A 43,594-nucleotide genomic window follows, 5' to 3' on the forward strand; every position below is an offset into this window, starting at 1 on the left:
TGGCAGGCCAATAAAAAGCGCATTTATGCGCAGCCAGTGTAAAAGGGCTATGCCCGAAAAAGAAAAACCACCCGCTATGCGGGTGGATAGTTATTTTGGAATAGCAATTTTAATATTTAAATTTATTTATTAGCTTGACTCATCCATAAGCCATGCAAATTACAATAGGCATATGCTTTGACGTTGCGTTCACTGCCTATATGAAAAGATGCTTCCGGTGAATCACCGGCTTCTAGTTCCACACGCTGTATTCTATCTCCGTATAGAACAGCAATCCATTTTATAAGATGTTCCGGTGTCATGGGATGGTTTACACTTCCTACCTTAACAGTAACAGTGTCACCGTTAAAACTTATAACTGGAACATGTTTTTCATTGGAAGCGTCAACAGAATTTGCTTGCAGTAAAGTCATCGGTTTACCGCAACAAATCAATTTTGCATCGGCTACTGTTATTGTTCGGGAAAAACTATTGCCATTTTCAATGAGTTTCTTTTTTCCTAAATCAATTACTTCCAGTATATAACCACATACCTCACACTTATAAACTAACAATTCCTTCATCATAAAACCCCTTTCCAATAATATGACTGTAAGTTAATATAACTCACGGTCAACAGTTAAAGCTATTTGTAATTATTCTCTATGGATAACCTTTATTGATATTATACTAAAAGAAACAGTGTTTTACAAGTAATATTTTTATAAAATATATATTTTTTATATATTTATGCTATTTGTTTATATTGATTAACTTATAAAAGCAGTAATATTACAAGAAACCTAGTTAATTTATCTGCTCCAAATTTTAAGAATGTGGTAAAATATATACATCTATAATATATATTTTATTGAGGGAAAAAATGAATAGAAAATCGCAGGCTACTATCGTTTTGATAGTAATGACAGCAGGAACTTTGTTGACAGTAAATAATACATGTTTTACCGGGGGGCTTATTCACAATGGATTTATGGCAGCTATGATCGGTGGTCTAGCCGATTGGTTCGCAATTACAGCTATTTTTAAAAAACCATTAGGTATTTCTTGGCGGACGGCTATTTTACCGCGTAACCGGCAGCGTATAATGGACGAAATAATTACTTTTATCGGTGAAGATTTATTAAATACAGCTAATATAATGAAAGATATTATCCAATATGATATGTCGAAAATGTTCATAATTTACCTTGAAAAACTCGGGGGGAGAAAACGGTTAAAAGAAACAGTGCAACCGATTCTTATTGGGCTTTTGCAGAATTTTGACAGCAATAGGTTAGCTGCTATTGTGCAAAAAATAATAAAAAAGGACAAGCAGGAATATATTTTAAAAGATACTTTAATACAGGTGTCTTCACATTTAACTGATGAGTTGGTTTTTGCAAAATTGATGGAAATATCATATGGAATATCATTGAAAATATTAAACGATGAAAAAACACAGGCTGTTTTTGAACCTGTAATTCATGAAATAAAGGAAGAATATAAAAAAGGTTCAACGCTTCGTGAAATGATAATTGCCATGTTTGACCTTTCTGATGAGAACTTAATCAATATTATTAAGAAGAATTTAATTACTAAGCTTGAACATCTTAAAGATAGTGAAAGTGATGAGTATAAAGCAGTATTTGACTGGCTGCAAAATTTGCTTGCTGGATTACCACAAAATAAAAAATATGATGATTTTTTCAAGACTGTTGAAGATGAATTAATATATAAAATAAATATAACCGCTTACTTGAAGAATTATATTGATAACTATAAAAATAATGATACAAATGCTGAATACGTTATAGGCATGGTCAATCATATAGTTGATGATGCCATTAATGCTTTTATCCAAAATACTGTTGCACATGAATCTTTTGATAATTGGCTGAAGGAAAAGCTCAGTCTTTTTGTAACGAAAAGCTCTCCTTTTATTTTGCAAATGGTCAGGGATAAATTAAACAGTTATTCCACTGAATCATTCATCACCTTAATTGAAAACCATGTGGGCAATGATTTACAAATGATCCGTATTAATGGTTCTTTGGTGGGCGGGATAGCAGGAATGCTGCTTTATATGCTGACCTATTTTGCGGAAAGGATGCTTGGCTAATGCATAAATTTAATCGCGCCGATAAAACATTATTGGTAGCTGCATGTCTTTTTTTAGTAGCTTTACCGATAAGAATAAAATATCCCGGAATTTTTACCGAGGCTTTCCTGTTCTGTATTGAAGCTGCATTGGTCGGTGGTATTGCTGACTGGTTTGCCGTATCAGCACTTTTTAGAAAACCTCTTGGAATTCCTTGGCATACAGCTATTCTGCCCAAACGCAGGCAGGCATTTACAGAAGCCACAATACGTCTTGTACAAAGGCAGTTCTTTGCCAAAAAGATCGTTTTCCAAAGAGTTAAGTCACTTAACGCATCAGAAAAAGTAATTTGCTGGTTGGATAATGATACACGAAAACAATTATTTACTGAAAAAGTAACATCTATGCTGCTCACTAAAATAGCCCAAATTGATTCCACTGTTATCGCTGAGAAATTATCTGTATATTTAAATGAAAATGTTATTAAAACTTTAGATATGAAAAAATGGTGCGCCGAATATTTGGAAACTGATAAATGGAAAACTGCACTTGTGAAAAATTTAGCCATTTTTATCAAGGGAAGAATCTCAGGTGAAACTGGTGTGGAGGACATTAAAAAATTACTGGAACATTTTGAAAGCGAGAAGATAAAACAGGGAGCATCTTCGCTTTTAATGTCTCTTGGTGGTTTTTTTGATGTCATAAATAATGAAGAATGTGCCCTTTTGATTCAAAAAAAGCTGCTTATATTAACAGACCAGTTATTTGACAGCCAAAGCCAGGTGCATAAAGATATGGCAGCTATTGTTGATAAAGCTATAAAAGAAACAATAGCGGAAAACAACTGGCAGGAACTTATTAATTTATTACAAAAAAAATTATTGGACTCAGGTATGTTGAAAAAGATAATTTTAGGATATCTTTCCAGTATAAAAAAACAATGCGATAATTCTGCACAAGACAGTGAGTTACGGCAAGTCCTTAAAAATTTTATTGCTGTAGAAATAGAAGATTGTTTTTCAATAATGCGGAATAATAAAGAGATATATAAACTTATCGAAACGTTGATAAATGATATTTTGCGCCGTTCTGCACTTCAAGCCCAAAGCATGGTGGGAGATATAGTGCGTCGTGCCCTTAATAATATGAGTGATGAACAATTGAATACTATTGTCCATTCTAAAATAAACACTGATTTGATCTGGATTAGAATGAATGGGTCTATTGTTGGGGGTGGGATCGGTATTTTACTATTTATATTTATGCGGGTGATTAGATAATATAGGTATTTTATAAATATTAATGTAAATATAAAAACAATTAAATACAAATAATGCTTTTTTTGCTATACTATATAAAGTATATAAGAAAAAGGGAGGCTCCATTCATGGGAAAAGCACTGATCATAGGCTGCGGTGGTGTAGCTAGCGTGGCTATCCACAAATGCTGCCAAAACAGCGAAGCTTTTAGCGATATTATGATTGCCAGCCGTACAAAAAGTAAATGTGATGCACTGAAGCAAAAACTTAATGGCGGAAAAACAAGAATTACTACGGCACAAGTAGATGCCGATTCAACAGAACAGTTAATAAACTTAATAAATGAATATAAGCCTGATATTGTTTTGAATCTGGCATTACCATATCAAGATTTATCAATAATGGACGCATGTCTTGCGACTAAAACCCACTATGTTGATACGGCTAATTACGAACCACCAGAAACAGCTAAATTTGAATATAAATGGCAATGGGCATACCGTGATAAATTTAAGGCAGCGGGCATAACCGCACTCCTTGGAAGTGGTTTTGATCCTGGAGTAACAGGTGTTTTCAGTGCTTATGCCTTAAAACATCATTTTGATGAAATAAACGATATTGATATACTTGATTGCAATGGCGGTGACCATGGCTATCCTTTTGCAACTAATTTCAATCCAGAAATAAACATAAGGGAAGTAACTGCAAATGGCAGTTATTGGCAAAATGGTAAATGGATAGAAACTAAGCCTATGGAAATAAAAAGAACATATGATTTTGCAGAAGTGGGCAAAAAAGACATGTATCTTTTGCACCATGAAGAACTTGAATCATTGGGACTGAACATAAAAGGAATTAAGCGTATTCGTTTCTTTATGACCTTTGGGCAAAGTTATCTTACGCACTTGAACTGCTTACAGGACGTTGGTATGACATCAATAGAACCTATTGATTTTGAAGGGAAAAAAATAGTTCCCTTACAATTTTTGAAGGCAGTTCTTCCTGATCCAGCAAGTCTTGGGCCGCGTACTGTCGGCAAAACGAATATAGGTTGCATTTTTACAGGGAAAAAAGACGGCAAGGAAAAACACTATTATCTTTATAATATTTGTGACCATCAGGAATGTTATAAGGAAGTTGGTTCCCAGGCTGTTTCTTATACTACTGGTGTCCCTGCCATGATAGGGACGATGCTTGTCATGAATGGGACTTGGCAGAAACCAGGTGTCTATAATATTGAAGAGTTTGATCCTGATCCGTTTATGGAAGCACTCAATAAATGGGGACTTCCTTGGCGGGAAAGTTTTGCTCCCGTCCTTGTCGAATAGTAACAAAAATACTCTTTAAACTTAATAAATGTCTTTGAAAGCATTTTCTATTAATTAATGTGTGATAAGCTGATAGAAAATGCTTTTTCTATAAATACAAACCAAAACAAGCTGGGATATTAATCGCTGTCCCGCTTTAATACACAAGTTATCTCATTATTGACAGTGTAAATGATTAAATGTATAGTTTATATTATATATAGATCTTTTTAGAAAAGGATGAGCGCTCTGAATAAAACAATAATTGCAGTAGCACAAAAACTGCCAACACCATGCTATATAATTTCAGAAAATCTATTGGAAAAGAATTTGCAACAGCTTTCAATTATACAAAAAAAAGCCGGCTGTAAAATCTTGCTGGCCCAAAAAGCATTTTCAATGTTTTATTTTTATCCGCTTATTGCTAAATATTTACGGGGAACAACTTCCAGTGGTTTATACGAAGCAAAGCTGGCCAATGAGTATATGCCGACGGGAGAAAATCATATATTTTCGCCTGCCTACACAGAAAAGGATTTTCCTGAAATAATCTCAATTTGTAAACATATAGTGTTCAATTCATTTTCCCAATGGAAGAGGTTTGGTAAAGAAGCACTGGCAGCAGGATGCAAATGCGGCCTACGTATCAATCCCCGGTTTTCTACACAGGAGCATGCCATTTATGACCCTTGTTCACCGGGTTCTAGGCTTGGTATTACTGCTGATAAGTTTTCGGGAGAGTCGTTAAAAGGGATAAGTGGTATACATTTTCATACCTTATGTGAACAAGGTGCCGAAGCACTCGAGGCAACATTGGCAGTTGTTGAAAAAGATTTTGGTAAATATCTTTATGACATGAAATGGATTAATTTAGGCGGTGGGCATTTAATTACCAGACAAGGGTATAATACAGAATTACTCATTGAGTTGATAAAACATCTGCGCGATAAGTATGATCTTGAAGTATACCTTGAACCGGGAGAAGCAGTGGCACTCGATGCGGGTTTCTTAAGCGCTTCTGTTTTAGAAATAATCGACAACGATAGCCATACTGCTATCTTAGATGCGTCGGCTGCATGCCATATGCCAGACGTTATAGAAATGCCCTATCGTCCTAATGTAGTCAATAGCGGCAAACCAGGGGAAAAAGCATTTACCTATACTTTTGGCGGAGATACCTGTCTTGCTGGTGACATCATAGGAGAATATTCTTTTGATAATCCGTTAGCAGTTGGTGAAAAAATTATCTTTTGCGATATGGCTATTTATTCTATGGTCAAAAATAATACTTTTAATGGAATGGCTTTACCTTCAATAGCCGCTCTTAAAAAAAATGGACAAATAGAAATTGTGAAGAGTTTTAATTATAATGATTTTAAAAATCGTCTTTCTTAAGAAAAACTATAATAACTGCATTATATCTGTTTTATTGGCATTGGCATTTTTTGTTCTCTTTTCCTTTTTAACAGAGACTATGGTCAATGCCGAAATTCGCCTGCCTAAATTGGAAACTCCTACAGTCCAGTTACCTGATGTACCAACTGTGCCTTCACCACAAATGCCAGAAATAAAAACAATTGATATAGATACTACCCAAATTGCTGATGAAATAGATGCACATGCTAAGGCAGCTAAGGCTAAAGATGAAAAAAATGCACAGGACAATACTGCATCGCCCAAAAGCAAAGAAAATGCTCCTGCTGATGATAAGATTAAAAACAATAAGTATATTAAACGCGGTGATGCAGACACTAAAGGTGATGATTCTGCAGGTGGTAATAATGCTGAAAATACAGAAACAGCGACGGATGCTGCCGATACACCGGCTAAGACAGACCAGGAAAGTGGGCAGGCTGCTAACGCCCAACAACTTTTGACGAGTGGTTTTTTTGCAATAATGTTTTACATTTTCAGTAGGACTGCTTTTATAGCAATAGTTCTTTGGCTATTAATTTTATATTTAGTAAAAAAAGGTTCTATAATGTTTGAGACTTTTTCATTTTTCCTGATGAATATTATTGCTGGAGCTTTCTATTTCCCTCTGGCGGGTAAGCTGGAAGGGGGAAAAATAGCTTTTTATGATAAAGTAATTAGCAATGATGATTTTTTAGTGATAATGACAGTTTTTTCTCTTTGCGTGCTGGTGACGGCTGGATTATTAGGCATTCTCGCAGTATTTTTACAAAATATAAATAAGGGAGGATATTTTAATGGGAAAAATACCAAAAAATTTATCTGATAAGGCTATGTTTACGGGTTATAAAGAAGGTAAAAAGGAACAATCATTATTTGATATTGCTAAAGAATTTGATGAAGGCAATACCGCAAAGCCACGCGTAGAAAAGAAGGAAGCAGGCTATATAGATAAATATTTAGCTGATGCCTTAAATAGAGAATTATTAAAATTAAAATTGGATTTATATAAAGATGGTATTATTGATTATCAAATAAAAGTCAGCAGGAAGGATAAGCAAATAATACTTAATCCTGTTATCAAAAAAGGACATAATAAAAAATAACATATATGCAACTAAGCCAATTTCCTTTTTTGCCAGTATAAGTGAATGCATTGCTGTTCTTTTGAACCTGCTTTTATGCAGGCAGCAATGGCAGTATAACGTGCCAACACTCTCAAGTCCCTTGCTTTAATAATACGGCTGTATCCTAAATGTTTCATTCTTCTACCTCCAAATATTTAGTTTGCTTAAAATTTAAGTTCAGTTTTCTTTACAAGACGATAATACACTATTCTCGAAAATTTGGCAAGTTGATTTTTCAACTTTATGAATTTTTTAGAAGGCATACTTGTTGATTTTTCCGAACAAATTAAGTATACTAAAGAAAAACTGGAGGTTTAAATTATGACAGATTTTGCCGAAAAGCTGCGTGAATACATGACTGCGGCAGGAATAAACCAGACTAAATTATCCAGAATTACAGGAATTAATAAATCTTCAATATGCGAATATTTATCTGGAAGTTATGAACCCAAGCAGAAAAATGTTTTAAAAATAGCAGCTGCACTCAACGTACCGCCAGAACATTTTTGGGGAATGAAAATAGCTGCTGCTGAAAAAAAAGAACCTGAAGGCAGTGTGAAAAGAATTCCTTTAATAGGCAGTATCGCTGCCGGCAGACCTATCTTAGCTGTACAAGACTTTGACGAATATATTCCTTGCAGTGATACTGTGCATGCAGACTTTTGCCTTCGTGTAGCAGGTGACAGCATGATAAACGCCAGGATATATGATGGTGATATTGTTTTTATCCATGAACAGGCAGACGTAAACGATGGTGAAATAGCAGCCGTGCTTGTTGATGACAGTGCTACCTTAAAACGCATTTATAAATATGGAAATATGATTCAGCTGCGTGCTGAAAATCCTAAATATAAGCCAATGGAATTTAGTCGGAACAATTGCAATAATATACGTATCCTTGGCAAAGCTGTAGCTTTACTGGGAAAAGTATTATAAGACTTGCAAGGCTGATAAAATTCTAGTAATGTATTTTTCTATGCATAAGAGAATACATAAAATCCAGCATGTACTAGAGTGCACCGATAATAGCAAGGGAGTTTAGCTGAAATGAATAATCCTAAAGTATTTAACCAAAATAATTTATTTAAAAAATATGTGAATTCATGTGTATGCAACGTTAAGGCTGCTGTTAGACTTTACGAAGAAAGTAAGGATTTGACGGCACCACCGGCCCCTGCTGTGCTTGCTTATATCTGTCAGGCCCATGCTTGTGCTAAGCAGGTACAATTATTGGCTGGGTTACTGGAAATAAATCAATATAATAACTTTTATGCTTCTTTTATAGAACTTAACAATGTTTTTATGCGTTTTGCGGCTACGGGACATAATAAGGAAGATGTTTCTGCTAAGTATGATATATTTATTGGTGCTTTCGATAAATTGGATTTTGAAAGAGCATAATTTACAGGTCAATTTTTAGGAATGTTTTCCATTGCAGAAAAGTAGAGAGGTTCTGTAATTATAATCACGATAAACGGCAGATTAGTTATAGAGGCATTGAAGAAATAAGCTAAAACTTTTTATTTAAAGTTTTGGCTTATTTTATTTTGCTAAGCCTTTTTATTATTTAGTATGGGGGAAAACTATTACTGACCTTGTATTTGAGAAATGTTCAATTCTTCGGTATAATACTTCATGTAAACATCTTTTAGAAACGGAGCCTGCTTATGAATCAATGTCCACGTTGTTCCAGAAATATAAAAGATGGAGATAAATATTGTAAATTTTGCGGACAAGCTTTAATGGACAAAAATTTTACCTGTCCTATCTGTGGTGAACCTTTGACTATTTTTATGCAGACATGTCCGGGATGCGGGCACAAGATAGATGAATTGCTGCCTTTAGCGAAATGTTCAAAGAAACCTGTCGCTAAGCACGAATTTAAACATAGAAAAAAATTAATTTTTATTATTTTAATAGTATTTTTTATTATAATGAGTGCAGGTTTTTTTATTTATAAGCTCAATCTGGCTAACGAATATTATTTGGCACAAAGCACCAAATGTATTGAAAATTTGAATGAAAATAATAAACTTTTAACAGAATTATTTTCAAAGAAAAATTTAGCAGAGGAAGATAAAGAGACATTGCAACCTAAAATTACGGCGGCAAAAGAAAATATTGAGGCGTTAAATAACGACTTCCGTACTGAAACCGTTCCACATAAATATGTCGTCGTTAATAATAGAATAAAAAAATTACTGCTTGCAGAACTCACTATTTTAAAAGAAGCTGAAAATATAACCCAGTTTTCTCCCACACAAGGAATAGGAAAAAATATAACCAATATGCAAAATAGGTTAAATGATTTTAAGGATTTATCTGCACAGATAAATTTAAATGGAAAGACGATTGAAGTCGATGAAAATTTTTATTGTATAGCCAGTAATTTGGAAGAATGGAATACGTCGCTGAATCTTGCTTATAAGACTAAAGCAGAGTCAATAAACCGGCAAGCAATCTTTTTTGACCGAATGGATCAATATATTAAAGACTATGAATTGACCAAAGACCGTTTACCGGACATCATGCAGAACTTACGAAAAGGCGGTTATACATGGGAAGAGTATTTTTCGGAGCTGGACACTGCTCTGGCTTATCGAAAGACTATCCAAAACGATGTTGCCCAGCTTGATTGCATTGATGTAGACATACCAATCCAAGAAAATTTTATAGAAGTGATAACTACCTCCATAAGTTATGTGCAGACGGCACGCGAAGCAGCTATAATTGAATTTGAGAACGACAGTTATGCAAAGGCAATGCCATACTACGATACAGCTGATACAATCCATCAAACTGAAACTGATTCTTATGATATATTTATCCAGCAATATAATAACGCAAAAATAAATTTTAACGCAGTTAAAGCAGCATTTACGAATAATTCTACATAATAGACATCCCGCTGAATGAAATCCATACTAAATATGATCTTGGTGTAATTAAATTAATGGGGAGTACAAACGTGAAAGAAAAATTGACGAAACGAGAAACAAAGAAACTTCAATCCAAAAAAACTATAATCGAATCTGCCACTAAGCTGTTTGCAGAAAAAGGATTATCAGAAACTTCGATAGCGGATATAATGAAGGAGGCTCAGCTGGGTTTAGGTACGTTTTATAATTATTTTGACTCTAAGGAGTCATTACTTAAGGAATTGTTAAATAAAATGGCTGAGGATATCCGTTCTTCGTTTGCAACTATTTCCCAAACAAAAGAAACCTATACAGAAATTCTAGAATCTGTGATTGCCCAAACAGCCGCGCTGTTAGATAAAAACCGTTTCGTTTTACCATTGTTTATAAAAGCTGCTGATAAAAGCGGTTTACCGGCTGAAATGGGACATGAAAGCGGTGCAGCCCCATTATTCAAGTATATATTTGACGGGATAATAAAAAAAGGGCAGGAAAATAACGAATTCCGTAGTGATATTCCGGCAGAAATAATTACAGAAATGTTTCATTCTATTTTCCAGGCAGCGTCCTTTAGCAGCCTGCCGATAGATTTTTGTGACAATGTGCATTATAAGGTAATGATAATAATAGATGGTTTGAAAATAAATAAATAAGCACCATAAAATAATCAGGCCGATAAGCGATGAGTTGCTTACCGGCCTGATTATTGCAGTATAAAGGAAAGATTATATTAAATTATTTAAGCGGTTTTTTTAAAACTGCTAAAATAGCCATACTAACTAAAGAGCCTATAATAATTGCCACCAGGTACATGACAGGATTACCGATTGTCGGTACTACGAAAATGCCACCATGTGGTGCCCTTAATGTACAATTAAAAGCCATTGACAGAGCGCCAGCTGCTGCCGAACCAACTATACATGATGGAATGACACGCAGCGGATCGCTGGCCGCAAATGGAATGGCGCCTTCTGTGATAAATGATAGCCCCATTACATAGTTGCTGACGGCTGATTTGCGTTCATTGTCTGTGAAACGATTTTTAAAGAAGGTGCTGCATAGGGCAATAGCCAATGGTGGTACCATACCGCCAGCCATAACGGCAGCCATGATGCCATATTCTCCACTTGCCAGCATACCTGTACCAATTACATATGCTGCTTTATTTACAGGGCCGCCCATATCCACAGACATCATACCACCCAATATGGCACCAATGAGTACACGGCTGTTGGTATCCATGTTCTTGAGTGTTTCAATAAGCCATGTATTGATACCGCTGACTGGTGGATTAATTATAAAGGTTATAATCAGGCCCATGAGAAGAACACCAAATAGCGGATAAATAAGGATTGTTTTTATTCCTTCTAGCGAATGGGGTAATACAGAACATACTTTTCTCAAGCCGATTATGACATAGCCGGCAACAAAACCTGCCAGTAAAGCACCTAAAAAGCCAGAACCACCAGAATTGGCCATAGCTCCACCGACGAAACCGGCAACTAAGCCAGGACGATCGGCTATACTCATAGCAATGAATCCAGCTAATACAGGAAGCATAAAGCCGAAGGATACACCGCCGACATTTTTGAAAAATGCCGCTAATGGTGTGTTGGAACCAAAATTTGCCGGATTGGCAGGGTCAAATGGATCGACAAGAAACGCTATCGCTATTAAGATGCCGCCGCCTACAACAAAAGGAAGCATATGGGAAACACCGTTCATGAGATGCTTATAAACCTGACGACCAAAAGTTTCCGGTTCATCTTCAACAGATCCTTCATCATTAGTCGCGTCATGTTTATATATTGGTACTTCTCCACCCAAGGCCTTATCTAAAAGTTCATCGGCCTTATTTATACCGTTCGCCACTTTTGTGATCAGCACTGGTCTACCGTTGAACCTTGCCATTGGGACATTTTTATCTGCCGCCACTATAATGCATTTCGCATCTGCTATTTCTTTGCTGGTAAGTTCATTTTTGGTACCGCCAGAGCCTTCCGTTTCTACTTTTATGCTTATGTTACGTTTTTTGGCATGTTGTTCAAGGCTTTCAGCTGCCATATACGTATGTGCTATACCAGTAGGGCAGGCGGTTACTGCCAAGATTTCATATTGGTCTGCTTTTTTTTGCGGCACATCCTGTTCTTCCGCAGTGGCAGCAGAACGTGTTGCTTCTTTTTTATTAATTAATTCTAAAAATTGTTCTACACTTTTAGCAGCGATAAGGGATTCTTTAAAATCACTGTCCATTAACATGGTAGCCAAAGCGCTGAGCATCTGTAAATGTTCATCATTAGCGGAGTCAGGCGCAGCAATTAGAAAAAACAACCGTGCCGGTCGGTTATCCATGGAAGCAAAATCTACGCCGTCTTTTACCACCATGGCGGCAAGTGCAGCTTTTTTCACTGCGGGACTTTTGGCGTGGGGAGTAGCAATTCCATCGCCCAAACCAGTAGTGCCTGATTCTTCACGTAAGAAAACGGCTTTTTTATACATTTCCTTATCAGTGAGTACACCGGCATTATCCATGAGGTCAACTAGCATATTTATGGCATCTTTTTTATCTACCGGATGTGCATCTAGCAATATGCTCTCTTTTTTCAGTAAATCAGTAATATGCATAACCTAATCTCCTTTTATTTTAAAGAATTATTTGTTCCATTAAGCTGTTTACATCCTTGCTGACAGCTAAATTGTCAGAGAAGGCAGAAGCAGAGCCCGCGGCTATTCCCGTGCGGAACGCTGTTTTGTAATCGCCGGAAGAAAGATATCCAGCTAAGAAACCTGCGACCATAGAATCGCCAGCGCCCACTGAATTTATCAATTTTCCTTTCGGGGCTGGAGCGGTCATACAGTCGCCTTTTTCTGTGATTAAAATAGCACCGTCGCCGCCACGCGAAATTAAAACGTTACGGGCACCACGCCGTTGTAATATTTTTGCATGTTCAATAAGCTCTGGGGCTGTTTTTAAGGTTTTGCCGAACATGCCGCTTAATTCATGGTTGTTGGGTTTTATTAAAAATGGTTTATATTCTAAAACATTGAGTAATAATTTTCCTTCAGCGTCAACTACAAAACTGACACCTTTGGGATAGAGACGTTTCAATATTCTTTCATATATGTCGTTCGGTAATGTGTTGGGAATACTGCCTGCCAAAACAAGAAAATCTCCCTTTTTCAAGCCATCGAGCTTTTGGAACAGTGCTTCTATTGCTTCTTGTGGTATATTTGGCCCTTGGCCATTTAATTCCGTTTCAGAATCAGCCTTAATTTTTACATTAATGCGGGAATTTCCCTGCGGTAATTCTATAAAATCACAGCTACAATTAAATACATCTTTCAGCTGCCTTTTTATTTCCATACCGGTAAAGCCGACTGTGAAACCGGAAGCAATACTAGATACTCCCAGGTTTTTTAAAACGATGGATACGTTTATGGCTTTTCCCCCGCAAAGTATTTTTTCGTATTTGAGCCGATTTATCGCACCTGTTTTGAAAGCGTCAAGTCTCACTATATAATCAAGTGAAGGATTAAAAGTGACTGTATAAATCATCAAAAGTCCCCCTTTATATAAATTCTGTAGCAATTACATATAGCAACATCAAATAATATGAAAAAGGTATATTACTGATGGGATGTAGCCTTTAGCAAATAATGTTTTTAGCTTTTAGTCGGGTAAAATAATATTGTATTTTTCGTAGGAATCATCAGGTTTTTTGTCAGTAATAATAGATGCCATATTAAGTACAGCAAAATTAACCGGCGTTATTTTGCCGAATTTAGAGCTGTCTGCAAGGACATAAGCCTTTTTGCAATGCCTAATGGCAGCTTCTTTGATCATAGCTTCCTCTGTTGTGGGGGTTGTAAAACCGGCTGTTAAACTTATACCATTAGTGCCAAAAAAACCGATAGTGAAATTGTAGCGCTGCACATTGGCAACAGCTAATGCACCGACAGCAGCATAAGTCACCGATTTCATGTTACCGCCGATTATTATTGTTTCAAAACCAAGATCCATCAATTTTACCGCATGGGAGGCATCGTTTGTCACATATGTGGCATTTTTTTCTTGCAGCTGCTCAATCAAGAGACTGGTGGTTGTTCCGGCATCAATATATACAACATCACTGGCTTTGATCAATTTTACTGCTTGGGCGGCTATTATCATTTTTTGCTTAATATTGACTGTTTCGCGTATTTGGACTTTTTCTTCAGTTGTCAGATAGCTCTCAGGTGACATCGCACCGCCGTATATTTTGATTAAGACGCCTTTAGTATGTAATACATTTATATCACGCCGCACAGTTGCTTCGGAAGCTTTTAAAATTTTTGACAATTCTGTGACAGTTATAGAATGTCTTTGTTTAAGTATTTGAAGTATTTTATTATATCTTTGTGCAGCTAACATATAAACTCCCTCTTTTTACCTAAATTATATACGAGCAATAAATCAAAGTCAATCAAAATAAATCAAATAAATGCAGGAAACAATCTTTACAAAGTAATAATATATAATTAATTTCCAGTTATATATTTCATATTATTAGTCTGTAATGCAATATATCGCAAACTATAACTGTTAACACATGCAAAATGTTATTAAAATATTAATGTTTTTACTTACAACTGTACAATTGGTTTAAAATAATATATAATATGAGTTGTATATTTTAGTAGCCTTTTCTACCTGCTAAACATTAATGGGGTGATTTGATGGCGATAAGGCGAGTTGCAGTAGACCGAAGAGATAGTGCGATCTATCGGAATGTTTTGAAAAGAGGAGGGTTTATTTCGGCTAGTTATTTATCAATCAACGGTTTTGATGCTATGCGGTTAAAAAAATTAGCAATGCAGGGTAGGCTTGATGCCATTCGGTGTGCTATTGGTAAATCTGTACGATGGTACTACCAGGAAAATCAGGCTGAATTGGCTCACCTAAAAGGAGAAGTATAACAGAGAATTTAATGATGTATTTACGGGATCGGCTTTTGCCGGTCTCTTTTTTGTCTAATTTTACTGTCTTATTGAAGATATGTTATAATAAATTAAAATATATTTTATACCGTGGTAAAAACATGAAAGCATTTTATCTTAGGCATTTATTTAGGAAGTAATTATGAAAACTTTAAATGAAATTGAGCAATATTATCAGGAAAACACAGAATGGATGAACAAATACATAAAATCTTTCTACAATGATAATAAGGAAATACAAGCAGGTATTTCAATAAAAGAAGTGCATACAAAAAAAGTTGCTTCTATATCAGGGGTACTGGCAGGCCATTTACAACTAAATAAGCATGATGTAATTTTGGCACAGATTATCGGTCTTTTTCATGATATCGGTCGATTTAAACAATTTACTATATATAAGACATTTAATGATGCATTATCAGAAAACCATGCGCTGCTCGGCTTAAAAGTTTTGCAGGAATATAACCTTCTCGAACGGCTGTCTTCTGATGACCGGCAGTTGCTTGAATTTGCCATAAGAAATCATAATGCCAAACAGATAGAACAAACAAAAGATAAACGGCAGCTGCTTTTTGCCAAAATAATACGTGACGCGGACAAACTTGATATTTTTCGGGTACTGCGCCCATATCTTACGACAGGGGACATTGAACCGTGCAGTGCGGTATTTGTCGAGCAGTTTAAAAATGGCGGTCAATGTGATTATAAATTGATCCGCACGCAAAATGACAGAAAACTGGTTCGCCTGCTTTGGATATATGATATTAATTTTTCGTGGACACTTTCCAAGATAGTGTCACAAGGTTATATCGAAGAAATAATAAACAGTTTACCGCAGACGGCTGATATGAAAATCGGATTTGGGGTGTTAAAAAATTACATTTCACAAAAACTCAAGCAACCAGATATGCCTGTTGCTTATTAAGTAATGCACAGCAGCTAGCTTACTTTTGCAGGAATTTCTTTTTTAGCTGCGAATATTAAAGTATTAAACGGTGCGGGAAATGGTGTTATTCATTTGGAGGATAACAGCCGCATTTTATTATCTAAATATAGTTTCTAAAATAATTTTTAATGAGGGATATTTGATGCCAGAAAATGTAAATCTTTTGCCTAATTTTATTCATAATGCTATCGATGAAGACCTGAAAAATGGTAAATACGCCGATGGTATACATACAAGATTTCCACCAGAACCAAATGGTTATCTGCACATAGGCCATGCCAAATCAATTTGCATAAATTTTGGTACGGCGCAAAAATATAACGGTCTTTGCAATCTTCGTTTTGATGATACAAATCCGACCAAAGAAGATGTTGAATACGTTGATTCCATCCAGGAAGATGTAAAATGGCTTGGCTTCACATGGGATGACCGTATGTTTTATGCATCAAATTATTTTGATAAATTATATGATTTTGCAGTAGAGCTAATAAAGCGCGGGAAGGCTTATGTCTGCGATCTTACTGCAGATGAAATCAGGCAGTATCGTGGCACATTAACGGAACCGGGTAAGGAAAGTCCTTATCGCAGCCGCAGTATAGAAGAAAATCTTGATTTATTCAAGCGCATGAAAGACGGTGAATTTGCCGACGGAGAAAAGGTATTACGGGCCAAAATAGATATGGCAGCGCCTAATATAACGATGCGTGATCCTGTTATTTACCGTATATCACATACAAAACACCATCGTACAGGAGATAAATGGTGTATTTATCCCATGTACGATTTTGCGCACCCTTTGTCGGATGCAATTGAAAAAATAACACATTCTATATGCACCTTGGAATTTGAAGACCATCGACCTCTTTACGACTGGTTGCTGGAAAGTTTAGGTTTTGATAGCAATACACGGCCAAGACAGCTGGAATTTGCCAGGTTAAATTTAACGAATATGATCATGAGCAAGCGTAAGTTGCGCCAATTAGTGGAAGGCGGCTATGTTTCAGGCTGGGATGATCCGCGTATGCCGACTATTTCCGGGCTTCGGCGCAGAGGTTATACACCAGAATCAATCCGCAATTTCTGCGAACAGATTGGCGTTGCCAAAAGTAATAGTCTGGTGGATATAGCTATGCTGGAACATTGCGTCCGTGAAGATTTAAATAAGCGTGCCGATAGAATAATGGCTGTGCTCGATCCTGTCAAAGTAGTGATAACAAATTATCCGGCAGGAAAGTGTGAGTACCTTCCAGCTGAAAATAAGCCTAATAGCAGCGCGGCAAGATATGTTCCTTTTGCACGGGAAATTTATATAGAACGCGGCGACTTTATGGAAGTTGCTCCAAAGAAATTTTTCCGCTTGAAACCAGATGGTGAAGTTCGCTTGAAGTATGCCTATATTATAAAATGTACTGATATTATCAAGGATGCTGCAGGTAATATCGTTCAGATAAACTGCACATACGATCCGGATTCTAAGCGGGGCGGTGCTACCGCGGGAAGAAAAATAAAAGGCACATTACATTGGGTGGCACTCACTGGCTGCTTAAATGCAGAGGTACGTCTTTATGATTATTTATTAAAGGATGAAGAAAACCATACTGAACAAAGTGATTTTATAAAGGCATTGAATCCTGATTCGCTCGTAGTCTTAAAAAATTGTAAGGTTGAACCTTCTGTAGCGTGGGCTGCACCGGGAACCAAGTATCAATTTTTACGCCAGGGATATTTTTGCATTGACAAAGATTCGACAAAGGATAGTTTGGTCTTTAATAAAATTGTCGGTCTTCGTGACAGCTGGGCTAAGAAAAAGAAATAGTTTTACGTTTATATTTTAATTTTAATGGGCAAGCAATTGGTGAAATAATAAAGATAAAAAAATAGTTGACAGCAAAGAGTGTTTTGAGTATAATATTATTCGTTGGCACCATTCCTCGATAGCTCAGTTGGTAGAGCAATCGGCTGTTAACCGATCGGTCGTAGGTTCGAGTCCTACTCGAGGAGCCAAATTGCATATTCCTTGATAGCTCAGTTGGTAGAGCAATCGGCTGTTAACCGATCGGTCGTAGGTTCGAGTCCTACTCAAGGAGCCAATTAAATATTCCTTGATAGCTCAGTTGGTAGAGCAATCGGCTGTTAACCGATCGGTCGTAGGTTCGAGTCCTACTCAAGGAGCCATTATTACGGGCCTCTAGCTCAGTTGGTTAGAGCCACCGGCTCATAACCGGTTGGTCGCAGGTTCGAGTCCTGCGGGGCCCACCAACGTAGAAATTAATGCAAAGCATTTGCTTTGCATTTTTTTGTTTGCTTCAGTGTATTCTCTGTTTGCGATTTTTATCAAGAACTGTTATACTACTTAGCAAATAATCATTATGCATTGTTGGATCATTATTTGCTTCATGCAAAAGGCATACGGTGAAGACTGTATTAGGAATAAAATGAGATATTTGTGTAGTATTATTTGGGAGGTCATCATTATCAATTTTCAAGAGTTGAAGCAAAAAGACAAAGCTGTTTTTGATTCTTTTTTTAAAGCGGATTACTATGAAAACTCACATTTTACGTTTACAAATTTGTTTATGTGGCGCAAACCATATCATATGGAATGGTGTGTGGAAGATGGTATACTGTTTTTAAAATCGAAATGGGAAACTGATGAATTTATTTTACAACCTTTTGGCCCGCAGGGAAAAATGCAGTTAGCCATAAAAAAATTAGTGGATTATTTTTCGGCTATAGGTAAACCGCTTATATTTTATGGGTTGGAAAAAAGAATGGCAGATGAACTGGAAAAATTTCCGGATGCTAAATTTAACATCATAGAGGATAGAGATAATTTTGATTATGTCTATAGCAGTGAAGATTTAATTTATCTAAGGGGAAGAAAATTTCACTCGAAAAAAAATCATTTAAATAATTTTCGGAAGAACTATCCTAATGCACAGTACATACCCATTACTGATGAAGTAATAACGCTTTGTAAGCTGACTGTAAACGGTTGGTATAAGACCCGCAGTCAGGATATGCCGGATGACCCTTTCATAGCTGCTGAACGCGATGCAATTATTGAAGTCCTAAATAATTTTGCCGACCTTGCCTTAAAGGGAGGAGCCGTTATCAACGATGGCCGTATCATCGCATTTACTTTTGGTGAACAGCTCAATACGGATACGGCTGTTATTCACGTAGAAAAAGCTGATCCTGATATCAATGGGGCGTATACTTTCATTAATCAGGCTTTTGTCTTAAATGAATGGCAGAATATGAAATTTATAAATAGAGAAGAAGACATGGGAATTGATGGATTGAGAAAGGCTAAAGAATCTTATCGTCCTGTGAAAATGATAAAAAAATATAACGCAGAAATAAAATAACTGCGGATAAAGCAATATTGAGCTGATGCTTTTATGGCATTGGCTTTTTTATTGCCGAGAATTAATTGCGGTATTTTCATAATTTGTTGTTGGCAATTATGTTCCATTACGCTATAATAACTTTATATGTTTGCAAAAAGGAGCCGAAATGGAAAAGGTCATTTTAAGAGTAGAAGGGTCGCAGACAGACTCATTGGGAGAGACGACAAATTTGCAATTTGTTTCCGAAGGTCAGTTTTACCACAAAGATGGAATGAGTTATGTTTTGTATAATGAAGTCAATTCGAGCGGAATGGAAGGCACTAAAACTCTTTTGAAGATTACAGATGATTCCATAAAACTTGTGCGCAAGGGTAAAGTAGAACATGAGCAGTTTTTTTCCAGCGGGGCTAAAAGCGCCAGCCGTTATAAAACACCTTATGGTGATGTAAAGATATCTGTACATACTAAAAAACTGGACATCAATAAGGGTTTTATATCAAGCAGTATACACGTCTCCTATGAGATGGCGATAAATGATAAATGGCAGAGCGATAATGAACTGCATATTGAAATTACAGCAGCGGACAAAACGAGCATATATTTAAATTAATTACTTTAGGGAGGATGAGCTGTTGAATATCCAGGAATTGGTTATAGCAGAAATAAAGAAAGCTGTAAAGAAAAATATTGATGCAGGTATTTTCCCGCAGGCGGAGATACCCGCAATAAAATTAGAGGTGCCGCCGCAAAAAGAATATGGTGATTTTGCCACCAATATTGCAATGCAGTCGGCTCGCATATTTCATATGGCCCCTAAAAAAATTGCTGAAGAATTGATAAAACAAATGGACCATGATTATCTTGCAAAGGTAGAAATCGCCGGTCCGGGTTTTATCAATTTTTATTTGAGATCAGATATTATTTATAAGGAATTGGCGGATGTTGTTAAGAAGGGCAACCATTACGGAACTTTGACAGATAACGGTATCAAAGTTCAGGTCGAATATGTCAGTGCCAATCCGACAGGTCCTCTTCACGTAGGACATGGCAGAGGGGCTGCTTTTGGCAGTGCTCTTGTAAATCTTTTAAAGGCTGCTGGTTATCAGGTGGAAAGTGAATATTACATAAACGATGCAGGAAAGCAAATAGATAATCTGGCAGCTTCTGTGAATGCAAGGTATCTAGAATTGCTCGGTAAAAAAGCTGACTTTCCAGAAAATGGCTATCATGGACATGATATAATCGAAACTGCCCAACGGATAATTGATAAATTTGGTGACAAGTATCTCAATATGGCAGATGATGAACGCATCTCCCTTTTTAAAGAAGTTGCCCTCAAAGAAAAATTGGCGGCATTACGTGAAGACCTTAGTGCCTTTAACGTCCATTTTGATGTCTGGTTCAGCGAACGCACATTGCATCCGGATGCTGTGAAAAGCGCCTGTGAAATACTGCTGAAAAATAAGGCTATGTACGAAAAAGATGGTGCAAAATGGCTCAGATCTACGGATTATGGTGACGATAAAGACCGTGTCGTCATTCGTGATAATGGGGTGCCTACTTATCTGGCTGCTGATATCGCCTACCATAAAAATAAATATGAACGCGGTTTTGACAAATTGATAAATATCTGGGGCGCCGACCATCATGGCTACGTTTGCAGAGTTAAGGCGGCGATAGATGCACTGGGCTTTGATTCTTCAAAACTTGAAGTGCTTTTATTGCAAATGGTAAGTCTTTACCGTAACGGTGAACTTGTAAAAATGTCTAAACGGACTGGCCAGAGTGTGACCCTTGCTGAACTTATAGAAGAAGTTGGCACAGATGCTGCCCGCTATTTCTTTATAATGCGGTCACTTGACAGTCAGCTGGATTTTGACTTGGATTTGGCAAAATCGGAGTCAAATGAAAACCCGGTTTATTATATCCAGTACGCATATGCACGTATTTGTAGTATTTTCCGCCAGCTTGCAGAAGCTGGTATTGTCTACGAAGGCCCTGCGAATTTGGAATTATTGACAGATGAGACAGAAATAGCACTTATTAAGAAAATTTTATCATATCCAGACGAAATTCGTTCGGCAGCAAAAGATTATGCACCACACCGTATTGCCAATTTTGTGCATGAACTGGCCGCTGACTTCCATAGCTTTTATAACAAATGCCGCATAATTGGCGTTGATGCTCCTTTAGCACAGTCACGTCTTATTTTATGTGAAGCTACCAGAAATGTTATTCATCATGCACTTGATATTCTGGGAGTCAGTGCTCCAGAAAAAATGTGATTGGCTACAATAACTTTGAGAGGAAGATACCAATGGATTTCACCAATAAAACAGATGCAGATGTGGCGTATTATATTTTATCTGAATTAGGTGAGGCAATATTTTATAAAGAGCTTATTATGAAAGTAATAGAAGCCAAAAATAAACCTATTCAATCTTTACCAGCAGTGATTTCTGAAATATATACTATGATTAATATGGACAGCAGATTCCATCATATCGGCGGGGGAATGTGGGAATTGACCGAATGGGTACCGCAAGACGCAAAAAGTATGTCTGCCAGCTCAGCTTCAGCAGCAAACAGCAAATAGGCAGAATTATATGCTGAGAACACATAAAAAGCATTATTAATTGAACGGATTGTCTGTATTTGTATATAGCATAGGCAAAATTAACAGAGCGTATAGAATATTAAAATTGCAATAATATATAATAATGGAGGAAAAAAATGGCAAAGTATATTTTTGTTACCGGTGGAGTAGTATCTTCTTTGGGGAAGGGTATTACAGCCGCTTCTTTGGGTCGTTTGTTAAAAAGCCGGGGCATAAAAGTTACTATTCAAAAGTTTGACCCGTATATAAACATTGACCCGGGAACCATGAGTCCTTATCAGCATGGTGAAGTTTTTGTAACCGACGATGGTGCGGAGACCGACCTTGATCTTGGCCATTACGAGCGTTTTATTGACATTAACTTGACTAAAGGTTCAAATGTGACTACAGGTAAAATCTATTGGTCGGTGCTTACCAAGGAACGGCGTGGTGATTATCTTGGCAGTACTGTACAGGTCATACCGCATATAACAAATGAAATTAAGCAGCGTGTTTATGATGTTGCTGCCGCGGATAACGCAGATGTTGTCATTACTGAAATAGGAGGGACTGTTGGTGATATCGAAAGCCAGCCCTTTTTAGAAGCTATCCGCCAGGTAAAAAAAGAAGTAGGCAAAAATGATGTTTTATATATTCATGTGACTTTGGTTCCGTACATTATGGCTGCCAGTGAATTAAAGACAAAACCGACGCAGCATAGCGTAAAAGAATTAAGAAGTATCGGTATTCAACCGGACATTCTTGTATGCCGTACAGAAAAATCGATATCCTCCGACATGAAAAAGAAACTGGCTCTATTCTGTGATGTTGATGTGGATGCCGTAATAGAAAATCCTACAGCTTCAACCATCTATGAAGTTCCTCTTATCATGCAGAAGGAAGGTCTCGACAAGATCGTTCTGCAAAAGCTTAATATGGATTATAGTCCTGCTAACATGGAAGAATGGGAACGTATGGTCTATAAGATAAAAAATCCTAAGCAGCGTGTTAAAATAGCTGTTGTCGGTAAATATGTAAAATTGCCGGATGCTTATATATCGGTTACGGAAGCACTTCATCATGCCGGAATAGCTAATGAAACAGACGTAAAAATAGTTTGGATAAATGCGGAAAAGATTGAAACGGAAAATCCAGAGCTGGATGAAGTATTCACTGGCTGTAGAGGAATACTGGTTCCAGGCGGCTTTGGCGACCGTGGTGTCGAAGGTAAAATCGCAGCCATAAAATACGCGCGTGAAAATAAAATTCCATTTCTTGGTCTATGTCTCGGTATGCAATGCTCAGTTATCGAATTTGCCCGCGATGTCTGCAATCTGCCTGATGCAAACAGTACTGAATTTAACAAGGAAACCAATCATCCAGTCATTGATTTGATGCAGTCACAGATAAACGTAGAAGATAAGGGCGGTACGATGCGTCTTGGATCATATCCATGTAAACTGGTAGAAGGTACGCATGCGATGCAGGCTTATGGTGAACCGCTCATTCACGAACGTCATCGCCACCGTTATGAATTGAATAATAAATACCGTCAGAAGTTAATTGATAACGGTATGATAGTTGCTGGAACATTACCAGACGACAGCCTAGTTGAAATTGTAGAAGTAAAAGACCATCCGTGGTTTGTTGCCTCACAATTCCATCCTGAATTGAAATCAAGACCGAATAGACCACATCCCCTATTCCGTGATTTTGTGGCCGCAGCACTAAAAACTCCAAGCTTATAATGCATGATGCTACTGGAGTGCTGCCTATACTTTGTTTTGGATTAAGTTATTAGTTATACAGATAAAAACCCCCGAAGCTTTTGCTTCGGGGGTTTTGCAGTTTATTTAGCGGCGGGAAGTTTTGTTATCATGATTTTATCAATACGGGTACGATCCATATCGGCTACTTCAAAGCGTAAATTGTTCCAAATTTTATATTCGGCAGTTTTTGGTATATAACCAAAATAGGATACTAAAAAACCGCCGACTGTCTGGTAATGGGCACGCTCCTCACCGGGAAGCCGGTCAATTCCAAATTTTTCTTTAAAATCGTCTATATCGTAAAGCCCGTCTACATACCACGAATTTTCATCACGCTGAATTATTTGTGCCGATTCATCTTCTTGCGGAGATGGAACATCACCAATTATTTCTTCGATAATATCTTTCAAAGTAATCAGCCCGAGAACGCCACCATATTCGTCAGTAACAACGGCTTCATTGACATTATTTTGGCGAAACTTGTCAAGGACACGAAAGGTTTCCATCGAACGGGGGATAAAAATAGGTTTTTTGATAAATTTTTGTAAATCTTGAAGGTCATTGTCGATAGCAGCCCGTAAAATATCTTTGGCATAAATAATCCCTAATAGATTATCGAGGTTGTTTTCACCAATGAGAAATATATCATCAGAGGTTTCTTTTATGATCTTAAGGTTTACGTCTGGGCCGTCTTTAATATCCAGCCAGTTTATCTGCGTACGTGGTGTCATAAGTGAATAAGCTGTTTGGTCACTCATATGAAAAATGCTGTCAACCATATCCTGTTCAGCTTTTTCTAAGGTTCCTTCTTCAGTGGCTCGTTCAATAAGGTCTTTTACTTCATCCTCCGTGACGTTTTCATCGCCCGGTGGATTGCTTCCGGTTATCATTAAAATCATATTGGCTGTATGCGAAAGCATATTGATGATCGGCATGGCAATATCGTAAAGAACAAATAGGAAACGCGTATATTTTATGAGATAATGTTCAGGACGAATCTGCGCTATCTTCCTTGGCAGGAGTGTTCCTAACAAAACACTTAAAAAAAGTGCAAAGAGGATAGAGAGCACAAATGAAATTTCATATATATATGGTACAAAAGGGACTAGCTCTTGTAAGAAAAGACAAAGATACGGAATAATGATTATCCCCACGGAAAGGCCGATAGCAAAATGACAACTGTTAGAGTATAACATCAAGGCTAACAATACATCATCGGGATCATCTATGAGATCGCACGTTTTTTCGAAGCGTTTATCACTGCTGGGAATAATTTTTTCAAGCTGGTTTTTGTGGGATTCTGTTAGTGCAGTCCGCAAAAGTATGATAAAGCTATTACAAAAAAGTAATACTAGAATTAGAATTAATAACAAATTAGTCTCGGGAACATCCACGAAAAGTCACATCCTTATTTTTACATTGCTATCATTATAACATAAAACAATGGTGAAAAATATTAATTTTTCTATTGACTTTTGAAAATTTTAATGTATAATAATATCCGTTACTGTGATTGCGGAAGTAGCTCAGTGGTAGAGCATCACCTTGCCAAGGTGGGGGTCGCGAGTTCGAATCTCGTCTTCCGCTCCATAACTGCGGGAATAGCTCAGTGGTAGAGCACCACCTTGCCAAGGTGGGGGTCGCGAGTTCGAGTCTCGTTTCCCGCTCCATAACTGCGGAAGTAGCTCAGTGGTAGAGCACCACCTTGCCAAGGTGGGGGTCGCGAGTTCGAATCTCGTCTTCCGCTCCATAGATATTTAGTTCCCGGCTTTTTGCCGGGTTTTTTTGTTTATCAATCTGTTCGCTAGGCTTACAGCGGACAAGCTTTGTCTATTGTGTAAGGCTTGTATTTACATATTGTTTATGTTATTATTCTTATAGTATATTAGGTGTATTGCGGCCTGTCGGAAGTGACATGGTAATGTAATGCATTATAATTTTAGGAGGTTATTTTACACGATGAAAGTCAGTACAGAAAAAGCAGACAGCCAGAAATTGGTTCTAACTATAGAAGCACCGGCAGATGAGCTTGCAAAGGCCGTAAAAGCTGCCTGCAAAAAGTTAGCCGACCGCGTTAATATCCCTGGTTTCCGAAAAGGCCATGCGCCAAAACAAATTTTGGTTCGCCATTTGGGCAAGCAGGCCATTTTGGATGAAGCTTTTGAACTTCTCGCCCCAAAGACTCTCAACGATGCATTCATTCAAGAAAAAGTTGAACCGGTAGATCGTCCGCAGATAGAAATCGTTACCTTAGAAGAAGGTAGTGACGTTGTATTCAAAGCTACTGTTACCCCTAAACCGGAAGTTACACTCGGTGACTATAAGGGACTTGCTGTGGAAATGCCTAAAGTAGAAGTATCTGAAGATGAACTTGAAAAACAAATTAAAAATATGCGCAGCCATCATGCCAAAATGGTAGATGCTCCCGAAGGCGCTGCTGTAGAAAAAGATAATTTTATTACCCTTGATTTTCTGGGAAAAGTAGACGGTACCGCTTTTAAAGGCGGCGAAGCAAAGGATTATCCTTTACAGGTTGGTTCTGGACAGTTTATCGCTGGTTTTGAAGATCAGCTGATTGGCGTTAAAGTCGGCGAAGAAAAAGACGTTAAAGTAAAATTCCCTGATGATTACCATGAAGCTTCCTTGGCAGGAAAAGAAGCCGTATTTTCTTGCAAGGTCAACAGCATTAAAATTCAGGAATTACCTGAGTTAAATGATGAATTTGTGAAAAAATCAACTTCATACGAAAGTGTTGAAGATATGAAGGCAAAGCTGCATGAAAACCTTCTTAAAGCCGCAAAAACACGGGCTGAAAGTGAACTGAGAAGCAAAGCCCTGAAGACAGCAGCAGATAATGCCAAAGTTAGTATCCCGGATGTTATGGTTGATAATCGTGTGGATAGTATGCTTAATGAACTTTCGGTAAACCTTGAAAGCCATGGCATGAATATGGAACAATATCTCAAATATAGTAATACTGATATGTCTAAGCTTCGTGAAACATATCGGCAGAGTGCCGCTGAAGCCGTCAAGACGGATCTGGTTTTGGAAAAGATCGCGCAAATAGAAGAATTGAAGGTTGCTCCTGAAGAAATTGATACCGAAATTTCTTTGATGGCTGCCCGCTATGGAACGACTCCTAAAGAAGTCAAGAAAATAGTAGCTAAAAATGGTTATATTGCCAATCTTTACGAAACAATAAACCGTAAAAAGGCAGCTCAACTTATTATAGACAACTTGGCAAAATAGTTGTATAATTCTCCGAAAAGGGAGGGGGATTTTAGCATATGAATTATGTACCAATGGTTGTCGAACAATCAAGCCGTGGTGAACGTGCTTATGATATTTACTCACGTTTGTTAAAAGATCGTATAATATTTTTAGGTGGACCTATCGATGACAATGTTGCTAATGTGATAATCGCTCAGTTGTTATTCTTAGAATCTGAAGACCCTGATAAAGATATCCATTTGTATGTTAATAGCCCTGGTGGTGTAGTTACTGCCGGTTTGGCTATTTATGATACCATGCAATATATAAAACCTGATGTTTCTACTATCTGCATGGGGCAGGCGGCTAGCATGGGTTCTTTGTTGCTTACAGCCGGTGCAAAGGGGAAAAGGTACGCACTTCCCTATTCGCGTATTATGATCCATCAACCTCTTGGCGGGGCACAGGGACAATCAACAGATGTTCAAATTCAGGCAAGAGAACTGCTTCGCGCCAGAAAGATAGTCAATGAAATTTTGATGCGCCATACAGGACAAGGTGAAGATAAGATTGAACTTGACACTGAACGCGATAATTTTATGTCAGCTGTTGAAGCCAAAGAATATGGCTTAATTGATGATGTAATCGTTCGTCCTGAGGATCTGAAAAAAAATAATAAAGCGGACAAATAAATACCCGTTTCATTTCCTATAGGAGAGGTGATAAAATGCTGAAATTCGGTGACGACAAAGGACAGTTAAAATGTTCGTTCTGCGGTAAACAGCAAAGCCAGGTGCGCAAATTAGTAGCAGGGCCTGGAGTGTATATATGCGATGAGTGCATTGAGCTGTGCAATGAGATAATAGAAGAAGAACTGACTGATGAAGTTGAAGTAGGTCTTAAGAATGTACCTAAGCCTAAGGAAATAAAAGCTATACTTGACCAGTATATAATTGGGCAGGAAGAAACCAAAAAAACATTATCGGTAGCGGTCTATAATCATTATAAGCGCATAAATGTGGGCTTTAAGAATAACGATATTGATTTACAGAAGTCAAATATTCTTATGCTTGGTCCGACAGGAAGCGGTAAAACACTGCTTGCTCAAACGATGGCACATGTGTTAAATGTGCCCTTTGCCATCGCGGACGCCACCTCTCTTACCGAAGCAGGTTATGTAGGCGAAGATGTTGAAAATATTCTTCTCAAACTTATTCAGTCTGCTGATTATGATATTGAGAAGGCAGAAAAAGGTATTATCTATATTGATGAAATAGATAAGATCTCTCGAAAATCGGAAAACACTTCCATAACCAGAGATGTTTCAGGTGAAGGAGTCCAACAGGCACTACTGAAGATCTTAGAAGGTACTGTTGCTAATGTTCCCCCGCAAGGAGGAAGGAAACATCCTCATCAGGAACTGATTCAAATAAATACTACAAATATATTGTTTATTTGTGGTGGTGCTTTTGACGGTTTAGAAAAAATAATTGAAAATCGCCTGCGGCAGACAAGCGTCGGTTTTGGCGCTAAGATAGAAAGCCGTAAAGAACAAAATACAGGTGAATGGTTTAAGCATGTATTACCAGAAGACTTTTTAAAGAATGGATTGATTCCTGAATTTATTGGTCGTCTGCCAGTTGTAGTTACACTTGATGCGCTTGATGAAAAGACATTGGTAGATATTCTCGTAAGACCTAAGAATGCTTTAGTCAAACAGTATCAAAAAATGCTTGAACTGGACGGAGTCACACTTGAATTTGATAAGGAAGCTCTGGCACTTATAGCGCAAAAAGCATTACAGCGAAAGACAGGGGCACGTGGCTTGCGCTCGATAATAGAAAAAATAATGCGCAATGTCATGTATGAAGTTCCGTCTGTTAAAGGTGTCACCAGCTGCCGGGTAACTAAGGAAACTGTAGAAAAAAGTACGGATCCTTTGTTGACCTATGGCAACAAGAAAAAATCATCTACCAAAAAATCAATAACAAGTGAAGAATCAGCTTGATTATGTTAACAAGGCGGTCCATACTTGTCATAAAATGAAATAAGACATATTTCAGCTTTGTGCTTTTGCATAAATGGTGAATATGTCCCGAGAAGTTGTTGTGTCTATAATATTTCAACAAAACTGTATATAATCAGGCTTTGTTGAAGTATTCGCAGGCAATGGAGCTCTTTTTGAAGAGATCTGTATTGCCGCGAAATGGATGCAGCAACTTTTTTATTGAAAGAACCAGAAAGGAAGTGTTCACCATATGGAAAAACAGGATGATTTGAAGGTGCTTCCACTGCTCCCTTTGCGAGGAATAGTAGTATTCCCATATGTAATAGTTAATTTAGATGTAGGTCGCGAGAAATCTGTTGTAGCACTTGAAGACGCAATGGTGCATGACCATAAAATAATGTTAAGTGCGCAAAAAGATCCTGCCGTAGACGACCCTACAGAAAAAGATATATATGAAATGGGCACAGTAGCTGAAGTAAGACAGTTTTTAAAACTCCCCGGCGGGTCAATGCGTGTATTGGTAGAAGGTTTGCACCGTGCCAAAATAAAGAAAGTCAATTGTCTCAAGAAATATTATACGGCTGAAATCGTAGAGTATAAGGATGACACCAAGGATAATTCTATAAATATGGAAGCCCTTATCCGAGCGGTAGTTAACCAATTTGAAGAATGGGTAAAACTCAGCAAAAAGATTCCACCGGAAACATTGGTGTCAGTGGTTATGATTGAAAATGGCGGGCATTTGTGCGATTTAATTGCAAGCCATATGAATATGAAATTGGAAGATAAGCAGGAACTGCTTTCCCTTGTAGACCCCGTAAAACGTTTGGAAAAGTTATATACTGTCCTTTCAAAAGAAATGGAAATCCTCAATATAGAGAAAAAAATCAGTGACCGTGTTCGCAGCCAGATGGAAAAAATCCAAAAAGAATATTATTTACGCGAACAACTGAAAGCTATTCATCAGGAATTAGGCGATAAGGATAGCATGACGACCGAAATTGATGAATATAAAGAAAAGATGTCTAAGGGGAAATACCCTGAGACAGTTCTTAATTGCCTTCAAAGGGAAATAAAACGTCTTGAAAGACTACCTGCTTCTTCTCCGGAAACAGGAGTAATAAGAACGTATATTGAATGGCTGTTGGCGTTGCCGTGGTCTATAACAAGCCATGATAAGCTGAATATAAAAGCGGCAGAAAGAGTATTAGAGAAAGACCATTACGGTTTAGAGAAAGTAAAGGAACGCATTCTCGAATATTTGGCAGTCCGCAAGCTTTCAAACAAAATAAAAGCACCGATAATTTGTTTAGTAGGGCCTCCCGGTGTAGGTAAAACCTCGCTTGCTTCTTCAATTGCCAAAGCTATGGGTCGTAAATTTATCAGAGCTTCCCTAGGTGGGATTCGTGATGAAGCAGAAATTCGTGGCCATCGTCGTACCTATATTGGCGCTCTGCCTGGCAGAATCATAAACGGTATTAAAAATGCGGGAAGTAGAAATCCTGTATTTTTGCTGGATGAAATAGATAAGATTGCCTCTGATTTTAGGGGAGATCCGTCATCTGCCCTTTTAGAAGTTCTTGATCCTGAACAAAATAATTCTTTTTCTGACCATTATATTGAAATACCATTTGATTTGTCTCAGGTATTTTGGATAGTAACAGCTAATAATATTGCCAATATTCCACGTCCCCTGCGCGACAGAATGGAAATGATTTCGCTGCCAAGCTATACAGAAGAAGAAAAATACCAAATTGCCCATCGCTATCTCGTAGATAAACAATTGGCTGCTAACGGTTTAGAAAAGAAGCAGTTGCAATTTATGCCTGGTGCATTGCAAGAAATTATTGCAAATTACACACGTGAATCCGGGGTCAGGGAACTTGAAAGACAAATTGGCGCTGTTTGCCGTAAAGCCGCAAAAAAATACTTGAAGAAGATAAGAAAAAAATTCGTGTTACTGTTAAAAATATCCCCGACTTTTTAGGCAGAGTAAAATATATGCACACCCGTGCGGAAAGTAAACCGCAGGTGGGCGTATGCACTGGCTTGGCTTGGACAGAAGTAGGCGGTGATATATTGCCGACGGAAGTGAGTATACTCAAGGGAAAGGGTAACCTTATACTGACAGGTCAGCTGGGAGACGTTATGAAGGAATCGGCTAAAACGGGGCTCAGTTACATAAGAAGCCGCAGTGATAAACTAGGGTTAGATCCCCAATTTTATGAAAAGGACGATATCCATATTCATTTACCAGAAGGAGCAATCCCTAAGGATGGCCCATCTGCCGGTATAACTATGGCTACTGCAATGGTATCTGCGCTGACCGAAACAAAAGTGAGAAATGATATAGCAATGACTGGTGAAATCACATTGCGCGGTCGGGTGCTGCCAATAGGTGGACTGAAGGAAAAAACTTTGGCTGCTTACCGCGAAAAGATATATACGATCATTTTGCCTAAGGAAAATGAAAGAGATGTTGAGGACATTGAACAAGAAGTTCGGGATAAAATGCAGTTTATTCCTGTTGAAAATATGGATGAAGTTTTAAAATATGCATTGGTGAAAGAATGACAGATACAAACAAAGCATCAATAAATATCACGAAGGCAGAGTATATTGCTTCTGCCGTGGAACCAAGACAATTTCCCGAAGAAAAACTCAGGCAGATAGCTTTTATCGGCAGATCAAATGTCGGTAAATCTTCGCTTATCAACTCGCTCACACGTTTTCATAATTTGGCACGTGTGAGCAGAGAACCTGGCAAGACACAAACCATAAATTTTTTTAAACTGACAGCTAAATATTATGAAGACGAGTCCATAAAAGATTTTTATCTCGTTGATCTGCCCGGTTACGGTTATGCTAAAACAGGCCAGGCTAACAGGAAAAAATGGGCTTCATTTATTGAAAAATATTTTTTATTTCCACAGGATCTTTATTGTGTATGTCAGCTTATTGATATACGGCATGACCCTATGCCATCGGATATTAATATGTTTAATTGGTTATTGAAACATGAAATTCCTGTGTTTGTTATTGCCACTAAAGCTGATAAATTAGGAAAAAATTCTATAAGTAAAAATATTTCGTGTATAAAAAAAGCCTTAAAGGTGCCGGAACTTACAATCTTACCATACTCTTCCGTAAAAAATGAGGGGCGTTCATATTTACTTGACTTTATAGGACATGCTTTGGTAGAATAGAGTAAGTAAATGTGAATATGATTCAGGTATGTTAGCTGTAGGCATATTATTATGCATTGGCAATACCTAGTTAAAGAGAAAATTTTATCCTAAGCCGCCTATATTGTTCGATTTATATATGGTGGCCGTTCTGTGGCTGGATAAGAATCCTTGGAGAGTGTATATGCTGTCATTATCAGATAAAAAGATATTAAACGCCATACAAACAAATCTTCCGTTGACGCCGCATCCCTTTGCGGAGCTTGGTAAGCTGGCAGGATTATCTGAACAGGAAGTAATAAAACGCTTGAACGAGTTAAGGGATGAAGGTTACATCAGGCGTATAGGTCCCTTTTTTGATTCAGATAAGCTGGGATATGTAGGTACGCTGGTTGCGCTAAAAGTTAAGGAAGGTTACATGGAGAAAGTAGCTGCTGTTATAAACACTTATGAAGGTGCTACGCATAATTATGAACGTAAAGGAAAATATAATCTCTGGTTTACTTTGCTGACACAAAATGTAGCGCAACGTGCTAAAATTCTTGATGATGTTCGCGCTTTACCGGGAGTGGAGGCAGTGATGAGTCTTGTTTCCCGTAAAAAGTATAAAGTCAATGTAAAATTTAATTTAAAGTAGGTAATGAAATGGACGCATTAGACAAGAAAATTATCAGAACAGTGCAAAACGATTTTCCCCTTGTTGCTAAACCTTACGAAATATTAGCCGAACGTGTCGGCATCAGTGAAAATGAATTGATTTGCCGGCTTAAGCGTTATAAGGATGAAGGACAAATACGTAAAATGGGAGCTGTGTTGGGGCATTATACAGCAGGTTTTGCTGCCAATGTACTTTGTGCGTGGGTTGTTCCTCCTGACCATATGGATACAATAGCAAAAGCTATGGCGGCTCATTCAGCAGTATCCCATTGTTATGACCGGACGACAACAGAGGACTGGCCTTATAATGTTTATACGATGATCCATGCGCGGACACGTTCAGAATGTGATGCTGTCGTTGAAGAGCTGGCACAGGAAAATCGGTTAACGGATAAGGTTCTTTTATATAGCGTAAAAGAATGGAAAAAAACCAGTATGCGGTATTTTGAAGAAGAGGCAGCGGTTAGATAATAGAATAATTATGGAAAAGGAGATCGTTGCTTTCCATATTCTGTATTAGACAAGTAAAGGCTTCAGGATTGTTTCTATCCTTAGGCCTTTTATTTTTCTGCTTATTGAAGACAATATTTAAAAATGCTACAATAAGAAAAGTTATCGCTTAAATACTGGACATAATTGTAACTGTACTTAGAAAAGATTGAAATTTATTTAATAAGGATTTGATGAAATGTTTTCACAGGCTATGTATGAATTAGGAACGAAGAAATCTACTATAAGGACAATTTTTGAATATGGCCGCAAACGCGCTGCTGTCGTTGGAGAAGACAATATATATGATTATAGTCTTGGCAATCCTAACGTTCCCGCACCGACTTATATCAAACAGGCTATTTTTGATATCCTTAACGAGGAAGATCCTTGCGCTGTACATGGTTATACCATTGCACCGGGATTGACCGTCGTCAGAGAAAAATTAGCCAAAAGCGTCAATCGTCGTTTTGCAACAAAATTTTCGGCAAAAAACTTTTTTATTACGGGCGGGGCAGCCGGTGCCATAACGATCACTTTTAAGGCTTTAAGTGAACCAGGTGATGAATTTGTGACCTTTGCTCCATTTTTCCCTGAATATAAATGTTTTGTTGAATCTACAGGTGCAAAGCTGGTAGTCGTTCCTGCGCAACCATCTGATTTTCAAATAAATTTTGCGGAATTTGAAAAAAGAATTTCGAAGAAAACGAAGGCAATAATAGTAAATTCTCCTAATAATCCAAGTGGTGTTATTTATTCGGAAGATACTATAAAAACACTTGCAAAAATATTGGAAAAGAAAGAAAAAGAATACGGGCATCCTATCTTTCTTATCTCTGACGAACCTTATAGAGAAATTGCCTATGATGGCATTGAAGTTCCTTATTTGACACATTATTATGCGGACACAATTATTTGCTATTCTTATAGCAAATCATTTTCTTTGCCAGGAGAACGCATTGGTTATATCCTCATACCTGATGAAACGGCTTCTTCAGAACAGATATACGGTGCTGTTGCTGGAGCTGCGAGGGTTTTGACACATGTAAATGCGCCTTCCCTTTTCCAGCGCGTTATAGCCCGCTGCTGTGATATGCCTTCTGATATAAGCACCTACCAAAAGAATGGAACACTTCTTTACAATGGCCTGGTTGAAGCCGGTTTTAAATGCATAAAACCACAAGGAGCTTTTTACTTATTTCCAGAAAGCCTTGAACCAGATGATTATGCTTTTTGTAAAAAAGCACAGGAATTTGATTTGCTTTTGGTACCGGGAACTGACTTTGGCTGCCCCGGCCACTTTAGAGCTTCTTATTGCATAAAAACCTCCATTATAGAAAAATCCCTGCCTGTTTTCAAAAAACTTGCTGAAAGCTACGGTATAAAAAAAGGGAGTTGATATTTTGTCGCAGCTTCATAAACAACCAGCAGCAAATAATCCGCATTTAGACACTGTGCAGCTTACGCCTATAAATGTCAGAAAACCTGAATTTGAAAGTGAGTTTTCCAATTTAAAACAATTATTTGGTGCAGATTTTTTTACGATGTATATTGCCTCCATACATAATTTGGCCAAAAATAAAAATACGCTGCTTATAACAACAGGAAATGAATTGCAAAAAATGCATATTGAAGATATTATTCCGGCTCTAAAAGAAATATTCATGGTTAAAAAGGTGAAAGTTATCGGCCTTATGAAACCTTTTTATAATTGACGTGAATAAGCTTTGGCTTTAAGTAGTGGGGGAGTTGGTTCCTATGCTTAGGTTTACAAAATTATTATTTTCGATAAGAAAGATCAGCAGAACAAAAGCTGCTGACTTTTTTTAACTAGCAAGAGGAAAAACAACAGTATAACCCTTCAACTGTTAAAAATCTTGTTAAAGCTTACAATTTGCGTTATACTGTTTTTGACTTATGAATGATTGTCTGTTAGAATTTTATATGGTCTGTTTGCAAAGGATATTATAGCCGCATCCATCGGCAATTTAAATATTTTGTTTCTATTATAAATAAGAGGTGACATATTTGTTTGGTTTTTTAAAAACTTTACTTGGTGATAATAATGAAAAAGAAATAAAACGTATGCGTGGCATTGTTGAACGAATAAATGCACTGGAACCGGAATATAAAAAGATGAGTGACGGTTCTTTATGCGGTAATACGGCAAAATTTAAGGAACGTATAGCTAATGGCGAAGCACTTGATTCTATTTTACCGGAAGCTTTTGCCGTAGTACGTGAGGCTTCTCGGCGGACTTTGGCTATGCGGCATTTTGATGTCCAGTTGATCGGTGGTATTTGCCTGCACGAAGGGAAAATAGCTGAAATGAAAACTGGTGAAGGTAAAACTTTGGTGGCTACTGCACCTGTATATTTGAATGCCTTATCACAAAAAGGTGTACATATGGTAACGGTAAATGATTATCTTGCTAAACGTGATAGCGAATGGATGGGACGTCTCTACCGGACACTTGGCCTGTCTGTCGGTCTTGTCACTCATGATATGGATTTTGCTGAACGTAAGTTTGCTTATAATTGCGATGTTACCTTTGGTACCAATAATGAATTTGGGTTTGATTATCTGCGTGACAATATGGTAATAAGTAAAGATCAAATGGTACAGCGGGATCTCCATTATGCGATTGTCGATGAAGTTGATAGTATACTCATAGATGAAGCGCGTACTCCGCTTATTATTTCTGGACCGGGCAGCAAATCGACGAACATGTATTCCATTATGGCAAAAGCTGTAGCACCTTTAAAAGAGGGTGAGGATTATACACTTAATGAAAAGGAAAAGACCGTATCGCCTTTAGAGTCAGCTGTTACTAAAGTAGAAAAAGCTCTTAATATAGATAATCTGTACGATACTGCCAATATAGAAATGTCACATTGTTTTACGCAGGCATTGCGTGCCAAGGCAATGATGAAACGCGACCGGGATTATGTTGTCCGCGACAATGAGATTATCATTGTTGATGAATTTACAGGCCGTCTTATGGTCGGCAGACGTTATTCTGATGGTTTACATCAGGCTATTGAAGCAAAAGAAAATGTAAAAATACAGCGTGAGTCCCAGACTTTAGCAACTATTACATTTCAGAATTATTTTCGTATGTATGCTAAATTATCTGGTATGACAGGTACTGCTAAAACTGAAGAAGACGAATTTATAAAAATATATAAATTACCAGTTATTGTCGTGCCTACAAATAAACCAGTTAAACGTACTGATTTTCCTGATGTTATCTATAAAACCAAGAAGGCAAAATTCAAGGCTGTCGTAAATGCCATCAAGGATTATCATGCTAAAAAACAGCCGGTACTTGTAGGGACTACATCTATTGTGCAGTCAGAAGAATTGAGCGACCTTTTAAAGAAAGCACATATTCCCCATAATGTTTTGAATGCTAAGCATCATGAAATGGAAGCACAAATAATTGCGGATGCCGGTCAGGCAGGCGCAGTGACGATTGCTACCAATATGGCTGGCCGTGGTACTGATATTACGCTTGGTGATGGTGTGGCTGCCAATGGAGGCTTGCATATAATTGGCACAGAACGCCATGAATCACGCCGTATTGACAATCAGTTGCGTGGCCGTGCTGGACGTCAGGGAGATCCAGGCTCTTCAAGATTTTATTTATCCTTAGAAGATGATTTGATGCGCCTGTTTGGTTCTGATAATATTGCCAATATAATGGATAAACTTGGCATGGGTGAGAATGATCCTATCGAACATAAACTGGTTACCCGTTCTATTGAACAAGCCCAGAAAAAAGTGGAAGCACGTAACTTTGATATTCGTAAACATGTTCTGGAATATGATGATGTTATGAATCAACAGCGCGAAGTTATATACAGTCAGCGCCGTAAAGTCCTTGTTGGTGACAATTTAAAAGAAAATATACTCGATATGGTGCATGATGTTATCAAACATGAAATGGATGTGTTCGCTAACGAAAAAGTATATCCTGAAGAATGGAACATACAAGGACTTATTGATGATGCTGAAAAAGTGTATGCACCAAAGGACGCGCTCACCAAGGATAAACTCGAAAGTATGAGTCGGGATGAGTTGGAAAATTATCTGTACAAGACCGCTGATACCACTTATAATGAACGTGAAAAACTGTTTGGTGAAGACAATATGCGTGAACTGGAAAGAATTGTCATGCTTAAGGTTGTTGACAGCAAGTGGATGGAACATCTTGATGAAATGGATATGATACGTGAAGGTATTGGACTGCGTGCGTATGGCCAGAAAAATCCTCTTGTAGAATATAAAATAGAAGCTTATGATATGTTCCAAGCGATGATAAACAGTATTCAGGAAGACATCGTTAAATTAATGTATCGAGTAAATATCGTACGTCAGGAACAACCGCCTTTGGAAGATCATCTGAAGGGCGCTACTATTTCGCACGGCACAGAAGAAATGCCAGATAAGAAGAAACCGGTAGTGAAGAAAGATACTGTCGGCAGAAATGATCCTTGTCCGTGCGGCAGTGGGAAAAAATATAAAAATTGTTGTGGTAGAAATAAATAATTACTTTTAGGGATGTGAATGCAGTGTTAGAAGATTTACGAGTTACTATAGTCGACTTAAAGAAAAAACTGGATGAAATGGGGGCTTCACTTTGACGTCGCCCATAAAAAAGAGAAAATAGCTGAACTGGAATATAAAATGGGTGAACCGGCTTTTTGGGATGATTCTGAAAAAGCCCAGAAGGTATCTACTGAACTGAATGTGTTAAAAGACGGTGTTGATCGTTATCAAGGTATGCTCGATAAATATGAGGATATGCATCTGCTTTGGGAGATGGGTACAGAAGATAAGGACGAATCAGTCTGCGGTGATGTAGAAAAAGAAATTAATGAGATACGCAAGCAAATAGAAAAATTAGAACTTGAGATATTATTATCAGGAAGATATGATGCCAATAATGCTATTTTGACACTTCATGCTGGAGCTGGTGGTACAGAAGCACAGGATTGGACGCAAATGCTTTTGCGCATGTATGGCCGCTGGGCAGAAAAAAATAAATTCAGTGTGGAAACGGTGGATTTGCTGCCAGGTGATGAAGCAGGTGTGAAATCGGTTACGTTGGTGATAAAGGGACATAATGCATATGGCTATCTTAAATCGGAGAAGGGGGTACACCGCTTAGTGCGTATTTCTCCGTTTGATGCTAATGCCCGTCGTCATACTTCCTTTTCGGCATGCGATGTAATGCCGGAAATAGATGATAATGTGGATCTTGATATCAATATGGCAGATGTGCGCGTTGATACCTATAGAGCAAGTGGCGCCGGTGGACAGCATATCAATAAAACAGATTCAGCAGTCCGGATGACGCATATACCAACAGGTGTTGTAGCGCAATGCCAGAATCAACGTTCTCAGCTACAAAACAGGGAACAATGTCTCAAACTTTTGCGTGCTCGTCTTTTCGAATTGGAAACACAAAAAAAAGAAGCTGAACTTGCTAAATTAGAAGGCGAACAACAAAAGATTGAATGGGGCAGCCAAATTCGTTCATATGTATTTCATCCTTATAATCTTGTGAAGGATCATCGTACTAATGTTGAAACGAGCGATACACAAGGTGTAATGGATGGTAATATTAATTTGTTTATAGAAAGCTATCTGCGCGCTAAAGCAAACAAGCAGCTGTAATGCTGTTTGTATAATGACTGCTGACCTGAGAAGTTTGCAATGACTGTCTTTGGAAAATGAAAGAGAGTCTAATTCCAGGTCAGTTGCTGTATTTTATTTTATAATGATGACGGTAGCATACTTTGCTATTGCTGGGTGATAAAATTGCGTAAAATTTTAGTTATTGTTTCATCCCTAATAATACTTGCAACTGTATTGACTAGTTTGGTTTTACCTAACTATGTTTCCTACACGATATATAATTATTTGAAGAATGATATGCATGCCCGTAACATACAAGGTGAAGTGCAAACTCATCCGCCTTTCATGATAGCTGATGGGAAGATCGACAGGGTCTATTATAAAGCTGATGCTGCCCTTATCGGTCAGACGGAAGTGCATGATTTGTTGTTGACGGGTGATAAACTGTATATAGATATGCCTGACCTCTTACAGCAGCGTTTTACAGTCGATAAGGCAGAAGATATTGCTTTATCTTGTACTATTGATGAAAAATCTCTTGAACGCTTGTTACTGCAAAAAATAACACGTTTGCACAGCGCCACTGTCCTTATAACGCCTCAACTCGTGACAGTAACAGCGAATATTCCAATATTGGATAATAATATTGCGGCAAATATGACTGGTTCGATATATACTGCGGATGGAAATATTTATTTTAAAATTGCTGAATTCAACGTAGAAAATACCTTATTAGGAAAAATCAGTTTGAACACGCAGGACGCGATAATGCTGCTTGATAAAAATAAGTTACCTTTTGGTGCAAGAATCGATTCCGTTACACAGGAAAATAATCAAATATCCATTAAAGCAAGTGCTCACAAAGAATAGATAAGGTGGGAAAAATTTTGAAGGTTTTCAATTATAACCGCTGGTTTATACTGCTGATTGCAATAGGTCTTGTTGCTGGGTTGGTAATAAGTTTTCAGCGTCATCGTGTAGAAAATGACAATATGACTGTAGAGCTAGCTCTTGATTATGAAGATTTATTAAAATTAGCAGAAAATGAGGGGCTGCCGCCGTCTGAGGTGCTTGCTGAAGCAAAAGAAGCAGGAATAACATCACTAGCAGTCTACGAAACTACGTTCAAAAAATTGAATGAAAACGGAAAAGCTGCGGCAACACCAGGCAGTGTGCTTTTACAGCGTTATCATAATGGCTCCCTTACAGATCCTGATTGGGTAGCCTTAGTCCAAGCTGGCAAAATAGTTGGTACGGAAGTTTATGTAACTGGCAATGACCCACAGACTTTTAAGGAAGTAAAAGAAGATCTCCTTTTGCGTCTTGGTGACCAGCGTGTTCAATCAATGCATGTTGGCAGTAATGAAGTTCTTGCGGTTAAAACTAATTATGAAGATTTTCTAAAAATTAATTTAGGCATGCCAACAGATGAAATGAAAGCTGCGAACGATGCCGGTTTTTATGTAATAGCTCGCCCTAGCAATTATACTGATGTCACTAAAGGGCAAATAGATGCTGTTTTTGATAGATTAGACGGTATTAAGGTATCTGAGATTATCTTTTCTGGTCCACAAACTTTGGGTGCACCTGATTTGCTGGAATATACCATTCAAAAGATGAAACAGCGTAATATTACACTAGGGATGATTGAAAATGTTTCCCAGCTGCAGTTCTATCCGCAGGATGGCCTTACAGATATTGCACAGGGACTCGATTATAAGGCAGCACGTCTTTATACTATCCCTAAAGATGAACAGCCTAAATTGAAGTTGGCTGATGCAGTAGAACGCTGGAGTAATACTGATGAAGAAAGAAATATTCGCATAGATCTCTTGCGTCCATATGAAAAACCTGCCACAGGTCTTTCTGTGATGCAAACTAATATAAAATATTTCGCCGATACGAAAAATAAATTGGAAAATAAAGGCTTTACAGTAGGCCCTGCCAGCAGTTTTGAAATATATAATGGCAGCCAGATTCTACGAATACTCATGATGGCAGGAGTTTGTGCAGCTGGTGTGCTCTACTTATCCTTAGTTATTCCAAACTTTAAACTTAAGCATCAATACATTTTATTTATAATAGCTGCAGTAGTATGTATACTTCCATTGGCTATGGGACATGGTAATAAAATTCGTGTTCTGGGTGCTTTTGCGGCGGCTAACCTTTTCCCCGCCTTGGCGATGATCTATTTGTTGGACAGGATTAAAACCATGAAGCGCAGCAAGAATCTTCCCTTTAAACGTGTAATAGCATCTTGTTTTGTTTCCATAATCATTACAAGCATTATTTCGCTAATAGGGGCAGCATACTTGTCTGGTATATTATCTGATGTCCGCTATTTCCTTGAAATAGAAATATTTAGAGGAATTAAACTTACCTTTGTACTGCCTATGATTTTGGTAGGGATTGCATTATGCCAGAGATTTAATGTCTTTGACGACAATAATCCATTGGTACCAATGGCATTCTTAGATCAGTTGAAACATTTCTTAAATATGAAAATACTTGTAAAAACACTAATAATTTTTGCGGCCTTGGCTTTAGCCCTAGTGGTATTTATTGAACGCTCTGGGCATACTGCCGGATTCCCGGTACCAGGCATTGAATTGAAAATACGTGCTCTTTTAGAAAGAACATTTTTTGCTAGACCACGCTCAAAAGAATTGTTCATTGGCCATCCTGCATTTTTTATTATGATCATGGCATGGCTTAGAAAATGGCCTGTATTTGTTTTCGGTATACTGGTTTTTGCCGCAACTATTGGACAGGGCTCAATGGTTGAAACCTTTGCCCATATGCGGACACCTGTATACATGTCATTGTCTCGTGGAATCAATGGCGTTGTCCTCGGAGCTTTGTTAGGTTTTGTAGCGCTAGTGATAATAGAGCTTTGGAGACATTTTTCTTCCTCATTAGAGAGGAGGAAAAATGCCGGGCATGAGTAGTATTGTAGTTTCAGGATATTATGGTTCAAAAAATGCCGGCGATGAAGCGATGCTTGCAGCAATGCTGGAAGTTTTTACAGACCTTGATCCTAAAATAAAATTCACTGTTATATCGACAAATCCAGTTGATACTGCGAAGCGGCATGGTGTAAAATCGATAAATTGGTTAAATATTTTTGCCATCTTAAAGGCCTTAAAAAATGCTGATTTATTGATAAGCGGCGGCGGCAGTCTTTTGCAAAATGTAACCAGTGGGCGTAGCTTGTATTACTACATGGGAATACTTTTTTTATCGGTTTTAGTGAGAACACCTATTATGCTTTATGCACAGGGAATTGGTCCTGTTTTCGGTTGGTTACCACGCAAACTTATGTGTTGGTTTGGTAACCATGCAAAACTTATTACAGTAAGAGATAAAGAATCTTTAACCGAATTGGAACAGATGCATATTTCTAAGCCTTTAATAAAAGTAACAGCAGATCCTGTGCTGGCAATTCATTCTGTTGACAAAAATATTGGCAGGCATATTTTATCAGAAAATAAAGTTCCGCATACAAAACCAATAGTGGGTATCTGTGCAAGAGAATGGCGCGGCTTGTTGCACTATAAAAAGGTTTTAGCTGATATCTCCGATAGAATTACGGAAACCTTTGGTGTACAGATTGTATTCATACCGATGCAATTTCCTGAAGATGTCAGAGTAGCAGAAAAAATAGCGGCGTATATGAAATCTACCCCTATATTACTCAACGATGAATATACTACAAGTGAACTTTTATCAATAACAGGCAATTTGGATATGTTAATTTCAATTAGACTGCATGCATTGATATTTGCCGGTGTTATGGGCGTTCCTATGATAGGGATGTCCTATGATCCTAAAGTAGATAGATTTTTAAATTCTATTGGCGAAAAAGCAGCTGGTAATTTAGAACAGACGACTGCAGATGATATCTTTACCCAATTTGCCACCAAATGGAATAATAAGGATAAAGTAAAAGAAGTAAATGGGCAACGTTTAGCAGAACTCCGTAGAGCCGCTTCTAGCAATGCAGAAATGGCATTGGATTTGATAAGGAATGATCGTATTTCAAAACATTAATAATTGATAACTGAAATTAGTTTTTAGTCGATTGTTAAAATAAATAAGATCATAGTTTGACATTGTAAAATGATTACCTAGTCTTTTTTTAGGAATTTTAGTTAATAATTATTTTAGTGATATAGTAATATTTCCGTATAATTTTGGGTAATGTGACCAATTTAAGATAAATATTTACTAAATTAATTTTTATAAAATATAAATCAATAAATGCTTGCATTTTATTAATTTATACTCTATAATAGGTAAAGTGCTTATGGAACTGACTCACTAGCTCAATTGGTAGAGCATCTGACTCTTAATCAGCAGGTTCGGGGTTCGATTCCCCGGTGGGTCACCAATAATGACAATACTTTCAGCAGTTTGGCTTGATTTGTCACAAGATTCATGGGAGCAAATTGGGAGCAAACTTAGAACTTTAAGATAAACCGGTAGGAATTCCTACTGGTTTTTTTGTTATGCAAAAAGGTCTATCGTTAATGGTTAGGGTTATGAAAAATTCAAGATAGTACAAGGTAAGCGCAAAATAAAACAGTGGCTGTAAAATATACCCTAAACATGAGATAATTCCTTTAGAGTTTTCAGAGCAGGTCGAAAAACTCGAAAAAAT

General features: G+C 37.6%; 38 protein-coding genes, 8 tRNA genes and 1 pseudogene. 40 read left to right on the forward strand and 7 right to left on the reverse strand.

The features are described from left to right. Window positions 1-122 precede the first annotated feature (122 nt). The gene (locus tag EDC37_RS10360) at window positions 123-566 is read right to left on the reverse strand and encodes a desulfoferrodoxin family protein (RefSeq protein ID WP_132551062.1); all 444 of its coding nucleotides are present in this window, start codon (window positions 564-566) and stop codon (window positions 123-125) included. A 296-nt stretch (window positions 567-862) separates the two neighbouring features. Between EDC37_RS10360 and EDC37_RS10365 the strand changes: the two genes are divergently transcribed. The 6 genes from EDC37_RS10365 to EDC37_RS10390 all read left to right on the forward strand — a co-directional run bounded on the left by EDC37_RS10365 (window position 863) and on the right by EDC37_RS10390 (window position 7,162). Then, a complete protein-coding gene (locus tag EDC37_RS10365; RefSeq protein WP_132551064.1) occupies window positions 863-2,098 on the forward strand; it encodes a DUF445 domain-containing protein in 1,236 nt (411 codons plus the stop codon). Next, window positions 2,098-3,357 carry a DUF445 family protein gene (locus EDC37_RS10370; RefSeq protein WP_132551067.1) on the forward strand — a complete coding sequence of 420 codons (1,260 nt, stop codon included), beginning with the start codon at window positions 2,098-2,100 and terminating at the stop codon, window positions 3,355-3,357. Before EDC37_RS10365 ends, EDC37_RS10370 begins: the two co-directional genes overlap by 1 nt. A gap of 107 nt (window positions 3,358-3,464) precedes the next feature. Continuing rightward, a complete protein-coding gene (locus EDC37_RS10375) occupies window positions 3,465-4,664 on the forward strand; it encodes a saccharopine dehydrogenase family protein (protein WP_132551069.1) in 1,200 nt (399 codons plus the stop codon). Between the two features lie 219 nt (window positions 4,665-4,883). Continuing rightward, entirely contained in the window at window positions 4,884-6,038 is a 1,155-nt protein-coding gene (nspC, locus tag EDC37_RS10380) for a carboxynorspermidine decarboxylase (RefSeq protein ID WP_132551071.1), read from the forward strand. Next, window positions 6,013-6,882 (forward strand): hypothetical protein, encoded by an 870-nt coding sequence (locus EDC37_RS10385; RefSeq protein ID WP_132551073.1) that lies wholly within the window; start codon window positions 6,013-6,015, stop codon window positions 6,880-6,882. Before nspC ends, EDC37_RS10385 begins: the two co-directional genes overlap by 26 nt. Further along, window positions 6,854-7,162 carry a hypothetical protein gene (locus tag EDC37_RS10390; protein ID WP_132551075.1) on the forward strand — a complete coding sequence of 103 codons (309 nt, stop codon included), beginning with the start codon at window positions 6,854-6,856 and terminating at the stop codon, window positions 7,160-7,162. Before EDC37_RS10385 ends, EDC37_RS10390 begins: the two co-directional genes overlap by 29 nt. 11 nt (window positions 7,163-7,173) lie before the next feature. On the opposite strand, the gene EDC37_RS12315 is transcribed toward EDC37_RS10390, so the two are convergent. Beyond that, window positions 7,174-7,320 carry a hypothetical protein gene (locus EDC37_RS12315; protein WP_165874507.1) on the reverse strand — a complete coding sequence of 49 codons (147 nt, stop codon included), beginning with the start codon at window positions 7,318-7,320 and terminating at the stop codon, window positions 7,174-7,176. A gap of 184 nt (window positions 7,321-7,504) precedes the next feature. Between EDC37_RS12315 and lexA the strand changes: the two genes are divergently transcribed. The 4 genes from lexA (at window position 7,505) to EDC37_RS10410 (ending at window position 10,754) form a co-directional block, all read left to right on the forward strand. Beyond that, window positions 7,505-8,119 (forward strand): transcriptional repressor LexA, encoded by a 615-nt coding sequence (gene lexA / locus EDC37_RS10395; protein ID WP_132551077.1) that lies wholly within the window; start codon window positions 7,505-7,507, stop codon window positions 8,117-8,119. 111 nt (window positions 8,120-8,230) lie between these two features. Continuing rightward, a complete protein-coding gene (locus EDC37_RS10400) occupies window positions 8,231-8,584 on the forward strand; it encodes a hypothetical protein (RefSeq protein WP_132551079.1) in 354 nt (117 codons plus the stop codon). A gap of 266 nt (window positions 8,585-8,850) precedes the next feature. Then, window positions 8,851-10,080 (forward strand): zinc ribbon domain-containing protein, encoded by a 1,230-nt coding sequence (locus tag EDC37_RS10405; protein WP_132551081.1) that lies wholly within the window; start codon window positions 8,851-8,853, stop codon window positions 10,078-10,080. Window positions 10,081-10,151: 71 nt separating this feature from the next. Beyond that, window positions 10,152-10,754 carry a TetR/AcrR family transcriptional regulator gene (locus EDC37_RS10410; protein ID WP_132551083.1) on the forward strand — a complete coding sequence of 201 codons (603 nt, stop codon included), beginning with the start codon at window positions 10,152-10,154 and terminating at the stop codon, window positions 10,752-10,754. Window positions 10,755-10,836: 82 nt separating this feature from the next. Here EDC37_RS10410 and EDC37_RS10415 read toward each other — a convergent pair whose 3' ends face one another. From EDC37_RS10415 to EDC37_RS10425, 3 genes are all read right to left on the reverse strand, one after another. Beyond that, entirely contained in the window at window positions 10,837-12,726 is a 1,890-nt protein-coding gene (locus tag EDC37_RS10415; protein ID WP_132551085.1) for a PTS fructose transporter subunit IIABC, read from the reverse strand. 19 nt (window positions 12,727-12,745) lie between these two features. After that, window positions 12,746-13,657, reverse strand: a complete 912-nt coding sequence (gene pfkB / locus EDC37_RS10420; RefSeq protein WP_132551087.1) for a 1-phosphofructokinase — start codon at window positions 13,655-13,657, stop codon at window positions 12,746-12,748. A gap of 114 nt (window positions 13,658-13,771) precedes the next feature. Then, window positions 13,772-14,512 carry a DeoR/GlpR family DNA-binding transcription regulator gene (locus EDC37_RS10425; protein ID WP_132551089.1) on the reverse strand — a complete coding sequence of 247 codons (741 nt, stop codon included), beginning with the start codon at window positions 14,510-14,512 and terminating at the stop codon, window positions 13,772-13,774. Window positions 14,513-14,817: 305 nt separating this feature from the next. Here EDC37_RS10425 and EDC37_RS10430 point away from each other — a divergent pair, with 305 nt between their 5' ends. The 12 genes from EDC37_RS10430 to EDC37_RS10485 all read left to right on the forward strand — a co-directional run bounded on the left by EDC37_RS10430 (window position 14,818) and on the right by EDC37_RS10485 (window position 23,721). Next, complete coding sequence (locus EDC37_RS10430; RefSeq protein WP_132551091.1) at window positions 14,818-15,057, forward strand: hypothetical protein; 240 nt, start codon at window positions 14,818-14,820, stop codon at window positions 15,055-15,057. A gap of 163 nt (window positions 15,058-15,220) precedes the next feature. Then, window positions 15,221-16,003: an HD domain-containing protein gene (locus tag EDC37_RS10435; RefSeq protein WP_132551093.1), complete on the forward strand. Its 783-nt coding sequence runs from the start codon at window positions 15,221-15,223 to the stop codon at window positions 16,001-16,003. Between the two features lie 163 nt (window positions 16,004-16,166). Continuing rightward, window positions 16,167-17,840: a glutamine--tRNA ligase/YqeY domain fusion protein gene (locus EDC37_RS10440; RefSeq protein ID WP_132551095.1), complete on the forward strand. Its 1,674-nt coding sequence runs from the start codon at window positions 16,167-16,169 to the stop codon at window positions 17,838-17,840. Between the two features lie 112 nt (window positions 17,841-17,952). After that, window positions 17,953-18,028, forward strand: a tRNA-Asn gene (locus EDC37_RS10445). A 10-nt stretch (window positions 18,029-18,038) separates the two neighbouring features. Then, window positions 18,039-18,114 (forward strand) — tRNA-Asn (locus tag EDC37_RS10450). Between the two features lie 9 nt (window positions 18,115-18,123). Further along, window positions 18,124-18,199 (forward strand) — tRNA-Asn (locus EDC37_RS10455). 7 nt (window positions 18,200-18,206) lie between these two features. After that, a tRNA-Ile gene (locus EDC37_RS10460) sits at window positions 18,207-18,283 on the forward strand. 176 nt (window positions 18,284-18,459) lie between these two features. Beyond that, the gene (locus EDC37_RS10465; protein ID WP_132551097.1) at window positions 18,460-19,395 is read left to right on the forward strand and encodes a DUF2156 domain-containing protein; all 936 of its coding nucleotides are present in this window, start codon (window positions 18,460-18,462) and stop codon (window positions 19,393-19,395) included. A gap of 148 nt (window positions 19,396-19,543) precedes the next feature. Beyond that, a complete protein-coding gene (locus tag EDC37_RS10470) occupies window positions 19,544-19,987 on the forward strand; it encodes a YwiB family protein (protein ID WP_132551099.1) in 444 nt (147 codons plus the stop codon). 22 nt (window positions 19,988-20,009) lie between these two features. Then, on the forward strand, window positions 20,010-21,662 hold the full coding sequence (gene argS, locus EDC37_RS10475) for an arginine--tRNA ligase (protein WP_132551101.1): 1,653 nt from the start codon (window positions 20,010-20,012) through the stop codon (window positions 21,660-21,662). A gap of 32 nt (window positions 21,663-21,694) precedes the next feature. Continuing rightward, window positions 21,695-21,973 carry a DNA-directed RNA polymerase subunit delta gene (gene rpoE, locus EDC37_RS10480; RefSeq protein WP_132551103.1) on the forward strand — a complete coding sequence of 93 codons (279 nt, stop codon included), beginning with the start codon at window positions 21,695-21,697 and terminating at the stop codon, window positions 21,971-21,973. Between the two features lie 137 nt (window positions 21,974-22,110). Continuing rightward, the gene (locus tag EDC37_RS10485; protein ID WP_132551105.1) at window positions 22,111-23,721 is read left to right on the forward strand and encodes a CTP synthase; all 1,611 of its coding nucleotides are present in this window, start codon (window positions 22,111-22,113) and stop codon (window positions 23,719-23,721) included. Between the two features lie 101 nt (window positions 23,722-23,822). On the opposite strand, the gene EDC37_RS10490 is transcribed toward EDC37_RS10485, so the two are convergent. Continuing rightward, window positions 23,823-25,136: a hemolysin family protein gene (locus EDC37_RS10490; RefSeq protein WP_132551107.1), complete on the reverse strand. Its 1,314-nt coding sequence runs from the start codon at window positions 25,134-25,136 to the stop codon at window positions 23,823-23,825. A gap of 121 nt (window positions 25,137-25,257) precedes the next feature. Between EDC37_RS10490 and EDC37_RS10495 the strand changes: the two genes are divergently transcribed. The 18 genes and pseudogenes from EDC37_RS10495 to EDC37_RS10580 all read left to right on the forward strand — a co-directional run bounded on the left by EDC37_RS10495 (window position 25,258) and on the right by EDC37_RS10580 (window position 43,324). Beyond that, window positions 25,258-25,332: transfer RNA gene (locus EDC37_RS10495), tRNA-Gly, on the forward strand. Window positions 25,333-25,337: 5 nt separating this feature from the next. Continuing rightward, window positions 25,338-25,412, forward strand: a tRNA-Gly gene (locus EDC37_RS10500). Window positions 25,413-25,417: 5 nt separating this feature from the next. Further along, window positions 25,418-25,492: transfer RNA gene (locus EDC37_RS10505), tRNA-Gly, on the forward strand. A 209-nt stretch (window positions 25,493-25,701) separates the two neighbouring features. Further along, complete coding sequence (gene tig, locus EDC37_RS10510; protein WP_132551109.1) at window positions 25,702-26,991, forward strand: trigger factor; 1,290 nt, start codon at window positions 25,702-25,704, stop codon at window positions 26,989-26,991. Between the two features lie 38 nt (window positions 26,992-27,029). Further along, window positions 27,030-27,644: an ATP-dependent Clp endopeptidase proteolytic subunit ClpP gene (clpP, locus tag EDC37_RS10515; RefSeq protein ID WP_132551111.1), complete on the forward strand. Its 615-nt coding sequence runs from the start codon at window positions 27,030-27,032 to the stop codon at window positions 27,642-27,644. 35 nt (window positions 27,645-27,679) lie between these two features. Next, window positions 27,680-28,960 carry an ATP-dependent Clp protease ATP-binding subunit ClpX gene (gene clpX / locus EDC37_RS10520; RefSeq protein ID WP_165874508.1) on the forward strand — a complete coding sequence of 427 codons (1,281 nt, stop codon included), beginning with the start codon at window positions 27,680-27,682 and terminating at the stop codon, window positions 28,958-28,960. Between the two features lie 250 nt (window positions 28,961-29,210). Then, window positions 29,211-31,534, forward strand: a pseudogene (gene lon / locus EDC37_RS10525) (endopeptidase La). After that, window positions 31,531-32,166, forward strand: a complete 636-nt coding sequence (gene yihA, locus EDC37_RS10530) for a ribosome biogenesis GTP-binding protein YihA/YsxC (RefSeq protein WP_132551113.1) — start codon at window positions 31,531-31,533, stop codon at window positions 32,164-32,166. The pseudogene lon and the gene yihA overlap by 4 nt, the downstream one beginning before the upstream one ends. A 163-nt stretch (window positions 32,167-32,329) precedes the next feature. Next, window positions 32,330-32,782 carry a siroheme decarboxylase subunit alpha gene (gene ahbA, locus EDC37_RS10535; protein ID WP_132551115.1) on the forward strand — a complete coding sequence of 151 codons (453 nt, stop codon included), beginning with the start codon at window positions 32,330-32,332 and terminating at the stop codon, window positions 32,780-32,782. 8 nt (window positions 32,783-32,790) lie between these two features. Next, a complete protein-coding gene (gene ahbB, locus EDC37_RS10540) occupies window positions 32,791-33,273 on the forward strand; it encodes a siroheme decarboxylase subunit beta (protein ID WP_132551117.1) in 483 nt (160 codons plus the stop codon). A 217-nt stretch (window positions 33,274-33,490) separates the two neighbouring features. Next, window positions 33,491-34,690, forward strand: coding sequence for a pyridoxal phosphate-dependent aminotransferase (locus EDC37_RS10545; protein WP_132551119.1), 1,200 nt, complete (start codon window positions 33,491-33,493; stop codon window positions 34,688-34,690). A gap of 4 nt (window positions 34,691-34,694) precedes the next feature. After that, entirely contained in the window at window positions 34,695-35,006 is a 312-nt protein-coding gene (locus EDC37_RS10550) for a hypothetical protein (RefSeq protein WP_132551121.1), read from the forward strand. A gap of 313 nt (window positions 35,007-35,319) precedes the next feature. After that, entirely contained in the window at window positions 35,320-37,842 is a 2,523-nt protein-coding gene (gene secA, locus EDC37_RS10555; protein WP_132551123.1) for a preprotein translocase subunit SecA, read from the forward strand. A 23-nt stretch (window positions 37,843-37,865) separates the two neighbouring features. Continuing rightward, window positions 37,866-38,973 (forward strand): peptide chain release factor 2 gene (gene prfB, locus EDC37_RS10560; protein WP_196589756.1). Its coding sequence is split into 2 segments (ribosomal slippage): window positions 37,866-37,934 and window positions 37,936-38,973, totalling 1,107 coding nucleotides; the frame shifts between segments, so codons are not numbered across the junction. Between the two features lie 144 nt (window positions 38,974-39,117). Beyond that, on the forward strand, window positions 39,118-39,804 hold the full coding sequence (locus EDC37_RS10565) for an LmeA family phospholipid-binding protein (RefSeq protein WP_132551127.1): 687 nt from the start codon (window positions 39,118-39,120) through the stop codon (window positions 39,802-39,804). A gap of 17 nt (window positions 39,805-39,821) precedes the next feature. Continuing rightward, window positions 39,822-41,882 (forward strand): DUF5693 family protein, encoded by a 2,061-nt coding sequence (locus EDC37_RS10570; RefSeq protein WP_132551129.1) that lies wholly within the window; start codon window positions 39,822-39,824, stop codon window positions 41,880-41,882. After that, window positions 41,875-42,984, forward strand: a complete 1,110-nt coding sequence (csaB, locus tag EDC37_RS10575; protein ID WP_132551132.1) for a polysaccharide pyruvyl transferase CsaB — start codon at window positions 41,875-41,877, stop codon at window positions 42,982-42,984. Before EDC37_RS10570 ends, csaB begins: the two co-directional genes overlap by 8 nt. A gap of 264 nt (window positions 42,985-43,248) precedes the next feature. Further along, window positions 43,249-43,324, forward strand: a tRNA-Lys gene (locus EDC37_RS10580). Between the two features lie 78 nt (window positions 43,325-43,402). Here the strand turns inward: EDC37_RS10580 and EDC37_RS12440 are convergent. After that, window positions 43,403-43,594 (reverse strand): hypothetical protein (locus EDC37_RS12440; RefSeq protein ID WP_207900830.1); only part of this gene is annotated, 192 nt, incomplete at its 5' end.

The sequence above is a fragment of the Pectinatus cerevisiiphilus genome, from assembly GCF_004341685.1.
In the GTDB taxonomy this organism is placed as follows: domain Bacteria; phylum Bacillota; class Negativicutes; order Selenomonadales; family Selenomonadaceae; genus Pectinatus; species Pectinatus cerevisiiphilus.

Excerpts from the sequence above, each read along its gene's own strand:
- EDC37_RS10360 (WP_132551062.1), bottom strand. The coding sequence starts at position 566 with ATGATGAAGGAATTGTTAGTTTATAAGTGTGAGGTATGTGGTTATATA.
- EDC37_RS10365 (WP_132551064.1), top strand. The coding sequence starts at position 863 with ATGAATAGAAAATCGCAGGCTACTATCGTTTTGATAGTAATGACAGCA.
- EDC37_RS10370 (WP_132551067.1), top strand. The coding sequence starts at position 2,098 with ATGCATAAATTTAATCGCGCCGATAAAACATTATTGGTAGCTGCATGT.
- EDC37_RS10375 (WP_132551069.1), top strand. The coding sequence starts at position 3,465 with ATGGGAAAAGCACTGATCATAGGCTGCGGTGGTGTAGCTAGCGTGGCT.
- nspC (WP_132551071.1), top strand. The coding sequence starts at position 4,884 with ATGAGCGCTCTGAATAAAACAATAATTGCAGTAGCACAAAAACTGCCA.
- EDC37_RS10385 (WP_132551073.1), top strand. The coding sequence starts at position 6,013 with ATGATTTTAAAAATCGTCTTTCTTAAGAAAAACTATAATAACTGCATT.
- EDC37_RS10390 (WP_132551075.1), top strand. The coding sequence starts at position 6,854 with ATGGGAAAAATACCAAAAAATTTATCTGATAAGGCTATGTTTACGGGT.
- EDC37_RS12315 (WP_165874507.1), bottom strand. The coding sequence starts at position 7,320 with ATGAAACATTTAGGATACAGCCGTATTATTAAAGCAAGGGACTTGAGA.
- lexA (WP_132551077.1), top strand. The coding sequence starts at position 7,505 with ATGACAGATTTTGCCGAAAAGCTGCGTGAATACATGACTGCGGCAGGA.
- EDC37_RS10400 (WP_132551079.1), top strand. The coding sequence starts at position 8,231 with ATGAATAATCCTAAAGTATTTAACCAAAATAATTTATTTAAAAAATAT.
- EDC37_RS10405 (WP_132551081.1), top strand. The coding sequence starts at position 8,851 with ATGAATCAATGTCCACGTTGTTCCAGAAATATAAAAGATGGAGATAAA.
- EDC37_RS10415 (WP_132551085.1), bottom strand. The coding sequence starts at position 12,726 with ATGCATATTACTGATTTACTGAAAAAAGAGAGCATATTGCTAGATGCA.
- pfkB (WP_132551087.1), bottom strand. The coding sequence starts at position 13,657 with ATGATTTATACAGTCACTTTTAATCCTTCACTTGATTATATAGTGAGA.
- EDC37_RS10425 (WP_132551089.1), bottom strand. The coding sequence starts at position 14,512 with ATGTTAGCTGCACAAAGATATAATAAAATACTTCAAATACTTAAACAA.
- EDC37_RS10430 (WP_132551091.1), top strand. The coding sequence starts at position 14,818 with ATGGCGATAAGGCGAGTTGCAGTAGACCGAAGAGATAGTGCGATCTAT.
- EDC37_RS10435 (WP_132551093.1), top strand. The coding sequence starts at position 15,221 with ATGAAAACTTTAAATGAAATTGAGCAATATTATCAGGAAAACACAGAA.
- EDC37_RS10440 (WP_132551095.1), top strand. The coding sequence starts at position 16,167 with ATGCCAGAAAATGTAAATCTTTTGCCTAATTTTATTCATAATGCTATC.
- EDC37_RS10465 (WP_132551097.1), top strand. The coding sequence starts at position 18,460 with ATGAGATATTTGTGTAGTATTATTTGGGAGGTCATCATTATCAATTTT.
- EDC37_RS10470 (WP_132551099.1), top strand. The coding sequence starts at position 19,544 with ATGGAAAAGGTCATTTTAAGAGTAGAAGGGTCGCAGACAGACTCATTG.
- rpoE (WP_132551103.1), top strand. The coding sequence starts at position 21,695 with ATGGATTTCACCAATAAAACAGATGCAGATGTGGCGTATTATATTTTA.
- EDC37_RS10485 (WP_132551105.1), top strand. The coding sequence starts at position 22,111 with ATGGCAAAGTATATTTTTGTTACCGGTGGAGTAGTATCTTCTTTGGGG.
- tig (WP_132551109.1), top strand. The coding sequence starts at position 25,702 with ATGAAAGTCAGTACAGAAAAAGCAGACAGCCAGAAATTGGTTCTAACT.
- clpP (WP_132551111.1), top strand. The coding sequence starts at position 27,030 with ATGAATTATGTACCAATGGTTGTCGAACAATCAAGCCGTGGTGAACGT.
- clpX (WP_165874508.1), top strand. The coding sequence starts at position 27,680 with ATGCTGAAATTCGGTGACGACAAAGGACAGTTAAAATGTTCGTTCTGC.
- yihA (WP_132551113.1), top strand. The coding sequence starts at position 31,531 with ATGACAGATACAAACAAAGCATCAATAAATATCACGAAGGCAGAGTAT.
- ahbA (WP_132551115.1), top strand. The coding sequence starts at position 32,330 with ATGCTGTCATTATCAGATAAAAAGATATTAAACGCCATACAAACAAAT.
- ahbB (WP_132551117.1), top strand. The coding sequence starts at position 32,791 with ATGGACGCATTAGACAAGAAAATTATCAGAACAGTGCAAAACGATTTT.
- EDC37_RS10545 (WP_132551119.1), top strand. The coding sequence starts at position 33,491 with ATGTTTTCACAGGCTATGTATGAATTAGGAACGAAGAAATCTACTATA.
- csaB (WP_132551132.1), top strand. The coding sequence starts at position 41,875 with ATGAGTAGTATTGTAGTTTCAGGATATTATGGTTCAAAAAATGCCGGC.